Source organism: Pseudomonas chlororaphis subsp. chlororaphis (assembly GCF_003945765.1).
Classification (GTDB): domain Bacteria; phylum Pseudomonadota; class Gammaproteobacteria; order Pseudomonadales; family Pseudomonadaceae; genus Aquipseudomonas; species Aquipseudomonas chlororaphis.
On the sequence record NZ_CP027712.1, the window covers coordinates 4,905,024 to 4,962,304 of the forward strand.

The following is a 57,281-nucleotide window of genomic DNA, read 5'->3' on the forward strand; positions in this document are numbered from 1 at the left end:
AGGTGCTTGCCGCTACGAGCGAATACCTCGACCCCCAGCTCGTCCTCGAGCAGGCGGATCTGCTTACTGATACCCGGTTGCGAGGTATAAAGGCTTTGGGCTGTAGCAGAGACGTTGAGGTCGTGGTGCGCCACTTCCCAGATGTAGCGCAATTGTTGAAGCTTCATATGAATCCCTCAAAGCAGGTAGACGCCACGGGCATCAGCGACGGTATATAACTATATTAATGGTTCGAAGAATAAATCTAGAACTTTTCTTCAGAAAATTCCAACAAGCGCATCAGATATCTCCGAGCCGCCGACGCTGTACCAAAGGCACCAGGTAAACCGGAACCTTGGCCAGTTGCAGTACCCTGGCTGCCGTCCTGCCCAATGGAGTTTCACCACCCGCCCCATGGCTGTGACTTCCTACGATCAACAAATCCACAGAGAGTTTCGACGCCTGCTCGAGAATGACGTGCGAGGGGTCCCCCTGAAAGACCCTGACCGACTGAATCAGCGCGAGATCCTGCATGCCCTCCCCCAACTCTTCGCGAAAGCTGTCGAGCACCCGTTGCTCGATATTCGCCATCACCGTGCTCAGTCCCTGACTGTGAAACTCATTCAGGGCCTGTTCGTCGAGATAACTCTGCAACACCGACTCGGCAAACAGCCCCATGGGCTCCACCGCATGAACCACGTGCAATTCGGCATTGAATGTTCGAGCCAGCTCCAGGGCATGTTGCATCACGTAGGGCGCATACAGACCGAGGTCAGTGGCATACAGCATCGAACGAATCATATGACCTCCTCGACTGCCAATATGGCGGAGATTGATTCAGCTTAGCAGTGCCAAGGCGACTACGACGTCCCGCGCAAGCCCGTGAACATTGAGCTAAACCTTGGTTTCGTTGCTGATACCGTGGGGTACGTGACCGGTGGCGACCACTTCGCGAGCCAGTTCGCAATGACCCGCCTGATCGTCGAAGAACACATCGGCGGCGAAGGCTTCGAGAAAGGCGGCCTTCTCCAGGCCGCCCAGGAACAACGATTCGTCCAGACGGATATCCCATTCGCGCAGGGTGCGGATCACCCGTTCATGGGCCGGTGCCGAACGCGCCGTCACCAGGGCGGTGCGGATCGGACAACCATCGTCGGGGAATTCGCGCTGCAACAGATTGAGCGCAGCGAGGAAGCCTTTGAACGGCCCCCCACGCAACGGCTCGCGGGCGGACTCGCGCTCCTTGGCCTGAAAGGCTTCCAGGCCACCGAGCTGATAGACCCGTTCCGACTCATCGGAAAACAGCACGGCATCACCGTCGAAAGCGATCCGCAGTTCGGCGCTGGCGGCGCGTCGGGCGCCACCGGAAAGAATGGTCGCCGCAGCGAACCCGGCGTCCAGTGCGCTGCGCACATCTTCGGCGTGGGTGGAAAGAAACAGGTCGCAGCCAAAGGCTGCGAGGTAGGGATAAGGGCTGCGGCCACCAACAAACGCGGCCCGGGAAATATCCAGGCCGTAATGCTGAATCGAGTTGAAGACCCGCAGGCCCGTGTCGGCACTGTTACGCGACACTAGCACCACCTCGACCCGCGCCCGGCCGAGGCTGGCATTGAGGCTCAAGAGCTTTTTCACCAGGGGGAAAGCATCGCCCGGTTCGAGGGATTCCTCCTCGTGATCGATCTGATACTTGCGGTAGGCCTCGACCCCCTCGGCCAGATAGACCTTATGGCTCTCGCTGAGATCGAACAGGGCCCGCGATGAAATCGCCACCACCAGTTTACCGCCCAAGCCCTTTGCCATATCCCTTCCCCCCGATGCTGCGATCAACCGTTATGCCGGTCGATAAAACTCAACGCCTGATACAAGGCTTCCATTTTCGGCAGCTCGCATCCCGCCGCCTTGGCCGCGGCCAATGGCGCGACATAGATGGCCGACAACTCCAACGCACGTTTGTGCTGGTAGTCGTGGTACATGCTCGGCCAATAGTCCGGCATGCCTTCGGTCACCTTGAACAAGTGCTCAGCATAGCCGTCCGGCATGCTGTGACCACAGGCCAGGGCGCCTTGCACCACTTCACGCATCAAGGCCTGAATCAGCTCGCGGCTGTCGGCATCGGCCATCAGCGCCGTGGTGCTGGCGTTGAGCAACACTGACAAACCGTTATAGGGCACGTTCCACACCAGTTTCTGCCAGCGCGCCTGCTGCAGGTTGGCCATGGCCTGGGAGCCGATACCGGCCTTGCGGAATAGCGCGGCGCCCTCTTCCACTATTGCCTGGCGCTGCGACTCGTCCTGCGCTGCCGGGCCACTGTGATACCCCAGGTTCACCGCGCCCAGCGCCTGATGCTCGATCACCCCTGGTCCGGCACGGTGCACGCAGATAAAACACAGGCCGCCCAACAGATGCAGCGAGTCGGGAAGCAGGTCGCGCAGGCCATCTTCCACATCCAGGCCATTCTGCAACAACAGCACCTTGGCGCCGGGAGCCGCCGCGCAAAGAATCGCTGGAGCCAGCTCGGCGTTGCTGGTGGTCTTGGCCCCCACCAGCAGCCAATCGCAGGGCGGCATGTCTTCGGCACTGGCATAGGCCTGGACCGGGTTCAGGGTCAGCTCACCATGCACCGCGCTATGCAGTTGCAACCCCCGCTCGGTGACCGCGGCGAATTCGCTGCGCAGCAGGAAATGCACATCCAGGCCGGCTCGCGCCAGCAACATCCCGTAGAAACCACCGATCGCTCCGGTACCGATAATGCCGATTCGCGGCGTGTGGACTGCTTCCATCAAGGCAACTCCTCTGGAATTCGGTTCAGCGCCTGCACCAGGTGCTCGCTGAGCTCGCCGGGTGTCAGACGCGACTGCAAGGCCCCATAAAACTCACCGTCGCGCACCACGAACAGTGCCGGCAAGTGAAACACCTGATAGCGCTCGACCGCGCCGCCATTGTTCCCTGCATCGATCCAGCACAACCGCTCGATCGGCAGATCGAAGCCGGGCAACTGCTGCCTGGCCCAGCGACAGCTGGCGCAGCCGACGCTGGTGAATATCACCATTGAAACACCGCTCATCGCCAACAGCCGCTGATCGATATCGAAATCAGTCAGCTCCAATTCGACCACTATACTGGGGGAAACAATGTCACATAGCCGACACTCGGAGTCTGCGTTCATGGGACGTTTCATTCCTCATCCTGACGATGTTCCGGTTGAGATGACCTTACGCGAGCACGCATGCATTTCGCGTCAACGGTTGCACACTATCAGCCTCGGCGGCATGGCTTGCAATTATCACCGCGCCTGGCGCCGCGGCACCGCACTGGAAATCTGCATCCCCACTCTGGGTGAAAACGCCCGCTACAATGGCTATGTGGCCTGGTGCCTGCGACGCAAGCATGGCTATCTGGTGGGGATCGCCTTCATCGACGAACAGACCCTGTTCCATGCCCGAATGAGTGAGCAGGTGTGCCAGATCGCCCACTACTGCCACCTGCATGAGCCCCAGGCTGAGCAGCGACAGATCGAAACCCTGGCCCAGCAATGGGTCGAACAGCACGCCGCCGAATTCTCCCATGACCGGGTTCACCAGGCTTTTATGCAGCCAGCGCTGGATTAAACCCGCCTCTGCCCATTGTCGAGCCCCGGTGTAACGCGCTAAGGTTCGGCTCCCCGACGCGCTTAAATCCGCTGTGCACCGCCGCGCGGGGATCGCTGGCGGCCGGCACCCGTGACCTGACGAGTAACACGATGGCTGATTTACCGATCAACGACCTTAACGTCGCCTCCAACGAAACCCTGATCACTCCCGACCAGCTCAAGCGTGACATCCCGCTGAGCGACGCCGCCCTGCGCACCGTGACCAAGGGTCGCGAAGTGATCCGCAATATTCTCGACGGCACCGACCACCGCCTATTCGTCGTCATCGGCCCGTGCTCGATCCACGACATCAAGGCGGCTCACGAGTATGCCGAGCGCCTGAAAGTTCTGGCCGCCGAAGTCTCCGACACCCTTTATCTGGTGATGCGCGTGTACTTCGAGAAACCGCGGACTACCGTCGGCTGGAAAGGCTTGATCAACGACCCGTACCTGGACGACTCGTTCAAGATCCAGGACGGCCTGCACATCGGACGCCAGTTGCTGCTGGACCTGGCCGAGATGGGCTTGCCGACCGCCACCGAAGCGCTGGACCCGATCTCCCCGCAATACCTGCAGGACCTGATCAGTTGGTCGGCGATCGGTGCACGTACCACCGAATCCCAGACCCACCGCGAGATGGCTTCCGGCCTGTCCTCGGCGGTAGGTTTCAAGAACGGCACCGACGGTGGCCTGACCGTTGCCATCAACGCCCTGCAATCGGTTTCCAGCCCTCACCGCTTCCTCGGCATCAACCAGGAAGGCGGCGTCTCCATCGTCACCACCAAGGGCAATGCCTACGGTCACGTGGTTCTGCGCGGCGGCAATGGCAAGCCGAACTATGATTCGGTCAGCGTGGCCCTCTGCGAGCAGGCGCTGAACAAGGCGAAGATCAAGCCGAACATCATGGTCGACTGCAGTCATGCCAACTCCAACAAGGACCCGGCCTTGCAGCCGCTGGTGATGGAGAACGTGGCCAACCAGATTCTCGAAGGCAACCAGTCGATCATCGGCCTGATGGTCGAAAGCCACCTGAACTGGGGCTGCCAGGCAATTCCCAAGGACCTGGCCGAACTGCAATACGGCGTGTCGATCACCGATGCCTGCATCGATTGGGAAAGCACCGAGAAAACCTTGCGCGGCATGCACGCCAAGCTCAAGGATGTCCTGCCAAAACGGGTTCGTACCTGACCCCGTATCGCAGACACAAAAACGCCGGGCCAAGCCCGGCGTTTTTTTTTGGCGTCCCCGCTCAGAGTTTCGCGGCGTGGCGCTGATGGCGCTCCATATAGCGCTCCACATATGAGCACGACGGAATTACCGTGTAACCCATGCGGTCAGCATATTCCAACGCCTGCTCGGTCAGTGCCGCGGCAATACCACGACCACGCAGCGCGTTAGGCACGAACGTCCGATAAATATCCAGGGTCTGCTTACCCAGGTCCATATAGGTCAGGTAGGCACGATGACCGTCCACATTGGTCTCGAATTGATGACCAGCCTGGTCATGGTGGATGGACAACGCCTCGCTCATCACTACTCCTCGCGGGTCTTGGATTCTGACCCCTACCTTACCGATGTTTTTCCGGCGAAGGAACAACTACGCCACCCCGTGCCTGTCTGGACACCGAGGAGAGCTTGCCGCTCTCGCATGACCGAGCACGTTTCAAATAGTAGGCACCATTGGCACCAATGCTCAAGGGACGCTTGCGTTCAAGCTACTGGCATCAGGCCAGTTTGCTGTCGATGCGTCCTCAGACCTGTTCCCAGCTACATGCAAAACGCTCGATCAAACCGCCTGAGGATCAACAACCTGAACATCGCCGGATGTTGAGATTTAAGACGAGCCCACCCATTTAAAGTCACCTCAACATGGACAAAGATGCGTGAGACACCCCACAGATTCTGAACAAAAGTGTAGACGAGTCGATATAGATAGACTTTAGCCTACACTCCGCAAGCGCCGTGCAAAGGGGCTCTACGGCAGATACGGTTAACAAGCGCAACCTCCCAACAGGGTGACAAGGTTGCGTATTTTTTATACAGATCGATAAAAAGTTGCTCGAAAAAGATTCAACGCCTAGAATTTTTTTTGCTTCTTGCGCTACGTCAGTTTACTTACTACAAGTAATGGGTAGTATGTACGCCGGCCATTTCATCACTCGGATGAGATAGCTACTTAATAGAAAGTCCTTGAAGGGGAACACGATGAACAACGTTCTGAAATTCTCTGCTCTGGCTCTGGCCGCAGTTCTGGCTACCGGTTGCAGCAGCGTATCCAAAGAAACCGAAGCTCGTCTGACTGCAACTGAAGACGCAGCAGCTCGTGCCCAGGCTCGTGCAGACGAAGCCTACCGTAAAGCTGATGAAGCTCTGGCTGCTGCTCAAAAAGCACAACAGACTGCTGACGAAGCTAACGAGCGCGCTCTGCGTATGCTGGAAAAAGCTAGCCGCAAGTAATAATCCCTCGGGATTGTTATCGAGCCGACCCATTTATTGGGTCGGCTTTTTTATTGCCCGGGTTTTCTTGCGGCAATAAAAAACCCGGCGATGCCCGAAAGCATCGACGGGTTGCTGTTCCAGCCGTTACTGCTGCATATCGATAGGCAGCGCCGATACTACGGGCGCAGTGGTCGGTACGGCGATCTCTACCGGTAAACCATCTTCGGCCGCCACCACATCACGCACCACATCCCAGTTCATCCGCAAGTTATTGGCCAGGTCTTCACGCTTGAGCAAGGCGTTGATCACCGCAGTGTGCTTGTCCACGACCGACGGATTGCCCTTGTCATCCAGAGGCGTGTGAGCTTCCAGATAGACTTTGCCAGCGCTGATACCAAACTTGTACGGATCGTTGAGAATGCGCACCGATGTCCCCACTGGCACCATGCTCGCCATTTCCAGGACGTTGTTGTTGAACATCCGGAAGCAGCCGTGGCTGGTGCGCATGCCGATCCCGAACTTCTTGTTCGAACCGTGGATCAGGTAGCCCGGTGTGCCCAGGGTGAACTTGAATGGCCCCAACGGATTGTCCGGACCCGCCGGCACCACGTTTGGCAGCGGGTCACCGTCGGCGGCGTGCTCGGCCTTGATCGAGGCTGGCGGAGTCCAGGTCGGATTCGGCGTCTTCGCGACAATGCTGGTATGGGCGATCGGCGACCCCCAACCTTCCCGGCCGATACCCAGAGGGAAGGTGTACACCACATTCCGCCCTTTCGGGTAGTAGTACAGGCGATACTCAGCCAGGTTGATCACGATGCCTTCACGAGGTCCCGGCGGCAGGATGAAACGCGTCGGCAACACCACTTCGGTGCCCGCGCCCGGCAACCAGGGATCCACTCCCGGGTTGGCCGCGACCATCTCGTAATAGCCCAGGTCGTAGGTCGTGCCCAGGTCGGCAAAGGTGTCTTCGTACTTGGCCTTGATCACCTGTACCTGACCGACGATATCTTCGCCCGGTGGAGGTAGAGGCAGTTCCAATGCGGCAACGGGGCCGGCCACACAGAAGGCGGCAAGCGTCAGGCAACGGGTGACGACAGGAAAGCGCGGCAACATCCGGAAAATCCTTCGCATGATCAACGAGTAAAAAAAGTGATTGTACACCCGCCCCCGTGGCTGCGGGAGCGACAGCTGCATCAGCAAGGAGGGAGCCGGGCGAGAACTTGCTGCCTTACAGTTCGAAACGCAACTCTGGCCAGATCGGTGGCGTGCCGCGCTTTTGCGATTCGAGGATCGCCCGGCACAACGGACACAGGCGCTGGTCCTGGAAAATGGTCCGATCGACACTCGACCAGCGCGGTTGCGCGGGCAGCAAGGTGCCGCACAACGTGCGATCGGCAGAGCCGCCCAGCTCCAGCTGACGCGTCACCAGGTGCACCCGGACTTCCTGGCAGGCGAACAGGTCGAGCTGTTCGTCAGGCTCGATCAGTTGGTAGGCAAACAGGGACCAGGCGGGACGCGGCATCGGGGGCTCCAAATCGGGGGCGCCACATTAGCCGAAACACTGCCGGTAGAAAAGCGTCAAAGCAGCGGTTTTAGCGTCGGCCAGACATTTTCCAGCAACTTGCCCTGAGCGGTGACCGCAGGGTGGATGCCATCGGCCTGCATCAGCTCGGGATTGCCGCCGACCCCTTCCAGAAAAAATGGCACCAGCGCTACGTTTTTTTCATTCGCGAGCTTGCTGTACACCTCGGCAAACGCCTGGGTATAACGCACGCCGTAATTGGGTGGCAACTGCATGCCAAGCAACAGCACCTTGGCACCACTGGCCTTGGAGCTGTCGATCATCGAAGCAAGATTTTGTTGCAATTGCGTGGGCTGTTGCCCACGCAGTCCATCGTTGCCGCCCAACTCGAGAATCACCAGCTCCGGCTTGTGCTCTGCAAGCAGCGCCGGCAGCCGCGCCTGGCCACCAGCGCTGGTGTCTCCACTGATGGAAGCATTGACCACCTTATCGTTGAAACCTTCGCTCTTGAGCCGTTGCTCGAGCAGTGCCACCCACCCCTGCCGGGTATCCAGGCCGAAAGCCGCGCTGATACTATCGCCAACGATCAGGACTGTACCCGCCGCTGCGTTCTGGGCCATGCACATCAAGGCCAGGCCAGCACTCAAAAACCATACACGCATCGGATTCTCCATGGGCGCAAGCATTCTCACTGCGCGGAACCTTAGCAAAGTGGTTCCCAGCGCGGAAGGTGAACTGACCATCCTGCACGAACTCAGCCTGGAACTGAACAAAGGCGACAGCCTGGCCATCGTCGGCAGTTCCGGCTCCGGAAAATCCACCCTGCTCGGCCTGCTGGCCGGGCTCGACCTGCCCAGCAGCGGCGAGGTCACCCTAGCCGGTCGCAACCTGAGCACATTGGACGAAGACCAGCGCGCCCGAATCCGCGCCGAGCATGTGGGCTTCGTCTTCCAGTCGTTCCAACTGCTCGACAGCCTCAATGCCCTGGAGAACGTCATGTTGCCCATGGAGTTGGACGGCCGCCGAGATGCCCGCGAGCGTGCGACCGAACTGCTCCAGCGCGTCGGGCTCGGGCAACGCCTGAGTCACTCGCCTCGCCAGCTCTCCGGCGGCGAACAACAGCGTGTGGCCATCGCCCGCGCCTTCGCCGCCGAACCTGACGTGCTGTTCGCCGACGAGCCGACCGGCAACCTCGACAGCCACACCGGCGAGCGCATCAGCGACCTGCTGTTCGACCTGAACAAGGAAAGCGGCACGACGCTGGTCCTGGTCACTCACGATGAACGCCTGGCCCATCGTTGCCGGCGCCTGATCCGCCTTGAAGCCGGCCTGCTGGTCGCCCCCCTGGAGCCTTGATGGCACGCCTGCCGCTGTTGCGCCTGTTCAGCCTTGCCGTTCGCCAACTTCTGCGCGACGCCCGCGCCGGAGAACTGCGGGTATTGTTCTTCGCCCTGGTGGTGGCCGTAGCCGCCAGCACCGCCATCGGCTATTTCGGTGCGCGCCTCAACAGCGCGATGCTGTTGCGCGCCACGGAGTTTCTCGGCGCGGACCTACTGCTTGAAAGCAGCTCTCCAGCACGGCCCGAACAGATACAGAGCGGTCGGGAACTGGGCCTGCAACATGCACAGGTGGTGGAGTTCTCCAGTGTGATCGCCACCGACAATGGCATCCAGCTTTCCAGTATCAAGGCCGCGGACAACGCCTACCCGCTGCGCGGCGAACTGAAAAGCGCCCCGGCCCCTTACGCGACGGAAGAAACCGGCGGTGGTCCGCAACCGGGTGAAGCCTGGGTCGAAGCCCGACTATTGACCGCGCTGGACCTGAAAATCGGCGACAGCATCGACGTCGGGATGAAAACCCTGCGCCTGAGCCGGGTACTGACTTACGAACCGGATCGCGCCGGCAACTTCTATAGCCTGACCCCCAGGGTCCTGATCAACCTGAGCGACCTGAACGCCACCGGCGTGGTGCAACCGGGCAGCCGGGTCAGTTACAAGGAGCTCTGGCGCGGTCCGGGAAGCGCCCTGGAAACCTATCGCCAATTAATCAAGCCAGGCCTGGCGGCCAATCAGCGCCTGCAGGATGCCCGAGATGGCAACCGCCAGATCGGCGGAGCCCTGGGCAAGGCCGAACGCTACTTGAACATGGCCAGCCTGGTGGCGGTGCTGCTGGCAGGCGTGGCGGTTGCCCTGTCCGCTGCGCGCTTCGCTTCCCGCCGTTTCGACGCCAGCGCGCTGCTGCGCTGCCTGGGCCTGTCCCGCCGGGAAACCATGCTGCTGTTCACCCTGCAACTGGCCCTGCTCGGCATCCTGGCCAGCATCGTCGGCGCACTGCTTGGCTGGCTCGCCCAGCTTGGGCTGTTTTACCTGCTGCATGACCTGCTACCCACCGATGTACCTCCTGGCGGGCTGCTTCCCGCTGTCGCCGGTATCGGCACCGGCCTGGTGGCACTTGGCGGTTTCGCCTTGCCGCCACTGGCGGCGCTGGGGCGTGTCCCACCCTTGCGGGTGTTGCGCCGTGACCTGCTGCCGATCCCCCCAAGCACCTGGATCGTGTATGGCGCCGCCTTGCTGGCCCTGGGCTTGATCATGTGGCGCCTGAGCCTAGATCTGCTGCTGACCTTTGCCTTGCTCGGCGGCGGCGTCATTGCTGCCCTGGTTCTGGGCGGATTACTGCTGCTGGCCCTGCAGAGTCTGCGTCGCTTGCTGGCCAAGGCGTCGCTGCCATGGCGCCTGGGGCTGGGCCAGCTGCTGCGGCATCCTTTGGCCGCTGCCGGGCAATCCCTGGCCTTCGGCTTGATTCTGCTGTCGATGGCCTTGATTGCGCTGTTGCGTGGAGAATTGCTCGACACCTGGCAAAACCAGTTGCCCAAGAACGCACCGAACTATTTTGCGCTGAATATCCTGCCCGCGGACAAGCAGGCCTTCACCGACAAGCTGGTGGCGCTTTCCGCCCCTTCCGCGCCGCTGTATCCGGTAGTGCCAGGGCGGCTGATCAGCATCAACGGCGAACCGGTCCGGGAAATCGTCAGCAAGGACTCCAGTGGCGATCGCGCCGTGCAGCGCGATTTGAGCCTGACCTGGGCCGCGGATCTGCCAGCGGGCAACAAGATCATCAGCGGCTTGTGGTGGGCACAACAGCCCGAAGGGGATTTGCCTGGCGTCTCGGTCGAGGCCCAGGTGGCCGAAAGCCTGAAACTCAAACTCGGCGACCAGATGACATTTAGCGTCGGCGGAGTCAACCGCGAGGCCAGGGTGACCAGCCTGCGAGAAATCAACTGGGACAACTTCCAGCCCAACTTCTTCATGATCTTTCAGCCGGGCACGCTGCAGGATCTGCCCGCCACTTACCTGACCAGCTTCTATCTGGCTGCGGGTCATGACCAGCAGGTGGTCGAGTTGTCCAGGGCGTTTCCGGCAGTGACCATCCTGCAAGTGGAGGCTCTGCTCGAACAACTGCGCAGCATCCTGGCCCAGGTCACCCTGGCCGTGGAATACGTGCTGCTGTTTGTGCTCGCCGCCGGCATGGCCGTGCTGTTTTCCGGACTGCAGGCCACCCTGGACGAGCGTATTCGTCAGGGCGCCCTGCTACGGGCGCTGGGTGCGGAACGACAATTACTGGTCAAGGCCCGGCGTATCGAGTTCGGGCTGCTGGGAGTCGTCAGCGGGCTACTGGCGGCATTGGGATCGGAACTGGTGAGCCTGGTGCTGTATCGGTTTGCCTTCGACCTGCCCTGGCATCCACATCCTTGGCTGTTGCTCCTGCCTGTTATCGGTGCCCTGCTGATCGGCGGTGCCGGTGTCTACGGGACACGCCGGGCATTGAATGCCAGCCCACTGACAGTACTGCGCGAGGGGTAAGCCCCTCGCAGGCAGTTCATTTCACGTATTCGATCTGATTGATCCACCAGCACATTTCTCCACCGGGCGTCTGCACTATCGCCTCGTCGCCGACTTCTTTCTTCAAGAGCGCCCGGGCCATGGGCGAATCGATAGAGATGTAATCCTTCTGCCCGTATATCTCGTCATAACCGACGATACGGAAACGCTTGGTTTCACCCTCTTCATTCTCGATATCGACCCAGGCGCCGAAGAAAACCCGACCCTCCTGTTCCGGCGAATAAGACACGACCTTCATGTCTTCGAGTCGCTTGCGCAAGTAGCGAACCCGGCGATCAATTTCCCTCAGGAGTTTCTTGTTGTATTGATAATCGGCGTTTTCACTTCTGTCCCCCAGGGAGGCCGCCCAAGTGACTTTCTGCGTCACATCCGGACGCTTCTCCCGCCACAGGTAATCCAGCTCGTTTTTCAGAGCCTCGAAACCTTCCTGCGTAATGAGCTTGGTACTCAATTGGTTAAATTCCCCATGCAGAGCCTTATGAACCATTCAGCATTATGATTCAATCGGAGCACTGAGAACCAATATTGAGCAAAATAAACCTTCCAATAAGACGCATACCATCGGAACATCCACCATCTAGAATGAATCGATCTCTAGGCTCTGTATGAAAAGCGACTGCCTTAGTCATGCGAGGTAAAAACAAGCTCATGCGCAAGTCCGATCAGAACGCTCATCAAAGAACACGCATGCACCCCATTTCTCCCGTCTCCTGCCCAACCATTACTAGCCGACTATTTCATACAGATCACATATTGCCTTACATGAAAAAACACCCAGGGACTAAAATAGACACTTGCAATTTCAACTGAGGCGCCTTATTCGTCGTCGTTGAATAAGGTACTAGATATGCTATGCAGACTATTATTGAAGGTCACTGTCTCATTGAAGCCTTTTACAATATTGCTCAGTTTTTTACGGGTACTGGATAGCTGCGCTAATCTTTCCACAAGCTCGGCATTTTTTTGCTGGATCCCGATGTCCCGTTTTTCGAGCTCGGATGCACGAACACTTTGTTTTACAGAAATCTCTTCAAGACGTTGCTGCTCCAACTGCAATAGCTCAGAGCGCCGTGCAACACTTCGCTCTCGGGACTCCACACTTTCAGCCAACTGCTGTAGCGCAACGCTGCGTTCGGCAATCACCTTGGAGTTGTGCTCTGCGGATTTATCGATAGCGATCCTCTCTTGTTGAAGCTGGCTTTGTAACTGGCGCAAGTATTCATCCTTTTCCTGAAGCTTGCGTTCTCGCTCCTGCAATTGCTCCTTTAAAAGCTCCAAGGCTTCCTGCTGCTTCACTGCAATCAATTTTTGTTGTGCCAATTCCTGCGCCATATGTGCAAGATTCGACAACGTGTTCTCTACATCAAAAAGCAGATGATCGGTATCCGCCCCCTGAGATACAACTTCGGTATCGGGAGCCGTATCCATCAGAAACTGATCCTTATCCAGCGAATGCTCTAGTGAGGCTTCACAACCGTCCGACTCATCCGGCATTGCATCCACAGCATTTTCACCGGACTGATCGATATCAGGGATGGTTTGAAGCTGCCTGTCTACCAAAGTCGGAACTCTGTCAGACATCGACAGGTCGTACTCATTTCCCTGGGTTAATTCCACATCATCCTCCGAAGTCAAATCGCGAACCACCTCCGCCAAGTCAGCCAGTGTGTTCTGTATACCTTGATGCAGACGTACAGCATCGACCTCCGGGTCAGCAGACGGGTCAGCATCTACTCTATGTGTTGTAACACCTGACAGGAGAGCATCATTCCTGGATGAGTCGACATGGCTTTCGACATTGGTGATAGCTAAGCCAGCAATACCCTGTTGAAGATCCTCGGCCAATAACGAGGCCTCAGTAGAGCCCTCCCTTACATAAGCCTCGGTTTCAGCGTCCTTTTGGCATAATTCATATGGCTCTCCAATCGGCTCAGATCTAGACGGGGCATCATCAGGCAGGCCCCCTTCAAGGCCCTCAACAGTTTCTGGCGAACCATACTCGTTCGAGTCAGGAACCTCGTCCACACACTCTGTGGAATCTTTTACAGCAGGGGTATTTTGAGAGGTCATCTCAATAGAAACATCAAGGGCTGGAACGCTGAGTTCGGTGTCATCAATTGCAGGCAGACAAACTGTCGAAGCTTCTGATGATATGAGTTTCACCACCAAATTTTTCTTGATGGTGAGTGAGCGATGCTCGGAAAGGTTCCCCGTCGGTATCACACAGCCTTTAAGGTCAATCAGATGGTAGGGAGTGCCAACACTGCCAGCAGCACCTTGTTGTCGAATCTCAAGCCGCGTTGCATGAGTAACTATCTCTTTGAAGACCTGAATAACCAGACGCCAATCGCGTTCGCTTTCAATCGAACTCAGCGCATACTCTTCCCCCTTTTTATGCAACATCGCAATATAAACTCGCGACTCTCCGACTTCAGCGCCCTCATTTAAGCTATAGGCAAGAAAATTACGCCTCAGCATAGGAATTGCAAAACTGCAGAGCACCGCACCATTCAGCACTTCTTGCTCTGCGTTTTCGATGGAAATAGTTCGTAGCAGCATCGCTGACTTAGGCTCCGTCATATATCTAAAAACATATCACACGGAGTAAAAAATACCTCCTAACAACACATGCCAGCAACCGGACATTTCCCATTCTTCAGGTAGAACTATCCGACAACTCACAACCAGAAAAGTCAACGCTTTCGATTTACCATGTTATGGCTTACAGCCTTGACAACTCCGATCTCATTTAAGAGGAATATTCAAGCCCTTCTGCGGACTGAGCTTGAACAGCCACCAATCATAATTCGACCATAGCATGACTAACCCTCCCGCCAGCAGTAGCAGTACTAGCCCGGCCCCTCCTGTCAATATCAGTCGTTGCTGCCAGCTAAAAAAACACAGCGCGACACCAGCCACCCCATCAACATCGCTAGAGAAGGAGCAAACCAGTAGATAAAACGATCAAGACGTAAAAGAGTGTTGAATAACCAAGAGCCTTTCAGATGAGAGGTCGGTCTAAAGATAATAATATGCATAGCGAACGTGGCTTGGCCAGATAAAAACGGAGCTCAACCATAACTTAGCCACACAATGACAACTATCAGATTCGTCTGATTTAGTTTTCAGAGTGCTCGGATAACATACGCAGGGCACCCTCCCCCTAAATATCGAGATGCCTTGCATGGGAAGTATCATCATCGTCGACGACCATCCGTTGATTCGACTCGCCATAAGAACCGTTCTGGAACCTCACGAACACAACATCGTCGCGGAGGCGGACAACGGGGCCGACGCCGTCCAGCTGGTACGCAAGCATCTTCCAGACCTGCTCATCCTGGACTTGAACATACCCAACCTCGACGGTTTTTCCGTTATCTCCCATATAAAATCCGCTGGACTGCCAATAAAGACACTGGTGCTGACTTCCAGCAACTCCAAGAACTTCGCCTTGCGCTGTTTGCAGGCCGGAGCGGCTGGTTTTCTGTGCAAGAACGATAATCTGAACGAACTGGCTAATGCGGTAAAAGCCATATTGTCGGGGTATAGCTATTTCCCCGAGGATACAATCAGCACCTTGCAACAGAATACAAACGCCGCCTGCCAAGAGAGTGTCTTGATTGCCCAACTGACCGACCGGGAAATCACCGTCCTGAAACTGCTGGCAAGCGGTCTGAATAATCAGAAAATCGCGGATGCGTTGCTGATCAGCCACAAGACGGTGAGCACCTATAAGGTCAGGCTGCTAAAACGGTTCAATGTTTCCAATCTGGTAGCGCTGGCGGAGCTGGCCAAACGCAACTCCGTAGTTTGAACCCCTGATATCGATGCAGCCTTTAGCTGGGATTCAGAAACATCGCCCCAACTCGACAGCCAGGTTGATCACCTACGGTACTTACCTACGGGTGATCAACCCCTGTCGAGCCACACGGGTCAGATGCCGGATGACTTCCGCAGCATTTTCCGAGCTGGGCGCCTGTATCACCGCAAGGTCAAAACTGTCGTTGGCAAAACGTGCCAAGGACTCGCCGTCTTCGATGAACTGGATCAGAAAGGCCGAAGGGCCTGTGCTGCGACGTGGCCAGCCATCGAGATAACGCAGCAATGTCGGCTGGTGTGTGCCGCCAAGAAGAATTTTTGGATTGCGCTGAACAAGATTCGCCGTGATTGGCGCAAGACGTACAGGAGGGTGGAGTGCATTCATCGTGTCGTGTCTCTGCCTCAATTTTCTGCCGGGCAGGTGAGAGGCAACACCGAACCAGCGCTTTAGCGGTATTTCGAAGCCGGTAGAGCTTCTGTCGGTGATATTCCGAATCACCTGGCGCCCCGCAAGTAGCTGTTTAAATCGGCGCATGGGCAACAATCCTAGAGAAGCCGACGGGGTAGTGTCAAGAATCCCCAATAACGAAATCAGCAACGAAAAAGGCCCGCTACAAGCGGGCCTTGGGTGTTTTCCGGAAGTTACTTGGCAATCGCCGCATCGAGTGACAATTTGCCCGCGCCTTCGATCAGAACCGCAATGGTACCGCCGAGCAGAGCCAGGGCGAACTCATAACCATTGTTCGCCATGAACAGGCCATTGCTGATGTGCACGGAGAAAATCGCCACCAGCAAGGTGAAGCTCAACCCCAATGCGGCAGGACGTGCCAACAGACCGATAATCAGCGCCAGACCGCCGAAGAACTCGGTACCGCCCGCCAACAGCGCCATCAAGTGTCCTGGTGCCAGGCCGATGCTCTCCATCCACTGTGCCGTACCTGCCAATCCGTAACCGCCAAACAGGCCGAAAAGCTTTTGCGCGCCGTGAGCGGCGAAAATGATGCCGACAAAAACTCGCAGGACAGTCAGGCCGTAGCCTGCACGGGTGTTCAGTACGGTTTTGATCAGTGTGCTCATGCTGTGTAGTCCTTTGTAGTGTTGGGTAATGGGTCGCTATATTAATCACAAAATCTCATGTTAAAAGTGCAAAAATAGCAATATAACAATCAACTTTATCGATTATTTCCTTGAGACGACCTTACGCGCCTGCGGCTCCAACGATTCGCGTTCCCGGTCAAAGGCCAAATAGTATTTGTTGACGCTATTAACATAGCTGACGGCGCCCATTCCGACCTGTTCCATGGCAATGCGCTCGACCTGGAAAAACCACTGATTGGGGTTCAACCCGCGTCGCCGGGCTTCGGTCCGCATACCCTGCACTCGCTCCGGCCCCATGTTGTAGGCCGCCAGGACAAATGCCATACGCTCGCGCTCGTTGAGCTTGGGACTGGAAAAGAACTTGCGCCGGATCAACGCCAGGTACTTGGCTCCGGCCAGCACATTGCTATCGAGGGTCTGGATGTTATTGACCCCAACCCGCTGGGCGGCTGACGGGGTGATCTGCATCAGGCCGGTCGGGCCGCTGCCGCTTCTGGCAGAGGGCTGCAACGACGACTCCTTGAAGGCCAGCGCCGCCAGGTTCAACCAGTCCATGTTCTGGGCATCGGCATGCTTCTGTAATACCGGGCGCAATTTTTCCAGGCGCTGGCGATCGGCCCGGGTCAAAGGGTTATGCACCTGATACAGGCGTCGATAGATGCGCAAGAACGCAACATCCTGATCCGCCGGAGCCTTATAGACCTTCAGGAAACGATCGATGCTCGCCCGCAGCATCGAGGCATCCCGCCGTACGAACCAGTGCTCCTCGCCAGGCTCGCTGATGACCAGTTGCCGATCAAAACGTAGCTTCGGCAGGACTTTGCCCCAGCGCTCGGCAATGGGCTTCTCGACGATGGTCAGGTGAAAGATCCCGCCCTGGACCATTTCCAGGACATCTTCGACTGCCAGGCTCGGATCGACCCACTCGACCTTGACCGGCGCCAGCTTATGCAGCGCCAGCTTCTGATTGATCTGGCTCACCGCATCCCCGGCAGCGCTGCCTGTGGTCAGCGCCAGGGTCTTGCCGGAGAGCTGTTCAGGCCGGGTGTAGCGCCGCTCGCCCTTGATTCCCACCAGCAGCAACGGCACGTTGCTGGCGACCGGTTCACTGGGGCTTACCGCTTGCCCCGGTAGCGCCTCCAACAACTCTCCCGGAGCGACCAGATCCCCCTCGCCACGCTGCAGCGCACCGAGCAATTGATCCTTGGCTTTGGGAATGATCTTGAGACTGATTTCCTGACCGTCGCGAGCGTGACCATTGAGGTACTGCTCAAAGGCGCGCAGACGGTGGTATTCGACACCGATGGCCTGGCCCTGGACTTCACCGGAGCTATTGCGACTCTGGTTGACCAGCACGCGCAAGACCCGGCTGCTGCGAATGTCCGCCAGGTCGCGGACCTTGCCCGCTACGGCCGCTTCCGGAGGGCCAGCCAAGCGTGCTACCGCCGGCAGGGGCAGCAGCAACGACAAGCACAACGCTAGCAAAACCGAGGGTCGCGTCATCCGCTCTCCGGGAAGAATACTGTCCGGGTTTTCGAGCAATGGCGAAAACGCGGGCGACAGAAACAGAGCGCCTAGAGCGCTGACAAGATGCGAAAGACTGGCACAACCACGGCTGGCAAACCAACCGCAGCCTTTCTTCCGGCATCAAGAGACAGCTTCAACTCGTTGTAGTTCTTGGCTTTTCTTATAAATCTACAGCTCTGATATGCTTTCCGGCCGCAGGCGGAGATAGCACCATGCAACTCATCGATATCGGCGTCAACCTGACCAATCCAAGTTTCGCCGAAAAACATCGCGCAGTACTGGACCGTGCCTATGCCGCCGGCGTCTGCCAACTGGTGCTCACTGGCACCAGTGTCGAGGGCAGCGAACAGGCACTCGAGCTGTCGCGGCAACTGGATGAAAGTGGCCACCAACTGTTCTCTACCGCCGGGATTCATCCGCATTGCGCCAGCGACTGGAATGCCGACAGCGCACAGCGCTTGCGCAGCCTGCTCAAGGAAAGCAGCGTCAAGGCCGTGGGCGAATGCGGCCTGGACTTCAATCGGGACTTCTCCCCCCGAGGGCAACAGGAAAAAGTGCTGGAGGAACACCTGGCCCTGGCCGTTGAACTGCAACTACCGGTCTTCCTCCACGAACGCGACGCCAGCCAGCGCCTGCTGGAAATAGTCCGCGACTTTCGTGACCGCTTGCCGGCCGCGGTGGTGCATTGCTTCACTGGCGAACAGCGCGCGCTGTTCAACTATCTGGACCTTGACCTGCACATTGGCATCACTGGGTGGATCTGCGACGAGCGCCGCGGCACTCACTTGCACCCGCTGGTACGAGAGATTCCCCGCGGTCGCCTGATGCTCGAAAGCGACGCCCCCTATCTGCTACCCCGCAGCCTGCGCCCCAAGCCGAAGAACGGTCGCAACGAACCGGCCTACCTGACCGAAGTGTTGCGCGAGGTGGCCTTGCATCGCGGCGAGAGCCAGGAAGAGCTGGCGGCCCACAGTACCGCCAGCGCCCGTGCCTTCTTCGCCTTGCCCGAGATTGCTTGACGCATATCAAGATTTGACTCTCTGCATAGCGGCACAATAATGGCACCTTGCCAATACTGTTCCGCTTAATCAGAGAAGACCTTCCATGGGTGCCTGGCTCAGCAATATCTCATTGAAATACAAGTTCTGGGCGGTCAATGCGGTCGCCTTCGTGACCACCCTGCTACTGGTCCTGTACGCCGTCCAGCTGGAGCAGCAAGCGCGTAGCCAGGCCTCACAAAACAACGCCAGGGCCCAGGCGAGCCTGCTCGGCGCATGGCCCTCCGGGCAAGCGCTGCCCCATGCCGAGAATCTGCTGAGCTTCGCGGCCGGCCAGATCCCCAGCCTCGACCAGCGCTCCTTGCCGCAGTTGAGCAATGCCAATGGATGGGTGGCCTTCGATGAAATGCCGCTGTTCGGCGAAAACCCTCTGATCGGCGCGCAGGTGCTGCCCCGGGCCGATGGCCAACGGATTGCGGTGCTTGCCCATGGGCCAAGCCTGCATCAGGTGTTCAGCGAACGCTTCAGCCAGTACGCGGTGGCCGTGTTCATTCTGATGCTGGCGATGCTCGGTGCTTCGCAACTGTTGATCCGTTTCCTGCTCAGCCAACTGAACACCCTCAAGGATGTGATGCTGCATGTGGAGAAGACCGGCGACCTGTCGGCCCGCGTGCCCCTGTCGTGCACGGACGAGGTCGGCCAGATGGCCAGCGCCTTCAATGCGATGCAGGCGGGTTACCAGCGGGTGGTCAACACCGTCGCCAATACCGCCCGGCAACTGGATATCGGCGCCGCACGCCTGGCATCGAGCATGAACGACGTGCGTCACGGCATGCTGGGCCAGCAAAGCGAAACCGATCAGGCCGCGACAGCGATCAACGAAATGTCCGCCACCGTCTATCACATCGCCCAGCACGCCGGCGCCACCCGGGATCGCTCCCAGGCCGCCGATGTCCTCGCCGGCAGCGGCCAGGAAGTGGTCAGCCGCGTGCAGAAGTCCATTTCCGGGCTCTCCAGCGGCGTGCAACAGACCGCCGAGATGATCCAGCGCCTGGCCGAGGACAGTCAGAAGATCAATGGCGTGGTCAACGTGATCCACAGCATTGCCGAGCAAACCAACCTGCTGGCGCTCAATGCCGCGATCGAAGCGGCGCGCGCCGGTGAAATGGGCCGCGGGTTCGCGGTGGTCGCCGATGAAGTACGCAACCTCGCCAAACGGGTGCAGACCTCCACCGACGAAATCACCCGGATGGTCTCCGCCCTGCAGGCAGGTACCCGCGACGCGGTGGACTTCATGCAGGAAAGCTCGTTCAAGGCAGACGATTGCGTGCAGCAGGCACAGGAAGCCGGCGCAGCGCTGGCGGAAATAACCACGGCCGTGGCGCAGATGCGTGAGAGCAATACCCAGATTGCGGTGGCGGCCGAGCAGCAAAGCCAGGTGGCGGAAGAAATGAATCGCGCCGTGGTGAGTATTCGCGACGTCACCGAAAACACGGTGCAACAGACCGTCGACTCGGCGACCACCAGCAACGAACTGGCGACCCTGGCTGGGGAACTGAGCAAGGCCATCGGTCAATTGAAGCTGTAAACCGCGACTTTTCGCTCCTGCAGGAATCGGCCTGCCTGCCGGAGCGAAACCTGCCAGCCTATCGCCCTCATAGTCAGCCTTGATTCGCCGCCCCCTCGCGTGGGGCCTATCCTTTGATACATAGGCTTCTACGAATCAAGGATCACTGTCATGGGTAAACGTCACCCCAACCTCCCCGCCTGGCAATGGCGCTCCTACCCGCATAACCACCGCAACCCGACCAACCTGGTGTTGCACCTGATTGCAGTGCCGCTGTTCATCGTCGGCTTTCTGTTGCTGGTTTCAGGAGTATTCGGCTTGAGCTTCACCAACGTCGCCATCGGCGTGGTCGGCCTGATCGCCGCTTTGGGCCTGCAGCGTCACGGCCATAGCCTGGAGGCCCAAGCCGCCGAGCCGTTCAGTGACCGTAAAGATGCAGTCCAGCGCCTGCTGGTAGAACAATTCGTGACCTTTCCACGCTTCGTCCTCAGCGGCGCCTGGTGGCGTGCATGGCGCAAGCGCCACCGGCATTGAGAGGGGGTCAACCGAAGATGGTGACCGTCTGCCGGCTGAGCGCAATCAACCGGCCTTCGGCACTCCAGAGTGCCGCGGCCGCATGCCCGTAACCGTCACGGGCATGTTCGATATTCACCCGGTACTTGCACCAGTCCAGGGTGCTCAGCGCCAGCAGCGGCTGCACGAATTCAATGGTCCAGGTCAGGGTACTGCCGGGTGCCGGGCTGGTCAGGTGTGGTAACAAGGCCGGCGGCCAGGCGTCCACCAGTGCGAGGATATGCGCCTCGGTCATGGGTTCTTCCTTGACGTCGCCCCGCAGGCGCACCCAACCGCCCATGTCCCGCGACTTGTTGCCGGTGAACGGCATGCCACCGATGCTCCAGCGCATTGCCAGATGGCGCATGAACTCCGGCGTCATGCCCTTGACGTAAGGCAGTTCCGGGCACTCGTCCCAATGTTTCATGCTGGGCGCTTCCTCGGCGACAACCGTCACCTCGGACGGCCGAGAGGCACCAAAACTGCCCTGTACCAGGGTCACTACCTGACCGTTCTGCACCGCACGCCCCAGCACCTGGCTGACGGCCTTGCCCTCGCGCAGTACCTCGACTTCAAAGCTGACCGGCACATCGGGGGTGACCGGCCCGACAAAGGTGATCGCCAGTGAACGCACCGGACGTTCGGCGGGGACTTTTGCGCGCATGGCTTCATACTGCAAAGCCGCCACCAATCCGCCGAAACTGGCCCGCCCCTGCGCCCACTCGCTTGGAATCGACAGTTCCAACGGTTGGTGGCGGACGGCATCGAGCAAATCGCAAAAGCGCATGAGCACCTCTGATCAAGAAAAGGGTTCGAGGATCTTAACCAGCAGCGCACACGCGTAAAGCACTTGTTCCCGCCAAAAAGACTGACAGATAAGCCGCCAGCCGGGAGTCAGCTACGGAAACAGGCCGCGCTCAGCTTGTCGAGCACCCGATCGGCACGACCCTCGGCCTTGTGCATGGTGGCGTGCCAGACCGGAACACAAGGCAACAGGTCCGCCTGCCGTTCGGCCTGGGCCAGCCATTGCCAGCAATCATGCCAGTCGCCCAGTGCGCCCTGAGCGGCCTTCAAGCGAGAGACCGCCTTGGGCGACAGTTCGGCAAGTTCGGGATAAGCCTCGGCGGCGTAGCGCACACGCTTGATCAGCAGGCGCAAACGATGCCGATCATGAGCCGGATCGTGCAGGGCCTCGTCCAGTGCCTTCCATTGCTTGGACAGGCGCTTTTCGATGCGCTTGCGCAAGCCGCGCAACAGTTCCTGCCGTTGCGCCGCCCGCAGGAAACGCGGGAAGGCATCCAGCACCAGCAGCAGTTGCTGGAGTTCGGAGCCCGTCGCCACTGTCCGGTATTCATCCGCCAGCCCAGCGGTACGGCGTTCCGCAGCCTGATGGTAGTCATGCTGATGCAGGTACGCAGCCAGGACCTCACGGTCGCGTAACGGCGTCGTCAGTTGCCCGACCGCCGAAGCGGCCGCTTCCAGTTGCTCGACACCAGGCAAGCCGCGCAGCGCTCGCAACAGGCTGCGCAAGCGGCGCACCGTGGTACGCAGATCGTGCAGCGCCTCGGGGTCGGTCACCGCCTGCAAACGCGCCTGGCACGCCAGCAAGCGCACCTCCAGCCCCAACACCTGTGCCACCAACCGATCAACCAAGGCAGACATCATTGACTCCCGAAACGAATGACCCGGCTCGCAGCACAAAGACTGCGGCCGGGCCCTGGCATGACTGGCAGGCGCGCTCACGACGCCTGCGAGACGGAAACTGAAGAGCGCTCTTCAGTCTAGCGGCAAACGGCAGCCTTGCGATCAGCGGCCGGCGCGCGACTCACGAATATAGAAACGGGCTTTCTCGGCTTTTTTGGTGCAGCCCTCGAAGGCTTCGAATTGCTGCTGGGTCTTGGCCCCGGTCAGCAGCGACAGGGCCTTGGAATAGCTGACTGTGCCAGCGAAACCTTCGGCCTTGGCCAGGTCCAGTTCATGCCAGGCCGCATCCAGTTGCGTACCGCAGCTGTCGCGATAGGCGGTCTTGCCAGCACAACCACCGAGTACCAATGCAATCAACGGTAGACAGATCCAGGCTTTCATCAATGACACCTCAAAGTAGGGGGGAAACAGTCGTGAACGATAAGAAGCAATTGCGAACAATAAAAACAATCGTGAACGTAAGACGATCGCCGCCACTAAAAGTGCCTTGGCTCGTCAGGGAAAATATAGCCGCGCGAGCATAACCCCATGCGGCAAGACACTGGAAAAAATCCCTTTGCCCAAGGCCCGCAGAGGCAGTCAGTGATTGAACCAAAACCCTCGATGGGTGCATTGTGGGAACCTGTCTGGCGAAGGATCGAGTCATGAAAAAGCGTGTCGCACTGGTCCTGGGCTCTGGTGGTGCCCGGGGTTACGCCCACATCGGGGTGATTGAGGAAATCGAAAGACGTGGTTACGACATTGCCTGTGTCGCGGGCTGTTCCATGGGCGCGGTAGTCGGTGGTATCTACGCCGCCGGCAAACTGGACGACTACCGCAGCTGGATCGAAAGCCTGGACTATCTGGATGTGCTGCGGCTGGTGGATGTCAGCTTTCGCCTGGGGGCGATACGCGGGGAGAAAGTATTCGGCCAGATCCGCAAGATCGTCGGCGAAATCAACATCGAAGACCTGCGCATCCCTTACACCGCCGTGGCCACCGACCTGACCAACCAGCAGGAAATCTGGTTCCAGGAAGGCTGCCTGCACCAAGCCATGCGGGCTTCGGCGGCGATCCCCAGCCTCTTCACCCCGGTCATGCAAGGCAATCGCATGCTGGTAGACGGCGGCTTGCTCAACCCGCTGCCCATCGTGCCGGTGGTCTCCAGCCACTGCGACCTGATCATCGCCGTCAACCTCAACTCGACCAACCAGCGTCGTTACCAGTTGCCGGTGATCCAGCGCCCCGCCGCCTTCAAGAGCCGCTTCGACAGCCTGATCAACTCCCTGGGCTCGCACCTGCCCTTTCGCCGCAAGCAAGCCGAACAACTGCTGCTGCTCGAACAGGAAGCGCTGCGCAGCGAAGCAGCCGACATCGGCAACCCCTGGATCGAATCCGCCGAGCCCGAGGCCCAGCAACCGGCCGCGGCTCCGGAAACCGATGGCGCCCCGAAATCGGCCACCGGCTCGTTCATTATCGACAACGTCGGCCCCGCTTCCCTGCTGGACCTGATCAACCAGAGCTTCGAGGTCATGCAGACCTCGCTGGCCCAGTACAAGATCGCCGGCTACCCGCCGGACATCCTGATCAACGTGCCCAAGCGGGTGTGCCGTTTCTTCGAGTTCTACAAGGCTCCGGAGCTGATCGCACTGGGGCGGGAAATTGCCAGCGACACCCTGGACCGCTACGAGAACGAACTGAACTGAAAGAGGGCCGCGAGCCCGCTCACTCCTGCGCCCCCAGCAAGCGGTACCCCACCCCGGCCTCGGTCACGATAAAGCGTGGCCGGGTCGGATCGTCCGCCAGCTTCTGCCGCAGATGCCCGACCACGATACGCAGGTAGTGACTGTCCTCGGTGTGCGTCGGCCCCCAGATATCCTTGAGCAGTTGCTGCTGGGTGATCACCCGTCCCGGGTGCCGCGCCAGTTGCGCCAGCACGGCGTATTCCTTGCGCGTCAGCGCCACTTCGGCACCGTCGAGCAGTACCCGGCGATACGCCAGGTCCACGGTCAGCGGGCCGAAATCCAGGGCTGCTTCCTGCGCTTCGCCGACGGGTGCCTGGCGCAACAGCGCACGAATACGCGCCAGGAACTCCTGGATGCCAAAGGGCTTGGTCACGTAGTCGTTGGCGCCACCGTCCAGCGCTTCGACCTTCTGCCCTTCGCTGGCCCGCACCGACAACACCAGCACCGGTACGCCCGACCACTCGCGAAACTCACGCAGCACCTGCTGGCCGTCCATATCCGGCAGGCCGAGGTCGAGCACCAGCAAGTCCGGCTTGTTCAGCGCCGCCTGGGCCAGGCCTTCGTTGCCGGTGCCGGCTTCAAGCACTTTGTAGCCCTGGGACACCAGGCTGATGCGCAGGAATTTACGGATCTGCGGCTCGTCATCGATGACCAGGATGGTCGCGGTCTGGCTCATGGTTTCGCTTCAAGACAAATAAGTGGCGCAAGAGTAGCGCAGGCGTGGCTCTGGATCGTAAAGAACATGTGCGGCCCTCCTGGCCTCGTTGGATTGACGCTTTTTTACCGGCACTCAGGCCTCTCCTTCAAGCTCGGGTTGCGCCTGCAGCGGCAGGCACAAGGTGATGCAGGTACCACGCCCGTCGATCCCTTCGCCCACCGTGATGCGCCCGCCGTGGGCACCGACCATGCCCTGACAGATCGCCAGCCCCAGGCCGGTGCCCTGCCCACCGCGATCGCCCCGTGCCGCGGTGTAGAACATGTCGAAAATCCGCGGCCGATCTTCCACCGGAATTCCCGGCCCCTCGTCGCTCACGGCAAACAGCAGCTCGGTATCGCGGGTCCCGACACTCAGTTGCAAACGGCCGTTGGACGGTGAAAAGCGCGCGGCGTTTTCCAGGACATTGATCAGCGCCTGTTCGATCAACGCCGCATGCACGAACAGCAACGGCAGTTCGGCCGGCAATTCGGTGCTGACCCGCAGCGGCGCCAGCACCACTCGCAGGCGACTCAGCGCGCTGCCAACGATATCGGCCGGCGCCACCCAGTCTCGCGCCAGCTTCAACGAGCCATGGCCGAGACGGGTCATGTCCAGCAGATTCTGAATGTAGCGATCCAGGCGCTCGGCCTCATCCCGCGTGCCTTCGAGCAGTTCGCGGCGGTCTTCCAGGGGGATTGCCTCCCCCAGCGCCAGCAGGCTGTCGATGCTGCCGCGCATCGAGGTCAAGGGGGTACGCAGGTCATGGGACACCGAGGCCAGCAGCGCACTGCGCAATTGCTCGGTTTCACCATGCAGGCGCGCCGCTTCCAGATCCTCGGCCAACTGTGCCCGGGCCAAAGCCTGGGCCAGGGGCTGGCTCAAGGCACTCAACAGGCGCCGACGCTGAGCGTTGAGCTCCTCGCCTTCTTTCGGACAGACTCCAAGCAAGCCCAGCGGGCCCTCGTCGACGGATAACGGCCACCACCACCAGCGCCCGAAAGGCAGGGTTCCGGTGCCCATCCCGGCCGGTTGATCGTGTTGCCAGGCCCAGTCGGCGGCGGCCCGTTCGGACTCGGAAAACTGCAAGGGCCCACCCGTCTCGACCTTCCAGCCACCCTGCCCGTCGCGATTGAGCAGGCACAGTTGCAGTTCCTTCCAGCCATTGAGGTGCTGCGCCGCGGCACTGATCACCGCCTGCCGGTCGGTGGCGGCGGTGAGCTTGCGCGACAGGTCCAGCAGCTCGCTGGTTTCTTCCTGGGTGTCGCGCAATGCCTGCAACTGCCGACGCTGACGCGCCGCCAGGTTGCCGGTCAGGGCCGCCATCAACAGGAAGAACAGCAGCGTCAGCACGTCTTCCTCGCGCTGGATGGCGAAGGAGAACGTCGGCGGAATGAACAGGAAATCGTAGGTCAGGAACGACAACGCCGCGCACACCAGTGCCGGCCCGAGACTGCTGCGCACCGCCACCAGCAGCACCGCGGCGAGGAACACCAGGGAGATGTTCGGCAACGCCAGCACGCTCGCCACCGCCCACGACAGCCCCGAAGCCAGGACCGTCGCCAGGACCGCCAGGGCGTAGTCGAACCAGACCAGCGAACGCTCCACCCGCAGGCGCGGCTGGCCGGGTTCGTCCTCGCTGTCGAGCACGTTGATTTCCAGGCCCTGGGCGTTGCGCAGCAGGCGCGCCGCCAGGCCGCCGCCGAACAAACGGCGGCGCAGGCGTTTGCGTGACTGCCCCACCAGCACCAGGCTGGCGCGCCGCTCCGCGGCATGCTGGATCAGGGTCTTGGCCACCTCGCCGGCCCGCAGCAGGACCACCTCGCCGCCCAGGCGCTCGGCCAGTTGTTGGGCACTTTGCAGGCGCTGGCGAGCTTGCTCGTCAGGCACCCGGCCGTCATCCACATGCACCAGGCTCCAGGGCAGATGCCGCCGCCGGGCGACATGGCTGGCATGACGCACCAGGCGCTCGGCCTGGGCGTCGCCGTCGACCCCTACCAGCAAGCGTCCGCGCACCGCCGGCGCGGCCTGCCCGAGCTTGCGATACCCCTGGGCCAGATCGTCGTCGACCTGCGCCGCCGCGGCCTGCATCGCCAGCTCGCGCAGCGCGGTGAGGTTGGTCTGGGTGAAGAACGCATCGATCGCCGCCCGGGCCTGCTCCGGCACATACACCTTGCCTTCGCGCAGACGCTCCAGCAGTTCTCGCGGCGGCAGGTCCACCAGCAGCAATTCGTAGGCTTCCTGCAGCACCCAGTCGGGCAGGGTCTCGCGGACCTGCACCCCGGTAATGCCGCGGACCTGATCGTTGAGGCTTTCCAGATGCTGCACGTTGACCGTAGTGAAGACGTCGATACCGGCCGCCAGCAGTTCCTGAACATCTTGCCAGCGCTTGGCGTGCCGGCTGCCGGGGGCGTTGGTATGGGCCAGTTCATCCACCAATACCAGCTTGGGCTTGGCCTTGAGCAGGCCGTCGAGGTCCATCTCTTCGAGCATGACCCCGCGGTATTCGGAACGCACTAGCGGCTGTTGCGGCAAACCGCCGAGCAAGGCTTCGGTTTCCGCCCGGCCATGGGTTTCCACCACCCCGGCCAGGACCGTCACCCCCTGACGCAATTGCGTGTGCGCCGCCTGCAACATGGCGTAGGTCTTGCCGACGCCCGGGGCGGCGCCAAGGAAGACCTTGAGGCGGCCGCGGCCGTCATGGGACAGATCGGCTAACAGGGCGTCGGCGCGGCCGGAATCACTCATGCATTGTTCTCTCTGGACTCAAATCATCGACATACAAACTTGTAGCAGCTGGCTACAGGGCGAGCTTTTCCAACGCCCTGTTCAAGGCCAGCACATTCACCACCGGCGGGCCGATCAGAGGCTGCTCGACATAGGCATCCACCAGTTGCTGTAATGTGGCGACCGGCAGGTTGCGCGCCGCCGCGACCCGCGCCAGTTGATAGTTAATCGCTGCCGGTGGCAAGTGCGGATCCAGGCCGCTGCCCGAAGTCGTCAGCAGCGCCAGCGGTACCGGCCCCTGCCCTGGCACCGCCAGCTTGTTGGCGTCGTCGATCACACGGCTGGCCAGGGCCGGGTTGCTCGGCGCCAGGTTGCTCGCGCTGCTGGATACCGTGGCAAAGCCCCCCGCCGATGGACGCGGGTGGAACCAGCTGTCGCCGCTGAAATCCTGGGCGATCAGGGCCGAACCACGGACCTGGCCCACGCCATCGAGCACCAGGCTGCCATTGGCCTGTTTCGGGAACGCCACCTGGGCTACACCGGTGACCACCAGCGGATAGGCCACGCCAGTGATCAGGGTCATCAACACAATCAGGCTCAAGGCCGGACGCAATACAGTGGACATCATCAAATCCTCGATTCGGTTAACGGGTTTACCCGGACTCCGTAGGAACCCACTTGCTAGCGATGCGGTGCGTCTGGCGCACTGGGTTGACGCTATCGCCAACAAGCTGGCTCCTACAGGGTCGCGGGGTTACACCAGATGCAAAGCCGTCAGCAGCATGTCGATCAGCTTGATGCCCAGGAACGGCACCAGGATCCCGCCCAGGCCATAGATCAGCAGGTTGCGGCGCAGTAGATGGGCCGCGCTGGCCGCCTGCACCCGTACCCCGCGCAGGGCCAGCGGAATCAGCACGACGATGATCAGGGCGTTGAACACGATCGCCGAAAGGATCGCGCTCTGCGGGCTGCTCAGTTGCATGACATTGAGCACGCCGAGCTGTGGATAAATCGCCGCGAACAGCGCCGGCAGGATCGCGAAGTACTTGGCGATGTCGTTGGCAATGGAAAAGGTGGTCAGGGCGCCGCGGGTCACCAGCAGCTCCTTGCCGATCTGCACCACGTCCAGCAGCTTGGTCGGATCGCTGTCGAGGTCGACCATGTTCGCCGCTTCGCGCGCCGCCTGGGTGCCATCGTTCATTGCCATGCCGACGTCGGCCTGGGCCAGTGCCGGGGCGTCGTTGGCGCCGTCGCCGCACATGGCGACCAGGCGACCGTCGTTCTGCTCGTGGCGAATGCGCGCCAGCTTTTTCTCCGGCGTGGCTTCGGCCAGCACGTCATCCACCCCGGCCTCCGCGGCAATGGCGGCGGCGGTCAGCGGGTTGTCGCCGGTCACCATCACGGTGCGGATCCCCAGCTTGCGCAACTCGGCGAAACGCTCGCGGATACCGGGCTTGACCACGTCCTTGAGGTGAATGGCGCCGAGCAGCTTGCCCTCGGCGCACACCAGCAGCGGGGTGCCGCCACTCTGGGCAATCTTGTCGATTTCCCGGGACAGCGCCGGGGCCAGTTCGCCACGTTGCAGACCAACGAAGGCCAGCACCGAATCCACCGCGCCCTTGCGATAGACCCGCCCCTGATAGTCGACCCCGGACAGCCGGGTCTCGGCACTGAACGGCACGGCGGTCAGCATTTCGGCGCCCGGCTCGGACTGTGGATAAAGCCCGCGCAGGTATTCGACGATGGATTTGCCTTCCGCCGTGTCGTCCGCCAGCGAGGCCAGCAAGGTGGCCTCGGCCATTTCCTGGTGATTGACCCCAGGCGCCGCGTGGATGGCCGCGCAACGACGGTTACCGAAGGTGATGGTGCCGGTCTTGTCCAGCAGCAGGACATGCACATCACCCGCCGCTTCCACGGCGCGACCGGATTTGGCGATCACGTTCAGCCGCACCAGGCGGTCCATCCCGGCGATCCCGATGGCCGACAGCAGGCCACCGATGGTGGTCGGAATCAGGGTCACCAGCAACGCCACCAGGAACACCAGCGGCAGGCTGCCATTGGCAAAGTGGGCGAACGGCTGCAGGGTCACGACCACGATCAGGAAGATCAGGGTCAGGCCGATCAGCAGGATATCCAGGGCCACTTCGTTCGGGGTCTTCTGGCGCTTGGCGCCTTCCACCAGGGCGATCATGCGATCGAGGGTCGATTCGCCCGGATTGCTGGTAATACGCACCAGCAACCAGTCGGACACCAGCCGGGTATTGCCGGTCACCGCCGAGCGATCGCCGCCAGACTCGCGGATGACCGGTGCCGACTCGCCAGTGATCGCCGCTTCGTTGACCGCGGCAATACCTTCGATGACTTCACCGTCACCGGGGATCATTTCCCCTGCCTCAACCCGCACCACATCGCCTTTGCGCAGATTGGCGGCAGGGATCACCTGGAAGCTGCCATTGGCCTTTTTCAGGCGCGCACTCAGGCCTTCGCTGCCAGCCTTGAGACTGTCGGCGCGGGCCTTGCCACGGCCTTCGGCCAGGGCCTCGGCGAAGTTGGCGAACAGCACGGTGAACCACAGCCAGAGGGCGATCTGCGCGGCGACGAAGGTCGGCACCGCGGTATCCGGCACAAGGCACAGTACCGTGGTCAGGATCGCAGTCAGCTCGACCACCAGCATCACCGGCGAACGTTGCAACTGGCGTGGGTCGAGCTTGACGAAGGCCTGTACCAGCGCCGGACGCCACAGGGCTGCGATCGAGGTTTTCTGTTGTTCGGCAGCAGTGTGTTTCGAGGCCGCGGTTTTAGCGCCGGGCATTTCGGTTACAGCCTTCTTGGAGGCAGGAACATGCATATTCATCATTAAGTCCTCAGCCCTTCATTCCAAAGGCAGCCAAGCTCAAGTGGTCGGCAATCGGGCCCAGCGCCAGGGTCGGCAAAAAGGTCAGCCCGCCCACCAGCAAAATGGTCATGGTCAGCAGCGTGACGAACAGCGGACCATGGGTCGGGAAGCTGTTCTGGCCGACCGGCGCGGTCTTTTTCAGCGCCAGGCTGCCAGCCAGGGCCAGCACCGGCAGGATGTAGCCGAAGCGGCCGATCAACATGCCCAGGCCCAGCATCAGGTTGTGGAACGGGGTGTTGGCGCCCAGGCCGGCGAAGGCCGAACCGTTGTTGGCGCTGGCCGAGGTGTAGGCGTACAGCAACTGGCTGAAACCGTGGGCGCCAGGGTTGCTCACCGCCGCCACCGGCCCCGGCAGGCTCGCGGCGATGGCGCTTAGTACCAGCACGCCGACCGGCATCACCATCAGCGTCACCACCAGCAACTGCACTTCCTTGGCCTGCAGCTTCTTGCCCAGGTATTCCGGGGTGCGCCCGATCATCAGACCGGCGAGGAAGACCGCGATCAGCACGTTCAGCAGCATGCCGTAGAGGCCCGCGCCGACGCCGCCGAAGATCACCTCGCCGACCATCATGTTGATCAGCGCGACCATGCCGCTCAGCGGACTGAGGCTGTCATGCATGCCGTTGACCGAACCGTTGGAGGCCGCGGTGGTGGTCACCGACCAGAGCACGGTGGCGGTGGTCCCGAAGCGCACTTCCTTGCCCTCGAGCGGTGCGGTCTGCTCGACCGCGACGTTGTTCAGGGTCGGGTTGGGCTGGTACTCGGCCCACAGCGAGGTCGCGCCACCGATCAGGAACAGCGCCAGCATGCAGGTGATGATCGCTCGGCTCTGGCGCAGGTCCTTGACGTAGTGGCCGAAAGTGAACACCAGGGCCACCGGGATCAGGATGATCGAGGCCACCTCGAACAGGTTGCTCCAGGCCGTCGGGTTCTCGAACGGATGCGCCGAGTTGACGCCAAAGAAGCCCCCGCCGTTGGTGCCCAGTTGCTTGATGGCGATCTGGCTGGCGGCCGGGCCCAGTGGAATCACCTGATCGACGCCTTGCAGGGTCACGGCGTGGACATACTGGGCGAAGGTTTGCGGGACGCCCTGCCACACCAGGAACAGTGCCAGCAGCAGGCACAGCGGCAGCAGGCCGTAGAGGGTGGCACGGGTCATGTCGACCCAGAAGTTGCCCAGGGTCTTGGTCGACTTGCGGCCGATGCCACGACACAGTGCAACCAGCACCGCCAAACCGGTGGCGGCGCTGACGAAGTTCTGCACAGTCAGGCCGATCATCTGACTCAGGTAGCTCAGGGAGGCTTCACCGCTGTAGGACTGCCAGTTAGTGTTGGTCATGAAACTGACCGCGGTGTTGAATGCCAGCGTCCACTCCTGCCCCGGCAGGTTCTGCGGGTTGAGCGGCAGATGGTCCTGGAACAACAGAATCGTGAACAGCAACAGGAAGCCGGCCAGGTTGAACGCAAGCAGGGCCAGGGTGTATTTCTGCCAGCTCTGTTCGCTTTGCGCATCGACGCCCGAAAGCCGGTAACAAGCGCGTTCGACCGGCCCCAACAGCGGCGTCAGCCAGGTGCGCTGGCCCTCCATTACCTTGTAGTAGAACCGCCCCAGGAAAGGCGCGGGCAGCAGCACCAAGGCAAAGAAGCCGAGGATCAGCCAATAGTCATAACTGTGCATAGCCGCTCCTAGTTCCGATCCGCGCGCAACAGCGCAACCAGTAGATAGATGAACAGCCCCACTGCCAGCAGCAGGGACACCCCGTCCAGAACGCTCATGGAATCTCTCCGTCGTACGGCAATCGCCGCGTGTGGGGCATTGTCCGCAGGGAGGCTGTAAAGGAACGAGATCGAGGGCGTGGGCGACGCATAAAGAAAGCGTAAAGAAAGGCTTTACGCGGGATTTACACCGGCCATCGGCGTGGCCAGGGGGAGGGATCGCCAACCGGTTTGCTGCTGCACCGGAAAAGCACGATGCACGTAGAAACGAGCCTGCTCGCGATCGCGCGCCTCCAGGCTCCGCCGCCCTCCTCTGTTGCACGGCTGTGCACCAACCCAGGCGCCTTCAGCCCCGAAATAACTGGAAACATCCTCGATACGACAGCTTTTTGCGCTTTACGACGGCCGTTTTCGCTCTGGCATGAGCGGTGCAATGAGCAGCCCCGAGCATTTCATTCCGTTTCGGGAGCCACGCATGAACACACAACTCAAACCAACGCTGGGCACGCTGCATTTATGGGGGATCGCGGTCGGGCTGGTGATCTCCGGGGAATACTTCGGCTGGAGTTATGGCTGGGGCGTCGCCGGCACCCTGGGCTTTCTGCTGACCTCGCTGATGGTCGCGGCCATGTACACCTGCTTCATCTTCAGCTTCACCGAACTGACCACCGCCATTCCCCATGCAGGCGGCCCTTTTGCCTACAGCCGCCGGGCCTTCGGTGAAAAAGGCGGGCTGATCGCCGGGCTGGCGACCCTGATCGAATTCGTCTTCGCGCCACCGGCCATCGCCCTGGCGATCGGTGCCTACCTGAATGTGCAGTTCCCGGCCCTGGACCCGAAGCATGCGGCGGTCGGCGCCTATATCGTGTTCATGGGGCTGAACATCCTCGGGGTCAAACTCGCCGCCACCTTCGAGTTGGTGGTCTGCGTACTGGCGGTGGCGGAACTGCTGGTGTTCATGGGCGTGGTCGCGCCGGCCTTCAGCTTCAGCAACTTCGCCCTCAACGGCTGGGCGGGCTCGGACACCTTCGGTGCGCCGGCGATTGCCGGGATGTTCGCGGCGATTCCGTTCGCCATCTGGTTCTTCCTCGCCATCGAAGGCGCGGCCATGGCCGCCGAAGAAGCCAAGGACCCGAAACGCACCATCCCCAAGGCCTACATCAGCGGCATTCTGACCCTGATGCTGCTGGCCATGGGCGTGATGTTCTTCGCCGGCGGCGTGGGCGACTGGCGCACCCTGTCGAACATCAACGACCCGCTGCCCCAGGCGATGAAAGCCGTGGTCGGGGACAACTCCGGCTGGCTGCACATGCTGGTGTGGATCGGCCTGTTCGGCCTGGTCGCAAGCTTCCACGGCATCATTCTCGGCTACTCGCGGCAGTTCTTCGCCCTCGCCCGCGCCGGCTATCTGCCGGCGTCGCTGGCCAAGCTGTCACGCTTCCAGACGCCGCACCGCGCCATCATCGCCGGCGGCCTGATCGGCATCGCCGCCATCTACAGCGATGGCCTGATCAACCTGGGAGGCATGACCCTGACCGCGGCGATGATCACCATGGCCGTATTCGGCGCCATCGTGATGTACATCATGAGCATGCTCAGCCTGTTCAAGTTGCGTAAGGCCGAGCCGCACCTGGAACGCACCTTCCGCGCACCGGGCTACCCGCTGGTCCCGGCCATAGCCCTGGCACTGGCCGTGGTCTGCCTGGTAGCGATGGCCTGGTTCAACAGCCTGATCGGCCTGATCTTCCTCGGTTTCATGGTGGCCGGTTTCATCTATTTCCAACTGACCGCGCAACTGCGCGCCGATGCGCCGGCGGATGCAATGCTGACCGGGCTCCGAGGGGATGGCATCTCTCTGTAGTTGGCTTGCAAGGCCGAATGCAACCTTCGAGAAGATTGATGCAAGAGAGGTTGCCGGGGCAGATCAGGCCTACAATGGAACCACTGCGAAACGCTGTAACTCGAAGTGGTATGGCAACTTGACGGGCGAAACTCCTCGCCCGCCGGTATGCCCTCAAGGAGAGCCCTATGCCCTGGTATGCCTGGTTGATTCTGGTCGTTGCAATCGGCTCGATCGTTGGCGGTCTGATGATGTTGCGCGACACCGCCAACAAGGTGGAACTGACCGATGAGCAACGCAAGCGCGTTGCTGAACGCAACGCGGAAGCGGACGCCAAGGACGCGCAGGACCGCTGACTGGATAACCCGATCGAACAGCCCCGCCCTTCTCGAAATGGCGGGGCTTTTTTATCCCTGCGGCCGGCAGCGCTATTTCTCCCAGGCAGCCTTGGCGATGTGCAGGCCATGCAAACCTTTGTAGGCCGCCCGCTCAGGCTGGCTCCAGCCTTCGAGCAATGCCTCGTCGAGCCGATAGATCTCCACACCCAACGGCCGACAGACGCTGAGTGGGTCCTGAGCCTCCGGGCCCCACATGGGCAATGACAGATCGCCACCCGGGCAGGTCGACAGCGCGCACAACAGATCGATTTCGGCAAAGAACTCCAGGTAATCGCCCTTCTGCGCGGGGCAGGCCTTCATGAAGTACATGTCGTCATGATTGAGCCCGGTGCACTGGAAGATGTTCAGCACGTCATGCACATCGAACTCGGTCAGGCCGTGAGGCAGGACCGCGCGCGTCAGGTTGGAATGGCAATGGTGATGGAAGTCCTCCCCGGTGAGCATGCGGTTCACGTAAGGATCGCAGCGCGTGCCGAGCAGGTCGTGCAAGCGCCCGCCATGCTCGTCGATCCCGTAACCGGCGAGACTGTCATCGGTGATGGTCACCAATGGCCGCAAAAACGGCAGGTTCGACCACAACCGGTCATGGGTACTGACATGCGCGCCCTGCAACTGCCGGGTACGCGCCGCCCACAGACGTTCCCGCGGATCGCTGGCATTCCAGACGTTGAAGTCTCCGACCTGCGGGCCGGCCGGCGTGGTCACCCGGAACACGTGCCCAGCCGGCACATGCCAGGCACGCCCGGTGCGGATCGGCACTTCGAATTGTTCGATCAAGGTGCGCTGGTCCTTGCTGTCACGGAGCCGCTCATAAAAGACCGTGTCCACCTGCAGTGCCGAACCTTTGCTGACCTGATAAGCCGCGGGATAGTCTTTGTACATGGTTGAAACCCTCGTTCAGTGACGGGAAGAGTGGCGAAGAATGTCGAGCAGCAGCCGTTCGGAATCATCCAGGTAAACCGCCAGGGTTTCGCTGGCGGCCTGCTTGTCGCCAGCGGCGAGCAAGTCATGGATCTGCCGGTCCCGGGCCAGCCAGGGCGATTGAAAATGCTGCTCGTCAGGGGCGGCACAAAACACCAGGCGCATCTGCGCCACGACGTTGGTGAAGAACTCATCGAACAAGGGGCTGCGCATCAGTCCGACGATGTGTTGATGAAAGGCCAGGCTGTGAGTGCCCACCGAGCGCCAGTCCTCACGCTCGCGGGCGAGTTCGCTGGCCTCGATAGCCTCGAGCATCCGGTCGGACTGGTAGTCGCGCAGCGGTTTGCTGGAGGCAATGGCCTGCAACTCCAGGGTACGGCGCACCTGGAACAGATCACGCACTTCATCGATGCCCAGCCTGCGCACCGTGACACCTTTATTGCGTACGTAGCGGGTCAGGCCTTCCTGTCCCAGGCAATGCAAGGCCTCGCGAATGGTGTTGCGCGAGGCGTTGTAGGCGGACACCAGATCGCTTTCCACCAGGGCCATGCCCGGCAGCAAGCGACCGCCGATGATATCGGCACGTAATTCGAGGGTTATCTGATCGGCCAGGGACAGTACGTTGCTCATGAATATCGCCTTGCGATTGTTGAACAATCTATGGATATCCAATAATCACTATTCATGCCAACTGATACTTGGCTTACTGACGAACCATGCCTTTCTAGCCATTCAGTGGGAAAAAATGAGGTTTCCGGGATTAATAGTGCAATCCCCCTTCCATCAACCTTGGGTAAGATGACTCCCTAGCCGTGGAGACTTCCCCGATGCGTTACTCGCACGACCATAAAGCCCAAACCCATCAACGCATCATCAAGGAGGCCGCCGAGCGCTTTCGGCGCGACGGTATCGGGGCGACAGGCCTGCAACCACTGATGAAAGCCCTGGGCCTGACCCATGGCGGTTTTTACTCGCATTTCAAATCCAAGGACGAACTGGTCGAAAAAGCCCTGCAGGCCGCGGCGGAAGAACTCGATGCGCACTGCGCCACGCTATTTGCCCAGGAACAACCCCTGCCGGCCTTTATCGACAGCTACCTGTCTGAGTGGCACCAGACCTCCCCCGGTGAAGGCTGCCCGCTGCCCACCATGTCATCGGAGCTGGGCCTGCGCGGGCAAGCCAGCCCCACCACTGATGCGGTACTCAATGCACGACTTGCACAGGTAGAGGCCTGTCTCGAAGGAGAAAATACCGCCGACCAGAGCCTGGTGGTCATGTCGACCCTGGTCGGTGCCCTGGTGCTGTCGCGCAGTGTCGAGAACCCCGACCTGGCCAAACGGATACTGGAGGTAACACGCGAGCATCTGAAAAAACAGGATGGTCAGGCGGAGTGATCTCCACCAACCTCCAGCCTCGACACCGTTATTTGTAGCGAGCAGCTGCACTGCTTTTCGACAAGTTTGGCCCCAGGGCAAAACGCGCAGCTACGAAGGAGTCCCAATCTGCCGAGTCGGGTAGCGAGGGGATGGTGATCAACTCCCCCTGATCAAAACCGGCCAGAGCCGCATCCACCATCTCGGTGGCTTCCATGATCATCTCGACTGGAATCCCTTGGGCGTCGATGCCTGAACGGTCCCAGATCTCAGTGCGGGTCACCCCAGGCAATACCGCCTGGACCTGCACACCCTTACCGTCCAATTCCGCAGCAAGCGACTGAGTCAGGCTCAGGACATAGGCCTTGGTCGCGCTGTAGGTCGCATTAAAACGCTCGGGAATCAGCGCCACCACCGAAGCGATATTGATGATCGCTCCTCTTCCCGCCGCCGAAAAGCTGGCGGCGGCGGCAGCAGCCAGACGAGTGACCGCTACCACATTCAACTGGATCATTGCCTCCAACTGATCCGTGTCGGCAACGGCCAGGCTCCCGTCAGCAGCGATACCGGCATTGTTCAGCAACAGACTGATGCTCGAGTCGGAGCGCAAGCGCTGCTCGACCTTCAGCATATCGACCTGGAGCGTCAGATCGGCCTTCAACACTTCAACCTGCACCTTATGCTCAGCCCGTAACCGGGTCGCGGCGGCTTGCAGGCGCTGCTCATCGCGTGCAACCAGCAACAGGTCGTAACCACGCGCGGCCAGCCGCTCGGCATAAACCGCACCGATGCCAGATGAAGCACCGGTGACAAGTGCCAACCCCTTGGGGGAAATCGAATTCATGACGGCTCTCCAGAAAAGTGCTTGAGAAGGGAAAGACAAGGAATTGATACGCTGTTTGGGAAGCGATTTGATTATAGTCATAATTCAATAAAATATTACGATCATAATTCTATCGATACGATAGATAACATTGAATGGCACAACCTTGCTTATGGTCGGCCCGAAAAACGCAAGGCCGATCAGTGATCGGCCTTGCGTATGAATTGAAGCGTCAGTTGACCTTCAATTTTTCCCGGTTGCTTTCCAGAATCGCCTTGCCGATTCCCTTGACCTCGAGCAGTTCGTCCACCGAGGCGAAAGGTCCGTTGCTTTCACGATATTTAACGATCGCCTGCGCCTTGACCGCACCAACGCCGGACAGCTCGCGCTGCAAGGCCGCCGCATCGGCAGTGTTCAGATCGATCTTGCCTGCCTGCTCCGAAGAGACCACCTGCGCCACTGCCGAAGTCTTGGTCTCGGCATTGACCGCAGGTGCTGCGTAGGTAATGGAGGAAAGGCTGGCCATCAGAGCGAAGACCAGAGAGGGGAAATAAGCGATACGCATAAGTGACACTCCATGACATCGATTAGGGAGAGCAACTTTTCCAAAGCTGCTCTCCAAACCTAGGCGGTGCCACGGGCAAGTCAAAAGTGACTGGGTTACAACGTATGTAAGCTCAGGGTTCGAGGCGACGCTGCTGGTAAATCCAGTCGACAATATCGCCGTCCGGGGTGTAACCGCTGACAGTTTCACGCAGCAGTTGCCGAACCCTGGAATAGTCATCCTGCTCAACGGCTGCGAGCAATTCCGCCAGCTTGGCTTTCAGCAAGTCCCAAGACAGATGATCCTCATTGGCACTCATGATCATCGGGTGCTGAGTGGCAGAAACGTTGTCACCAATCAGCAACTCTTCGTAAAGCTTTTCACCCGGGCGCAAGCCAGTGAACTCGATAGCGATATCGCCTTGGGGATTCTTCTCCGAACGAATACTCAACCCAGACAGATGAATCATCTTCTCGGCCAGTTCGACAATCCTCACCGGCTCGCCCATGTCCAGCACGAATACATCACCGCCCTGCCCCATGGAGCCGGCCTGAATCACCAATTGCGCTGCCTCGGGAATGGTCATGAAGTAACGGGTGATCTTTGGATGGGTAACGGTCAGAGGACCACCCGACTTGATCTGGCTGTGGAACAACGGAATTACCGAGCCAGAGGACCCCAACACATTGCCAAAACGCACCATGGTGAAACGGGTTTTGTTGACGCGAGATACGTTGGCCTTGTCGCCGAACAGAACCGGTGCGATTTCACGACTCAGAGCCTGCAGGGTCAATTCAGCGAGACGTTTGGTGCTCCCCATCACATTGGTTGGGCGTACCGCCTTGTCAGTGGAAATCAGCACAAAGTTGGCTACTCCAGCCTGTAATGCGGCCTGAGCAGTGTTGAGCGTACCCATCACGTTGTTCAGGACACCTTCGGAAATATTGTGCTCGACCATCGGTACATGCTTATAAGCCGCCGCGTGATAGACCGTATCGACATTCCAGGTCTTCATCACATCCAACAGCTTATGCGGATTGCGGATCGAGCCAAGAATGGGCAGCAACCGAACAGGTGATGACTCACGGGAGAGACGCTGCTCGAGCTCCGACAGGATGTTGTAGAGATTGAACTCACTGTGATCGAACAACAGGAGCGTGGTCGGTCCCAACGAAAAGATCTGACGGCAGAGCTCGGCCCCTATCGAGCCGCCTGCGCCAGTCACCAGGACCGTCTTGCCCTTGATACAACGAGCCAGCAGGTCGGGCTGAGCAGGTACAGCGTCGCGCCCCAGCAAGTCTGCGATATCGACTTCCTGAATATCGTCGACCTTCACACGTCCGCTGGCCAGGTCGGTGAAGTTCGGAACACTGCGCACATGGAGAGGAAAGCCCTCAAGCAGATTGAGGATTTCACGACGCCGTGCACGAGTCGACGACGGCAATGCCAAAAGAACCTCCTGAGCGCCGGTTACCTCAATCATCTGTTGGATGTGTTTGGGCTTGTAAACCTGCAGACCGGAAATAGAGCGGTCCGCAATGCTCGGATCATCATCGACAAAAGCCACGGGACGCATAACTCGCCCCATTCGCAGCGCCGCCACCAACTGGTTACCCGCAACGCCAGCACCATAAATGGCGACCTTGGTCAGACCGTCATCGCGATTGGTGAACGGCACATGCTGAGCAGCGGTGAACCAGTCCCCCATGAAATACTGGCGCATACATAAGCGAAGGCCGCCAATGATCACGAGGCTTAGCCACCAGTAATTGAAAATTATGGAGCGAGGAACAACGACCTCGTGATTGCTGTACCAGTAGACAACGAGTGCCAGGATCAGCGATGAGAGGCTAACCGCTTTTATAATGACAATAAGTGCATCGTTACCAAAGTAACGCATGACGGCTCGGTACATACCAAAGCGGATGAAGAGCGGGATTGCAACGAGCGGAGCGCAGACGAATAACCAGAGATGCATTTTTAAAGGGTTGATCATCTCATCAATGCCGAGCCTTACTATAAATGCCAACCAGAGCGCAACCCATACCAGAACGATGTCTGCAAAGACCTGAATCAGCCTTTTTTGTCTGCGAGGTAGGCACAGCAAAAAAACACGTGTTTTATCCATATACCTCAACCGGGTTGGTTTGATCCCTCTCGAATCCACTGCCATTGTACTGTAAGGCCAAATCGAACCTAGCCCTTTGATGCCGATTGCTTACCTTCCGTCCTGGAGACTCGAATCAACATCATAATGCCACCACCCGCAACGAGATACAGGCAATCCTCTCTGTAATGACGGCAATATCAAAATGAGTCATGCCGCAACCGTAGGAGCTGAGGAGCTCCGTGGTGCCCATGGCTTGAAAATACCGAGCACAACCAATGGGTAGCAATTCTCAGCACACAAACAGTCTCGATTGAGTGACACCATTATAGGACATTAAATATCACCAAGTGTTAGGGAGCAGTACCTCTATTTGCACTCAATTTAATCGTCGCAGCCGGGCGCCTCTGCCAAGCATACACATTCAGGGAACAGATTCCCTCCCCCCAGAAATCATTGACAGCTGTACCATCATGGTCAATGCCCCCATTTTAATCACTGACGGCACCATCTTCGTTGGTTCCAACCTAGCCGAAACTCTGCTTGTCATAGGGTACGCAGCCTAAATTTTAAGCGACTTGCCATAAGAAAACTCGCAACTCGAGTTTTTCGAGGGTGTCGTAGCCAATTTCTTCGCTAGCAACTCAAGTCGTGACTGGCAGTCAAGTTGTCGTTCATTCAACTGCCGTAGCTTCGGTTCAGATCCCGTACGTACACATCAAAGCAATTTGGTCAGCACCTTGAATGCCTACAAAGCGATACGTCAGACTAAAGTCAAACGTGTTGTATTTACCTCAAGTACGGCCGTGCATGATAACAATGGTGAAGGACAAGCATCGACAAACAAACACCTGAATGCCTGATAGCATCCTATGCATTAAATAAACTAGCAAGCGATCTACAACTGCTAGCATGCTTTCGAACCTGCCATGCTTAGCTTTTCAATGTCGCCTTCTCTTCATCACCGTGCTCAGGAATAATTAGCATATTCAGTGAACGAGCAGAGAAAGGCTTCCCCGTCATCGTCCTCGACGACGAATAAACTCGAGTTTTGTTAACATCGCTGACATCAACTTACCGAACTCACCATCATCAATGCTCGAAAGTATCATGACATGCCAAAACATTTTGCAAGATAAATGCTTAATACATTCGAGAGGGCGATAAATATCGAGCAACTAACGAAAATCTCGCCACCGCATACCTGAATGAAGAAGCGGAAGATACGATACCAGCCTACCGGTTGCGAGAAACTGTGAAGCTGCCCAAGGCAAGTCATATCGGCGATGGAACTGTTGAAGATGCTCAGTCAGCATCGAGGCCTGATAGCCCCCAGAATGCGAATAATTCAAAATCTCACTTGAGAGCAAGCATGCTGCGCCTGAGGCAAGAGCTTTTTTGGCAGAGAGGTAAGCCTCGGCCATCAAGCCAAGTGATGCGCATTGGCCATCACGCGCTGTGAGCGTGAGAAAAATGGTCGCATACACATCTGAGTGAAATTACCATAGCCCATCACCATGGGGCCATGAAACAACCACACTGTTCTTGTTCGGCCGAGGGATCAAACGTGCATTTGGCTATGCGGAGCTTCAAGGTGGGGAAGCCGATTGATGGTTACATAAGGCTATTGGACGGTGGTAGACTAATCATCGTATTTTTGGACGCATACGCACCAAGCATACCTGCCACAGCCTCTGAGCCGATACGTTGTTAGCAGATCGCATAAGGGAGATTCTTGAATTTCGGAGTAGATTGGTGATTCCAACCAATAGAGTAAAAACCAAGACAGATACTGCTCACTTTCTGAGCAGGGCTCTCTGCATCATGGATGCTCCTTATCAAATCATATCGGCCTCATCGCAATTTCCCATGTTATTGAGCTTTAAAATGATAGCAAGACATTTCCTCTCTCGCCCCTCAAGCGATCGCTTCTCGGCGGACGGCTCTCTATCAACCTTTACTCAAATGTCTCCAGTCGTGATTTTTTTGACTTCTCATGGAGTAGAAAACAAAATATCTGGCTACTCGTTGCTGTGTGATATGCGCTAGCACACACTAGCTTAGGAATGTCGACAATCAGCTGTAACTTTATGAGAAAAACCTCTAAACCCATACAATTTCCCACGCAAAGGTATGGTTTAGGAGAGGCTATCGGCCAAACAGTGGTTTCCGGGAAGAAAGCGCGGATACACACGCAGAATAAGGCGCTGAAATCAAGGGTTTGAATTCGGCGCGGGCAAGACAATAAATTGAAGGTACACGTATGAATCCACACGCGAAACCACCCATATCATTTGTTTTTCTCATACGCAGCCTATGGAGCAACCGATCACTCGTTGCTCAGATGATCCGACGCGAGGTGGCTGGACGCTATAAAGGTTCAACGATGGGATTAGCTTGGTCCTTCTTGAACCCCGTTCTAATGTTAGCGGTCTATACTTTCGTGTTCAGCGTAGTGTTTAAAGCTCGCTGGGCAGGAGGTTCCGAGTCAAAAACTGAATTTGCCTTGGTATTATTTTCAGGATTAATACTATTTAACCTTTTTTCCGAGTGCGTAAACAAGGCTCCCACACTAATACTAAACAACGTAAACTATGTTAAAAAAGTAATCTTCCCACTCGAAATCCTCCCCATAATAAATTTAGGAGCAGCCCTATTCCACTGGATCATTAGCCTTGTTGTGTGGCTAATATTTTATGGAGTATTCTACGGCCTCCCACATACAACTATTCTATTGTTACCGCTAGTCATGTTGCCACTTATGCTTCTATCTCTCGGAATGAGCTGGCTACTTGCTTCGTTAGGCGTGTATTTGCGAGATGTCGCCCAAATCGTTGGCGTACTTATGTCGGTGCTGATGTTTTTATCACCGATATTTTACCCCATTAGCTCTCTCCCAGAAGATTATCAGGTAATCATGCTGATCAATCCACTCACATTGGCAATTGAACAAACCCGTGACGTAATGATGTGGGGCAAAGCTCCGGACTGGCTCATCTGGGGTAAGTATCTATTGTGCTCTGGTTTCTTTTTTTGGATTTGTTTTGCTTGGTTCCAAAAGACACGCAAGGGGTTTGCAGATGTCCTCTGATTTTGCCATCAAGGCTACTAACCTTAGTAAGTGTTATGAAATTTACGAAAATCCACGAGATCGGTTGAAGCAATTTGTAATACCCCGAATTCCCGGCAATACGGATCGCAAATTCTATAAGGAGTTTTGGGCTCTACGCGATCTATCTTTTGAAGTAAAGAGAGGTGAAAGTGTCGGAATTCTTGGACGTAACGGCTCGGGTAAATCCACGTTATTGCAAATGATTACAGGCACATTGAGTCCATCATCGGGAACCGTAGAAACCCACGGGCGAATTGCCGCATTGCTCGAGCTAGGCTCTGGATTCAACCCGGAATTTTCCGGACGCGATAACGTTTATATGAACGGAGCGTTATTAGGACTTACTCGAGACCAAATTAATGATCGATTCGACTCTATTGCAGCTTTCGCAGATATTGGCGACTTTATCGACCATCCGGTAAAAACATACTCCAGCGGTATGCTTGTTCGCCTGGCGTTTGCTGTTCAAGTACAGGTAGAACCTGACATCCTTATTGTCGACGAGGCTCTGGCAGTTGGCGATGCTCTCTTCCAAAAACGTTGTTTTCAACGTATAGAGAAGCTTCTCAATGATGGTGTGACATTACTGTTTGTTTCTCACGACATTGAAAGCGTAAGAACACTTACACAGAACGCAATTTTTTTAAAAAATGGCGTCGTGGTCACGCAGGGATCGAGCCCAGAAGTTATTCGAGAGTACCGACGTCACCTGCATGAAGAGGAGATGGATTACTTTTCATCTATTATCCAGAAGGTCTCAGAAAGCGCAGCACAGCCATCGATCTTGGAGTTGGACACTCCTGAAGTTATTCATAATGATCTTACCGAGCAGTGCTCTGAGCGATCTAGCGCCCTTTCATTTGGAGAGGGTGAAGTAAAGGTAATAACAGTCAAGCTTTTTGACTCGGAAGGAAATCCAAGATCCATATTTTCCCCTGGAGAACCCATCCGGGTCAGGGTTAGTTGCGAAAGCCAAATCGAGATTAGTAATCTGAATGTCGCGGTAAGAATTCGTAACAAGGAAGGTGTAAAAATTTATTCATGGGGCACTCTGAATCAGGACATGCGCAAGATTGCAACAGAGAACAAGACAAAGCTTTTCTGGGACAGAGAGTTTTCAGTGGGCGAAGAATTCTCTGTTGATTTCGATTTTGATTGCGCTCTCGGAACCAACCTATATGAAGTCCAAGCGGCAGTTTCCTATGAGGAAACTCCAGACTATCACGGCCAACGAATCCTTCACTGGGTTGACGAAGCAGCTTTCTTTCAGTGTGTTGTAAACAGAGAACAAAATTTCTTTGGCGGAGTTGTTAATCTAGACATGAGGGCAAAATGGTGACTAAGAATATTGGATCCGGATACAACTATGCCGATCAATACAACGATTTTTGGTCCCGTTCCGACCGCATGGGAACAGATTCCTATTTAGATCGAAATGAACTAGTTGATAGTATCATTGAGAGTGTTGGTTACGGAAAGGTATTGGATCTAGGCTGTGGTGAGGGTCGCCTTGTAAGAGCTCTTGCAGAGAAAGGCTTGGATGCTTTTGGTCTCGACATTTCACAAATAGCCATTGATCGCGCAAACGCCTTTATGCCTGGAAGATTCTTCTGTGGCTCTGCACTTGAATTGCCATTTGCGGATCAAGAGTTTGACACAGTTATTTCTACCGACTGTCTTGAACATATCCATCCAGATGATGTGCCACATGCGATTGCAGAAATCAGACGTGTTTGCAAAAAGCACGCATACCTCCAAATTGCAACTACTCAGGATCGAGATGGGCACTGGCACTTAACCGTTGAAGGGCGGGACTGGTGGGAATCCAGCTTTTTTAAGAAAGGTTTTGTCAGAAATCCTGCTTACTATAAAATCAATAGCCTGGATGATCTTTCCACTTCACATTGGCAAATCACAATTCTGATGGATATTAATCCATCGTGGCCGAATGGTAATATTGCATCTGGTGCCCTATCGTCGGTTACTCCTGAAAGTCATGCATACTTATCACTGTATAAGGAGTTGTCCAGCTACATCCGGCCCGGTGATGTCGTTTTCAACTGGTCAGAACAGTACGGCGAAGGAGCGTCTGTTATCAGAGCTCTTTCAGATGCTGCTTCAGTATCGGCATTTCTAGCAGAGGATTGCGAAGAGCAAGTATGGGAAAAGACCTCCAGTCTTAAGCGATTTAACCATGCTGACTTCGAGATTGAATGTGCGCGCGAAAAAGGACAGGTAAATTCAGCAATCATTGAAGGTTATAATGCTTCTATTCTTCAGGACAAGGCACTTTATGATGCCCTTGTACCTGGGGGACGATTGATCGTACTTGAAACTCAGGTAGCGCAACCCTCTCTCTCTGGAGCACAACAGCTGCCGTTGAGCTTTATTTTTGAAAGCGAGGGTGAACTTTCACTCCTAGGAGTCAGCTACAAGTATTCGACCTATTTAACCTCTATTGATCAACCCGAAAAAGCTTTTGTTACCAGTATTCATGGTTATAGCTCTCCACCAAACAATCTGATCAACTTTGAACGGGATTATATCAACCCATGGCTTCCGCAAAACGCGGTAGTCAATGGTATACGCACTACTAACGTTGAGCTCATAACCGATATGTGCAACAACGTTTTGACTGATGCTTCGAAAGCATATACTGCGGACTTTGGAGCATCACTATGCATCATCGGATATCGTCTACTTGAAGACCAAGAAGTCTCTCATGACAAGCTTATCAACTACATTGCGAAAATTGATGATTTTAGCATTCATCAAACTAACGTACAGAACTCGCATATATTCCGATGGCTCATATCTTTGAGTTACCTGAAGTCAAAATTGCTTTTGAAGTCCGGTGACATTAACGGCGCGGAGGCGGAGTTTAAAAACCTAGTCAAGTATGACGCTCTTCAATTCAGCCCAACATTAGGCACCAAGATTGTCTCTGCATATATTGAGCTGGGCAATATCCACTGCGCCAAGCATGATTATGAGGCTGCAGAAGTTGCTTGGACCAAAGGTATGCATGAGGGGGCTAGATTCCTCCAAGCAGACGAGTCGGAATGGATCGGCAATCCTGAGCTCCCCATAAAAGGCGCGCTCTACGAAGCAACCCAGATTGCTGACCTCCTCAACATCTGTACGATGTCGTTGCGTGCGCTGAAACTCTATCTTTCTGGACACTTGCCATTCAATCGAATTTGGGAAGATGCTTCAGACTCCGTGTTCAAGATCAATAAGAAACGCTTTAGCCTTTTGGAAAAGCAGAACACTCGCCTGATTGCAATTGAAAGTGCTTATTTTGCACAAGCTAATTTGCTCGAAGAGCGATGGGACGTAATGCAGTCCATGGAGAACATGATTCAGCAGCGCGACGAAACCACTTCCCACCAAGGCAAAATGCTGGAAGAGCGCTGGGCGACAATTCAGTCAATGGAGAATATGATTGAACAACGCGACGAAGCCATCGCCCACCAAGGTAAAATGCTGGAAGAACGCTGGGCGATCATGCAGTCTATGGAGAACATGATTGAACAACGAGATCAAGTTATTCTGGAGCAAACGCTTAGCTGTGAGGCCGTGCCAACATACGCAGATGGAAATTCGTTACTGTCACAGGAAAATACCACTCTCAAAAGCCTAATATCGCAGTTGGTACCCGGAGTTGAGCATGATCGGCTATTTAGCGATATATTCATGACTCATAGTGAGCCTGTACCTTTCTGTGATCTGGCGTTAACGCATTATTTGTTCACCGTAAAACTGTATGAGGCAGCACGAGAGTCAGGCACCCGCGATCTTTTTTTCTTTGCACGTGAAGGGCAACCTCTCAAGCAGATGTTTGATATTTATCAAGCGACTAAGAATACAGATGAGGTAATACGCACGCATTACCTTCAAGTTTCCCGCAGGTCTACTCTTTTACTGTCGCTGGGAGATATACACGAAGAAACATTCGAGACCCTTTTCCGGCAGTACCGCCGACTTTCAATTTCAGACTTCTTGAAAAGCCTTGTTCTCGAGGAGCATGGCCCGCGCTTAGCCCAAGCATTAGGTCTGGCTTCAAACGAGTTTGATGCCGTCGCTGAAGACCTTCCGACAAGTCCAGTTTTCAAAAAGCTGCTTCAGCTGAAAGATTTTAAAGATCTTTATGAGCAAGAGCGGAACGCCCGTAGCAACGCGTTTATAGATTACATAAAAACCCTGCTGGGAGGGGACTTCCAGGAGGAAATCCATGTCGTCGATGTTGGATGGAAAGGATCTATTCAAGACAATTTATTCAACTGGTTCAAGCGTGTACGTGGTGATGCTGCAAAAGTTCAAGGCTACTACCTTGGCCTAGTAGCACCTGGAAACTTAAACGCACAAAATAAGAAGACGGGGCTAGTTTTTTCAAACATCGATCATCTTACTGCTGGCTATTACGTCTTCAATGAAAATCGATCATTGTTCGAAATCATTCTCCATGCAGATCATGGCTCAGCACAGAAATATATAAGGGATTCTGAGCAGAATGTTATTGTTGTTCAAGATCCATTCCACGAGCAACAGATGATTGAGAACAAGATACTGCCGGTTTCTAAAAAAATCATGCAGGCTTTCGAAAAAATCGTTGCCATTCTGGTTGTAGCCCCTATCACCAATGAGCAACTTATGAAGTTGGCCATCAAGAGGCACTCCCGAATGGTATTCGAACCAACCGAATCAGAAATTGACTGGTTGCTGAGTTTGACCCACCGAGAAAATTTTGGTGTTTTCGAGGAGTCTCAATTTGTAGTTTCCACAAAAAAATCGACACTCAAAGAGCGGCTTGAATTTACACAGAATTTGTTGCAACGACGCCGACCATCAGAACTTGGTTTCTGGCCTTGGTTAACAATCAGAACCAAGGCTGTAAGTGGACTGAGCACTGTCTACAAACTATTTCGCCTTTGGAAAAGTCGTTAAATATTTGATAGCAAAGTAGTTAAGAATGAGGCGAAATAAGATGGAGTTATGCTTTGTTGTCGGCTCGATGGCCATTAGCGGTGGCACATATGTCATTATTCAGCACGCCAGTTATTTGCGTGCTCGCGGACATAATGTAACACTAGCTGTTCAAGAGCCTTTTACGACAGAAACACTTGCTTGGCATGACGAGGCGCCAAAGTTGCGCTGCCTTCCAATTGATGAGGCTAAGAAACAACCTTTCGACCTTGTCATTGCCACTTGGTGGAAAACAGTTTTTGAGCTCGGAAACTTTGACTCTCGCCGCTATGGTTATTTTGTTCAGTCTATAGAGTCTCGCTTCTATCCGATATCTGAACGCCCATTACGAGCACTGGTCGATGCAACCTATAACTTTCCTATCGAATATGTTACCGAGGCAACTTGGATTCAACAACATTTGAAGGACAGCTTCGGTCAGCATGCCGATCTTGTACGAAATGGTATTCGCAAAGATGTTTACTCTATCAATGGTCCGACAATAGAAGCGCGGCCTGCCGGGAAGCAGCCAAGGGTATTGGTCGAGGGGCATTTTGGTGTCTCATTCAAGAACACAGCTCTGGGTGTCCGACTGGCGCGAGAAGCGGGAGCGAAAGATATCTGGCTGTTAACGGGCTCCCCTATCAGCTGGATTCCCGGCATTTCGCGTGTGTTTTCTCGTGTACCAATGGTCAAAACCGCAGAGATCTATCGCTCTTGCGATATTTTGATCAAGCTAAGTACAGTCGAGGGGATGTTTGGTCCTCCTCTCGAATTGTTCCATTGCGGCGGTACCGCGATTGTCTTTGATGTCTCGGGACATGATGAATACATTCTAGATGGCAGCAACGCCATCGTGGTGAAAACCGGTAATGTCGACGGAGTTGTCAAAGCCCTCAAACAGCTATTGACTAATAGTGAAGAGCTCTTGCGTCTTCAGGATGAAGCGCTTAAAACTGCAGAAAAATGGCCGTCTTGGCCTGAGGCCTCAGTGCTTTTCGAGAACTGGGTAGAAAAGTGCATGTCTGCGCCTCCCGTTAATAAAGCAAAACTGATTGATCTGACAACTAATGCCTTTTCCGAATACTCGACCGCTGAAAAGGATCGCCTGAGCAACAATCCTGGGATTGTTCGGCGACATAAATTAAGCGCGTTAGCTGCAAAGCTTCCCTCATCCTTCAAACTAAGAATCAAGCAGCTCGAAGCTGTTGGTGAGGTTATTTTTGGCGGGCGAGTAGTCAGATGATGTACAAATTAAAAACCGTTGACGTTTGGGACACATTACTCAGACGAGACTGTCACCCTGAATGCATAAAGCTTGCGACTGCGGCACACGTTCACTTCGCGTTGCAGGGTTGCTTCAAACCCAATTACCAATCGCTTTGGGCAATCTATCAAGCCCGGGTTGATACGGAAATGCAGCTTGCGCATGCTGCACGCGATCTTGGAAAAGACGAAGAGTATGAGATCGTCAACGTGCTCGGCCACTGGCTATCGACTATTCTCACCGAAGAATACGATACTGCGCTGCCGGCGCGCTTTGCGGAGTTTGAACTCGCCGTGGAAGTCGCCAGAACCTCTCCTGACCCGGATATCGAAGCTTTTCTCGCCCGCTATCCTGCTGAACGGACGATGTTCCTTTCTGACTTCTACATGTCAGCATCCATGCTTCAACGGTTACTTGAAAGTAATGGCCTCGGTCATTTGATCAAAGAAGGTATAAGTTCCTGCGACGTTGGTTTGAATAAAAGATCCGGGGCATTATTCAAGTATGTGCATGAAACAATGGGCATTACGCCAGATGAACAAGTGCACATTGGAGATAACGCTTGGTCCGATGTCGAGTCTCCCGCACAGATTGGCGTGCTAGGTGTTTCTTTCGTTCCAGAGCACTCTCATAACGCGCGACTTCATCGTGAGAGCCTGTTTTCATCCCGCTCAGACTTATTCCAGCATCTAAGAACACTTCAAAACCAGGTAATAGACTCTCATTTAGGCACTCTTGGGGACAAAGAGGCTGCAGCATTTCGTCTAGGCGTCGAAGCCGCTCCTTTGTTCATTGGCCAAGGGTTGTGGATCGCCGAGCAAGCGATCACTCAGCGCTTGGACAAAATATTCTTTCTAACGCGTGAAGGTGAGTTTTTCCGGCGAGTTTATGAAGAGCTATTTCCAAGACTGGAAATATACGGTCACCCGCTACCTCCACATGACGACTTGGAAGTGAGTAGGCTATCTACTTTTGTAGCATCCATGGAGCATGTCACACCGCAAGAGTTTGAACGTATCTGGAGTTTGAACCGCTCACAGAAAGTAGCCGGATTGTTCTCCACACTTGGACTCCAAAGCTCTGAGTATTCAACACTTCTATCAGAGCTAGGGTTACAGCTTAACGACGTTATCGAAAACCCTGAAGCGAACGAAAAGCTTGCCAAATTGATTGCAGCCCCAACCTTCAATGACGCCATTAAGAAAAAAATCCAGCAGCAGCGTGAATTACTGAGCGAGTACTTGGTAAACAAGGGTGTTGTCGGCAGTGATAAGATTGGCGTTATTGACATTGGCTGGCGAGGTACGATTCAAGATAATCTGGCTCGAACTCTACCGACATCTCATATTCACGGGATGTATCTTGGCCTCCGTAAAGTTATCAACCCTCAATCAGCTAACGTTACAAAAAGTGCATACGGTGCTAACGAGTTAACGGATTCCGACACAGGACATTTGTTCGAAGCCTTTTCAGTACTGGAAATGCTATGCACTTCAGATCAAGGCAGTGTAGAGCAGTATATCAGGCCAGAAGACCACGTTATTGCTCAGCGTAATGTGTCACTTGAGGAAAATAGTTCTTATGACCAGTTTTCCCGTCACTTTCAAGATGGTGTTGTTCTCTCCGCCAAAATCTGGGGCCCCTATCTTGAGCGTTATGTTGTGTTCGCTGAAGAACTGCGAGAGTCGGCGCTGAGCGTATGGAAAAAGCTGAGCATCAGTCCTAACGCTGATTTGGCTAAACTATTCATTGAAACGCCACAGCATGATGTTTTTGGATTTGGTGAGATTTTTCAGAAAAACCGCGCGCCCTCGCTATCGACAATTCTCTTGTCGCCGTTCGCGAAAAACTCACGTCGAGAGGTGATAGATTATATTCGCAGAGTCCAGTGGACTTCGGCGGTCAAGCAGCTTCAGGACATCGGCCCTATTCACCGGTCAGTGCTCGTTGGGCTTTTCATGACAGCCAATGCCATTAAACGGTATAGAATGAAGTCACGCAGGCGATAATAAGAATGGCAGTACCTGCCACCCCTTGAAGCCCGTATGTCTAGGAGTTACCATATGTAACTCCTACCTCAGGCTTTACCTCGGAGTGAGTTATAAGACGCATATCAGCTCGCGCCAGGTAGAGAATGAACAAGCTGGCTAACTTGTGTCTACGCTTCGCTTGTATCTCCTTTAGCACTGCGCGTGCTGACGATAACGCACACTACCACAAAAACACTTTATTATTGAGATATAAAAAACTGTAACAACTCCATCTTCGAAATTTGATACCGAATGATATGCTCCCGAGATCTTTCTAAAGCATCCGCTCATTATGGAAGTCTGCGCACAACACCCAGCCTCAACTAGTAAAACTGGATATGCGGGCTCATGCTTCATCTTGATTCACGATGAAACATATTTATCAAGCCTGCTGATTTCCCTCCAGCGCTCCAGCATTAAATATATAGCAAAGAATAAATAATGGAAGGTATGCTAACAGCATACCCTCTACTCCTTGCAGACCTCCCTTAGCTACAATAACTGCCAACGGAGTCAGCCACGCAACGTTTATAGCTGAAACGCCGTATGTAACGACTTTATGGCTAGAGAAACGGCGCGATGCATATTGATAAGCATGACTTCGATGAGCTTGAAATACTTTATCCCCACGAGCAAATCGCCTGATCAATGTCCAAGTGGCATCGACGATAAATACCCCTAGCAAAATCATCCAGCTCCAGAATAATTCAGGAACTATCCAAGCCGCCTGAAGCGCCAATCCAGCTAGAAGAAAACCAAGGAAGCCACTTCCTGCATCTCCCATGAAAATCCGAGCAGGAGGGATGTTCCAGCAAAGAAAGCCTGCTACTGAGGCTGCCAGAATCAGTGGCACCCAGATTAGCTCAGCCACCCCGCTAAGCCAATAAACCAGGCAGATTCCCAGGCAAGCGCTGATCGCTTCGGCACTGGCCAAGCCATCAATGCCATCCATGAAGTTATAAAGGTTAAGCATCCAAACCAGATAGACCAGGGCCAAAACATTACCAAACCACCCCAGATCAAGTATGACCCCAAAGATCGACATTGGTGGGAGGCCGTTTAGCCAGAACAACACCCACGCCGCCGCAATGAAGTGCCCCAGCAGTCGCCATTTGGCAACGATATGCCCATGGTCGTCGGCGAAACCAATAACCGCGACAAGCAGGCCGGAGCCCAGAAGGCCATACAATGCAGTAAAGCTCAGCAGATTGAGGCTAGTAAGAATGGGAAGTGCCAGCACAAAGGCGACAACGATGGCCACGCCTCCACCACGAGGTGTAGGGATTGAGTGAGAACTGCGCTCGTTGGGGATATCCATCAAGCTCTTAGCTAGAGCATAACGTCGCAGGACAAGTGTCAGCACACAAGAAATTGCAAATACCGCAAGTAGCAGCCACCAAAAAATCATTTCACTTGTTTATCCAGATAATAGCTAGCAGTCTGCCGCATAGCTTTGTCCATATTGATGGGAGGAGTCCACCCCAACAACTCGCAGTTCTTGCTGATATCGACCTGCAACGATCCACATATTCGCTGGGCAATGGCCTGCTTTCCCAGTATTGAAGCTGCCAGTTTCAATAAAGATTCAGGCAGCCACAGCAATCGGGATTTTTTGTCCAACGCCTTGGCCAGACGTCGCATTAATTGGGTTGTAGATAAGCATTCACCGTCGCAAACCAAGAAAGTGTGATTCGCAGCAGCAGGATGATCGATGCAAGTAACAACTAAGTCTACCAAGTTTCCGATTGCCACCAGACTCCGCTGGTTACGAATCGCGCCCAATGGCAACGGTATACCTCTATTGACCCAACTTAGCATACTCAGGAAGTTAGCTTTGACTCCCGGTCCATAGACCAATGGCGGGCGGATGATCACCACCTCCATACCAGTCTCTTGAGCAAGCTTTCTCAAGGCTTCCTCCGCTTCGTACTTGGACACACTATAAGGATCAACTGGAGCCGGAGAATCATCGGCTTTAAACGATCTGCCCGAGATAGTGCTTTCACCGTTGACCTTGATAGAACTAATGAAGATGAAGCGCTTTACTCCTGATGCAGCAGCACGCTGTGCCAGCCTGAGGGTCCCTTCCACGTTGACCTTGCGAAATTCGGCCAAAGCGTCCACAGCCATTTCATTCATCACATGAACGCGAGCAGCAGCATGAATGATCGCATGTATATTATTTAACAAGGGCAAAGCCTTGGGACCGGTCAGATCGAAGGAGGCTACAGGGCATAAGCCACATAATCGCGTTACCCCTCGAGCCGCCGCGATTGGGGTAAACTTCTTGTCCAGTAATAGACGAAAGACTACCGCTTCACCGACAAACCCATTTGCCCCTGTCACCAATACCTTTAGGGCCGTCATTACGTTTTATTCCCTATCAACGCAGTAGCCCAGCAGATAAAAAAGAAAAATACCTTGTCGCGGACTCGGCGCCGGCATTTCCAAGCACTGAAGGATAGCTTGATCAGTTGCCGGCGTCGCAACTGCAACCAAGTTTTCACGAACGGATCGGCGCCTTGTTCCACCAAACGAGCTATCAGTTGAACTTGATTGAACCACCAACCGTCATGAATGGTTTTATAACGGGCTATCAATGGGCTCAACCCAGTATTGGCACCAACCTGATTACGCTCGTGCTGGCGATAGTCCATTGATGGTACGAGATCGATGAACCAGCGATAACCATGGCTACGAGCAAAGGCATAGCAGTACCAGTCATGTAAACCGACATCTTGCAGCGGTTGCCAGTTCGCGAGCATCGAAGCCTTCAACGGCCCCACAAGGCTTTGACTCAGTACGTAAGTGCAGCCAGGACCGGCCGCTTCAAACAGAAAGTCCCAGGTAACCTGAGGCTGCGCTTTGTCCAGCAGAAGAGTTCTTCCGTCTGGCCAAAAGGCAGTGACGTTACTGGAGTAGGCATCCACGTGACGGGTTTGAAGCACCTGGGTTGCACGCTGCAGTTTGTCCGAATGCCAAACGTCATCCTGATCGGCAAAGGCGATGAAATCGTACCCGCCAAAATCGACATCGCGGATCAGCCTGAAGAAATTACGCGAGGCGCCACCAAATCTGCCGGCGCCCGGCAGCACGACAACGCTAGGGTGCTCCGCGGCGTAGAGCGCGCACCATGCTTCTGTTCCGTCAGTAGAAGGGTCAATACTTATGTAGATGGTTACGTCGACTGCTGATTGACCAAGGATCGAAACCAACTGCTCTTCGATCCACTGCATACCATTATAGGCAGCCAGCAAAACCGCGATCTTAGGATATTTTACTGGCATATCATTCCTGCTTGTACCAACTGAACGATACTATTCGAAAAGATGAAACACTCAATTCAACGCAAGTTACGAATGACTACAGAGCCGATAAGCTCAGCTGTACTGGTCACTAGAGTTTTCACGCGACACCATACCCTTGAGTTGCCGAAAGAACCATCTTAATGGCACCGTCTAATCCATGAATACAGGACATGCCGCCGAAGTAATCGTCTATGAAATAGTCCATCTGGATAGGTATTGTAATCACTCACTATCTGTGTAACCGCTACATTTTACATTTAGAGAAAATAAAGGATATGGTTAATCCCACGCAATAAAAGGAGCGTGCCGTGCCGCCAATCCAGCTAGACCAAACGCCTGCGTCGCCCTCTAATTGTAAAGCCAACTAGCCAACCCGACAGTGGGCCGATTAGCATACCAAACAATAAGGCAGTAATTGTGATCAATGACGCTGGAAGCTGCGGCCCAGCCCAGCCCAAGAATAACAAAGAAATGGGTTGCTGGTTCTCAAGGACAAAAGCAAGGATCGCCAGAACAAGCAAAAGAATAAGCACAACGAAAAGCACGCGCTTGAAATTACGCATAACCCGCCCCTTGAACTGACATAATCAAAGCCCCTCCTCTTCATCCTCATTCACCCGATCCCGAAGCTCTTTACCCGGCTTGAAATGAGGAACGAATTTCCCGTCCAGACTGACGGACTGCCCGGTCTTAGGGTTGCGACCTACCCGCGGTGCACGATAGTGCAGTGAAAAGCTACCAAAGCCCCGAATCTCAATACGATCTCCGGTTGCCAGGCACTGGGACATTTGCTCAAGCATAGTCTTGATGGCCAGCTCCACATCCTTAGATGAGAGTAGCCCTTGATGGGTGACAATTCGTTCGATCAACTCCGACTTCGTCATATTTTTCCCTTCTTTTTCAAGCAGCTAGATAAGCGCTTCAAAGGTTTTAGCACGACCGGGGGATTTTGAACAGCCCAAGCATTGACTTATCTCCCCCCTTGCTAAAACGCCACAAACGAGGGCATTCAACAGCGCCTAAAACGAAAATTCCGCAGCAATTTGACCTCCCACCATGCCATCCTACTAGCGGCATATGACAAGCATGGTCCGAGTGAGGTAACCCGCAGGATTCCAGCCAAAGGGATAGTCACCCTCCTCGTCCTTGGCATCACTGGACCTGGTAATGACCTTATAGCCATCCCCCTTGCATTCACGCTCAGCGCGTTTGTGGCACTTGTCCCATCCAGCCCCAAGACCGGAGCAATCGATCTCGATACCGCTGACACCACGGACTGCATGGACCTTGGTATTGGTCGTACAGCCCACCAAGACTAGAAGAACTGCGAAAACCACAATGAGACTCTTCATCTACTTCCTTATACCAGGCAATCGCCCCACCATCATTCAGCTCAAGTAAGCCTAGCCCTAAATAGGTTATTGATCCGCTTAAGAAAATAGACACCCGAATGACTCTATTGGTTTCCCCCCTCGACAGATGCAAGCCAGAACCCAAATCGCAGGCACAAAAAAGGGCGACCGAAGTCGCCCTTTTCTATGGTCTGACAGAACTTAGTTCTGCTTTTCCATCTGTGCACGCAACAGGTCGCCCAGAGTGGTAGGACCAGCAGCGATATCCGAAGCAGCTGGCTTGTCGCGCAGGCTCTGGATAGCTTCTTTCTCGTCTTCAACGTCTTTCGACTTGATCGAGAGCTGGATTACGCGGCTCTTACGGTCAACGCTGATGATCTTGGCTTCAACTTCTTCGCCTTCTTTCAGGACGTTACGAGCATCTTCGATGCGATCACGGCTGATTTCGGAGGCTTTCAGAGTCGCTTCGATATCGTTGGCCAGGGTGATGATGGCGCCTTTGGCGTCAACTTCTTTTACAACACCCTTAACGATTGCACCCTTGTCGTTCTCTTGAACGTACTCGGAGAACGGATCGCTTTCCAGTTGCTTGATACCCAGGGAGATGCGCTCACGCTCTGGGTCAACCGACAGGATAACGGTGTCCAGCTCGTCGCCCTTCTTGAAGCGGCGTACGGCTTCTTCGCCCACTTCGTTCCAGGAGATGTCGGACAGGTGAACCAGACCGTCGATGCCACCGTCCAGACCAATGA

General features: G+C 56.2%; 53 protein-coding genes and 1 pseudogene (2 of these 54 cut by a window edge). 19 read left to right on the plus strand and 35 right to left on the minus strand.

The features are described from left to right. The 5 genes from cysB to C4K27_RS21985 form a co-directional block, all read right to left on the minus strand. Positions 1-167, minus strand: partial view of an HTH-type transcriptional regulator CysB gene (gene cysB, locus C4K27_RS21965; protein ID WP_007931387.1) — the start only. The gene continues 808 nt to the left of window position 1, outside the view; only the first 167 of its 975 coding nucleotides appear in the window; its start codon is at positions 165-167; its stop codon lies beyond the left edge, outside the window. A gap of 112 nt (positions 168-279) precedes the next feature. After that, entirely contained in the window at positions 280-780 is a 501-nt protein-coding gene (locus C4K27_RS21970; RefSeq protein WP_007931386.1) for a universal stress protein, read from the minus strand. A gap of 93 nt (positions 781-873) precedes the next feature. Further along, positions 874-1,779, minus strand: a complete 906-nt coding sequence (locus C4K27_RS21975; protein ID WP_007931385.1) for a 5'-nucleotidase — start codon at positions 1,777-1,779, stop codon at positions 874-876. A gap of 23 nt (positions 1,780-1,802) precedes the next feature. Then, entirely contained in the window at positions 1,803-2,759 is a 957-nt protein-coding gene (locus C4K27_RS21980) for a putative 2-dehydropantoate 2-reductase (RefSeq protein WP_053262166.1), read from the minus strand. Then, positions 2,759-3,145 carry a YbbN family protein gene (locus tag C4K27_RS21985; RefSeq protein WP_053262167.1) on the minus strand — a complete coding sequence of 129 codons (387 nt, stop codon included), beginning with the start codon at positions 3,143-3,145 and terminating at the stop codon, positions 2,759-2,761. Before C4K27_RS21985 ends, C4K27_RS21980 begins: the two co-directional genes overlap by 1 nt. On the opposite strand from C4K27_RS21985, the gene C4K27_RS21990 reads away from it, so the two are divergent. After that, the gene (locus tag C4K27_RS21990) at positions 3,144-3,587 is read left to right on the plus strand and encodes a PilZ domain-containing protein (RefSeq protein WP_053262168.1); all 444 of its coding nucleotides are present in this window, start codon (positions 3,144-3,146) and stop codon (positions 3,585-3,587) included. The genes C4K27_RS21985 and C4K27_RS21990 overlap by 2 nt on opposite strands. Before the next feature lie 131 nt (positions 3,588-3,718). After that, positions 3,719-4,795 (plus strand): 3-deoxy-7-phosphoheptulonate synthase, encoded by a 1,077-nt coding sequence (locus C4K27_RS21995; protein WP_053262169.1) that lies wholly within the window; start codon positions 3,719-3,721, stop codon positions 4,793-4,795. A 61-nt stretch (positions 4,796-4,856) separates the two neighbouring features. Here C4K27_RS21995 and C4K27_RS22000 read toward each other — a convergent pair whose 3' ends face one another. After that, positions 4,857-5,138: a GNAT family N-acetyltransferase gene (locus C4K27_RS22000; RefSeq protein ID WP_007931380.1), complete on the minus strand. Its 282-nt coding sequence runs from the start codon at positions 5,136-5,138 to the stop codon at positions 4,857-4,859. A gap of 674 nt (positions 5,139-5,812) precedes the next feature. On the opposite strand from C4K27_RS22000, the gene oprI reads away from it, so the two are divergent. Continuing rightward, positions 5,813-6,064 carry an outer membrane lipoprotei OprI gene (oprI, locus tag C4K27_RS22005; protein ID WP_003448337.1) on the plus strand — a complete coding sequence of 84 codons (252 nt, stop codon included), beginning with the start codon at positions 5,813-5,815 and terminating at the stop codon, positions 6,062-6,064. A 126-nt stretch (positions 6,065-6,190) separates the two neighbouring features. Here oprI and C4K27_RS22010 read toward each other — a convergent pair whose 3' ends face one another. From C4K27_RS22010 to C4K27_RS22020, 3 genes are all read right to left on the minus strand, one after another. Continuing rightward, the gene (locus C4K27_RS22010; RefSeq protein ID WP_007931379.1) at positions 6,191-7,159 is read right to left on the minus strand and encodes a L,D-transpeptidase family protein; all 969 of its coding nucleotides are present in this window, start codon (positions 7,157-7,159) and stop codon (positions 6,191-6,193) included. A 115-nt stretch (positions 7,160-7,274) separates the two neighbouring features. After that, on the minus strand, positions 7,275-7,568 hold the full coding sequence (locus C4K27_RS22015) for a hypothetical protein (RefSeq protein WP_007931378.1): 294 nt from the start codon (positions 7,566-7,568) through the stop codon (positions 7,275-7,277). A gap of 56 nt (positions 7,569-7,624) precedes the next feature. Then, a complete protein-coding gene (locus C4K27_RS22020) occupies positions 7,625-8,230 on the minus strand; it encodes an arylesterase (RefSeq protein ID WP_009044965.1) in 606 nt (201 codons plus the stop codon). A gap of 10 nt (positions 8,231-8,240) precedes the next feature. On the opposite strand from C4K27_RS22020, the gene C4K27_RS22025 reads away from it, so the two are divergent. Together C4K27_RS22025 and C4K27_RS22030 are read left to right on the plus strand one after the other, a co-directional pair. Further along, the gene (locus C4K27_RS22025; protein WP_053262170.1) at positions 8,241-8,924 is read left to right on the plus strand and encodes an ABC transporter ATP-binding protein; all 684 of its coding nucleotides are present in this window, start codon (positions 8,241-8,243) and stop codon (positions 8,922-8,924) included. Beyond that, entirely contained in the window at positions 8,924-11,428 is a 2,505-nt protein-coding gene (locus tag C4K27_RS22030; protein ID WP_053262171.1) for an ABC transporter permease, read from the plus strand. Before C4K27_RS22025 ends, C4K27_RS22030 begins: the two co-directional genes overlap by 1 nt. A 16-nt stretch (positions 11,429-11,444) precedes the next feature. Here C4K27_RS22030 and greB read toward each other — a convergent pair whose 3' ends face one another. Beyond that, positions 11,445-11,918 carry a transcription elongation factor GreB gene (gene greB / locus C4K27_RS22035; RefSeq protein ID WP_009044968.1) on the minus strand — a complete coding sequence of 158 codons (474 nt, stop codon included), beginning with the start codon at positions 11,916-11,918 and terminating at the stop codon, positions 11,445-11,447. 365 nt (positions 11,919-12,283) lie between these two features. After that, on the minus strand, positions 12,284-14,026 hold the full coding sequence (locus C4K27_RS22040; RefSeq protein WP_053262172.1) for a hypothetical protein: 1,743 nt from the start codon (positions 14,024-14,026) through the stop codon (positions 12,284-12,286). A gap of 625 nt (positions 14,027-14,651) precedes the next feature. Here C4K27_RS22040 and C4K27_RS22045 point away from each other — a divergent pair. Then, positions 14,652-15,281: a response regulator transcription factor gene (locus tag C4K27_RS22045; RefSeq protein ID WP_007931372.1), complete on the plus strand. Its 630-nt coding sequence runs from the start codon at positions 14,652-14,654 to the stop codon at positions 15,279-15,281. Positions 15,282-15,362: 81 nt separating this feature from the next. On the opposite strand, the gene C4K27_RS22050 is transcribed toward C4K27_RS22045, so the two are convergent. The 3 genes from C4K27_RS22050 to C4K27_RS22060 form a co-directional block, all read right to left on the minus strand. Next, complete coding sequence (locus C4K27_RS22050) at positions 15,363-15,671, minus strand: hypothetical protein (protein WP_037035956.1); 309 nt, start codon at positions 15,669-15,671, stop codon at positions 15,363-15,365. Positions 15,672-15,928: 257 nt separating this feature from the next. After that, positions 15,929-16,363, minus strand: a complete 435-nt coding sequence (locus tag C4K27_RS22055) for a DoxX family protein (protein ID WP_007931371.1) — start codon at positions 16,361-16,363, stop codon at positions 15,929-15,931. Between the two features lie 102 nt (positions 16,364-16,465). Next, positions 16,466-17,887 (minus strand): MltF family protein, encoded by a 1,422-nt coding sequence (locus C4K27_RS22060; protein ID WP_053262173.1) that lies wholly within the window; start codon positions 17,885-17,887, stop codon positions 16,466-16,468. Positions 17,888-18,123: 236 nt separating this feature from the next. Here C4K27_RS22060 and C4K27_RS22065 point away from each other — a divergent pair, with 236 nt between their 5' ends. From C4K27_RS22065 to C4K27_RS22075, 3 genes are all read left to right on the plus strand, one after another. After that, a complete protein-coding gene (locus tag C4K27_RS22065; protein ID WP_053262174.1) occupies positions 18,124-18,930 on the plus strand; it encodes a TatD family hydrolase in 807 nt (268 codons plus the stop codon). A gap of 85 nt (positions 18,931-19,015) precedes the next feature. Then, on the plus strand, positions 19,016-20,497 hold the full coding sequence (locus tag C4K27_RS22070) for a methyl-accepting chemotaxis protein (RefSeq protein WP_053262175.1): 1,482 nt from the start codon (positions 19,016-19,018) through the stop codon (positions 20,495-20,497). A 150-nt stretch (positions 20,498-20,647) separates the two neighbouring features. Next, positions 20,648-21,010: an Mpo1-like protein gene (locus C4K27_RS22075; RefSeq protein ID WP_053262176.1), complete on the plus strand. Its 363-nt coding sequence runs from the start codon at positions 20,648-20,650 to the stop codon at positions 21,008-21,010. A 7-nt stretch (positions 21,011-21,017) separates the two neighbouring features. Here C4K27_RS22075 and C4K27_RS22080 read toward each other — a convergent pair whose 3' ends face one another. The 3 genes from C4K27_RS22080 to C4K27_RS22090 form a co-directional block, all read right to left on the minus strand. Beyond that, positions 21,018-21,815, minus strand: a complete 798-nt coding sequence (locus tag C4K27_RS22080) for an acyl-CoA thioesterase (RefSeq protein WP_053262177.1) — start codon at positions 21,813-21,815, stop codon at positions 21,018-21,020. 107 nt (positions 21,816-21,922) lie between these two features. Next, a complete protein-coding gene (locus C4K27_RS22085) occupies positions 21,923-22,690 on the minus strand; it encodes a CHAD domain-containing protein (RefSeq protein WP_009044975.1) in 768 nt (255 codons plus the stop codon). Positions 22,691-22,834: 144 nt separating this feature from the next. After that, positions 22,835-23,113: a hypothetical protein gene (locus C4K27_RS22090; RefSeq protein ID WP_007931360.1), complete on the minus strand. Its 279-nt coding sequence runs from the start codon at positions 23,111-23,113 to the stop codon at positions 22,835-22,837. A 263-nt stretch (positions 23,114-23,376) separates the two neighbouring features. Here C4K27_RS22090 and C4K27_RS22095 point away from each other — a divergent pair, with 263 nt between their 5' ends. Further along, entirely contained in the window at positions 23,377-24,417 is a 1,041-nt protein-coding gene (locus C4K27_RS22095; protein WP_007931359.1) for a patatin-like phospholipase family protein, read from the plus strand. Positions 24,418-24,436: 19 nt separating this feature from the next. Here C4K27_RS22095 and C4K27_RS22100 read toward each other — a convergent pair whose 3' ends face one another. The 6 genes from C4K27_RS22100 to kdpF all read right to left on the minus strand — a co-directional run bounded on the left by C4K27_RS22100 (position 24,437) and on the right by kdpF (position 32,549). After that, on the minus strand, positions 24,437-25,132 hold the full coding sequence (locus tag C4K27_RS22100; protein ID WP_009044976.1) for a response regulator: 696 nt from the start codon (positions 25,130-25,132) through the stop codon (positions 24,437-24,439). 114 nt (positions 25,133-25,246) lie between these two features. Beyond that, on the minus strand, positions 25,247-27,898 hold the full coding sequence (locus C4K27_RS22105; protein WP_053262178.1) for a DUF4118 domain-containing protein: 2,652 nt from the start codon (positions 27,896-27,898) through the stop codon (positions 25,247-25,249). Between the two features lie 52 nt (positions 27,899-27,950). Beyond that, the gene (kdpC, locus tag C4K27_RS22110; RefSeq protein ID WP_053262661.1) at positions 27,951-28,502 is read right to left on the minus strand and encodes a potassium-transporting ATPase subunit KdpC; all 552 of its coding nucleotides are present in this window, start codon (positions 28,500-28,502) and stop codon (positions 27,951-27,953) included. A gap of 129 nt (positions 28,503-28,631) precedes the next feature. Next, a complete protein-coding gene (gene kdpB, locus C4K27_RS22115; RefSeq protein ID WP_053262662.1) occupies positions 28,632-30,731 on the minus strand; it encodes a potassium-transporting ATPase subunit KdpB in 2,100 nt (699 codons plus the stop codon). Positions 30,732-30,741: 10 nt separating this feature from the next. Next, the gene (gene kdpA, locus C4K27_RS22120) at positions 30,742-32,451 is read right to left on the minus strand and encodes a potassium-transporting ATPase subunit KdpA (RefSeq protein WP_053262179.1); all 1,710 of its coding nucleotides are present in this window, start codon (positions 32,449-32,451) and stop codon (positions 30,742-30,744) included. 8 nt (positions 32,452-32,459) lie between these two features. Next, on the minus strand, positions 32,460-32,549 hold the full coding sequence (kdpF, locus tag C4K27_RS22125; protein WP_007899818.1) for a K(+)-transporting ATPase subunit F: 90 nt from the start codon (positions 32,547-32,549) through the stop codon (positions 32,460-32,462). A gap of 415 nt (positions 32,550-32,964) precedes the next feature. Here kdpF and eat point away from each other — a divergent pair, with 415 nt between their 5' ends. Together eat and C4K27_RS22135 are read left to right on the plus strand one after the other, a co-directional pair. Further along, positions 32,965-34,350 carry an ethanolamine permease gene (gene eat, locus C4K27_RS22130; protein WP_053262663.1) on the plus strand — a complete coding sequence of 462 codons (1,386 nt, stop codon included), beginning with the start codon at positions 32,965-32,967 and terminating at the stop codon, positions 34,348-34,350. Between the two features lie 167 nt (positions 34,351-34,517). Beyond that, complete coding sequence (locus C4K27_RS22135; protein ID WP_007931351.1) at positions 34,518-34,685, plus strand: DUF2897 family protein; 168 nt, start codon at positions 34,518-34,520, stop codon at positions 34,683-34,685. Positions 34,686-34,757: 72 nt separating this feature from the next. On the opposite strand, the gene C4K27_RS22140 is transcribed toward C4K27_RS22135, so the two are convergent. Next, complete coding sequence (locus C4K27_RS22140; RefSeq protein WP_053262180.1) at positions 34,758-35,609, minus strand: urea carboxylase-associated family protein; 852 nt, start codon at positions 35,607-35,609, stop codon at positions 34,758-34,760. Positions 35,610-35,624: 15 nt separating this feature from the next. Beyond that, positions 35,625-36,278 carry a GntR family transcriptional regulator gene (locus C4K27_RS22145; RefSeq protein ID WP_053262664.1) on the minus strand — a complete coding sequence of 218 codons (654 nt, stop codon included), beginning with the start codon at positions 36,276-36,278 and terminating at the stop codon, positions 35,625-35,627. A gap of 197 nt (positions 36,279-36,475) precedes the next feature. Between C4K27_RS22145 and C4K27_RS22150 the strand changes: the two genes are divergently transcribed. Then, positions 36,476-37,042, plus strand: coding sequence for a TetR/AcrR family transcriptional regulator (locus C4K27_RS22150; protein ID WP_053262181.1), 567 nt, complete (start codon positions 36,476-36,478; stop codon positions 37,040-37,042). Positions 37,043-37,070: 28 nt separating this feature from the next. Here C4K27_RS22150 and C4K27_RS22155 read toward each other — a convergent pair whose 3' ends face one another. The 3 genes from C4K27_RS22155 to C4K27_RS22165 all read right to left on the minus strand — a co-directional run bounded on the left by C4K27_RS22155 (position 37,071) and on the right by C4K27_RS22165 (position 40,516). After that, positions 37,071-37,865 (minus strand): SDR family NAD(P)-dependent oxidoreductase, encoded by a 795-nt coding sequence (locus C4K27_RS22155; protein ID WP_053262182.1) that lies wholly within the window; start codon positions 37,863-37,865, stop codon positions 37,071-37,073. Positions 37,866-38,076: 211 nt separating this feature from the next. Continuing rightward, positions 38,077-38,409: a ComEA family DNA-binding protein gene (locus C4K27_RS22160; RefSeq protein WP_053262183.1), complete on the minus strand. Its 333-nt coding sequence runs from the start codon at positions 38,407-38,409 to the stop codon at positions 38,077-38,079. A 112-nt stretch (positions 38,410-38,521) separates the two neighbouring features. Further along, positions 38,522-40,516, minus strand: a complete 1,995-nt coding sequence (locus tag C4K27_RS22165) for a polysaccharide biosynthesis protein (protein ID WP_053262184.1) — start codon at positions 40,514-40,516, stop codon at positions 38,522-38,524. 689 nt (positions 40,517-41,205) lie between these two features. Here C4K27_RS22165 and C4K27_RS31785 point away from each other — a divergent pair. The 6 genes and pseudogenes from C4K27_RS31785 to C4K27_RS22195 form a co-directional block, all read left to right on the plus strand. Then, positions 41,206-41,358, plus strand: a pseudogene (locus C4K27_RS31785) (NAD-dependent epimerase/dehydratase family protein); the annotation flags it as partial. Positions 41,359-42,758: 1,400 nt separating this feature from the next. Next, positions 42,759-43,586 (plus strand): ABC transporter permease, encoded by an 828-nt coding sequence (locus C4K27_RS22175; protein WP_081002331.1) that lies wholly within the window; start codon positions 42,759-42,761, stop codon positions 43,584-43,586. Further along, positions 43,576-44,946: an ABC transporter ATP-binding protein gene (locus C4K27_RS22180; protein WP_081002332.1), complete on the plus strand. Its 1,371-nt coding sequence runs from the start codon at positions 43,576-43,578 to the stop codon at positions 44,944-44,946. The genes C4K27_RS22175 and C4K27_RS22180 overlap by 11 nt, the downstream gene beginning before the upstream one ends. Further along, entirely contained in the window at positions 44,940-48,554 is a 3,615-nt protein-coding gene (locus tag C4K27_RS22185; protein ID WP_081002333.1) for a class I SAM-dependent methyltransferase, read from the plus strand. Before C4K27_RS22180 ends, C4K27_RS22185 begins: the two co-directional genes overlap by 7 nt. 40 nt (positions 48,555-48,594) lie before the next feature. Next, positions 48,595-49,818: a glycosyltransferase gene (locus C4K27_RS22190; RefSeq protein WP_053262187.1), complete on the plus strand. Its 1,224-nt coding sequence runs from the start codon at positions 48,595-48,597 to the stop codon at positions 49,816-49,818. Beyond that, positions 49,815-51,848 carry an HAD family hydrolase gene (locus C4K27_RS22195; protein WP_081002334.1) on the plus strand — a complete coding sequence of 678 codons (2,034 nt, stop codon included), beginning with the start codon at positions 49,815-49,817 and terminating at the stop codon, positions 51,846-51,848. Before C4K27_RS22190 ends, C4K27_RS22195 begins: the two co-directional genes overlap by 4 nt. Before the next feature lie 403 nt (positions 51,849-52,251). Here C4K27_RS22195 and C4K27_RS22200 read toward each other — a convergent pair whose 3' ends face one another. From C4K27_RS22200 to rpsA, 7 genes are all read right to left on the minus strand, one after another. Next, entirely contained in the window at positions 52,252-53,277 is a 1,026-nt protein-coding gene (locus C4K27_RS22200; protein ID WP_053262188.1) for an MraY family glycosyltransferase, read from the minus strand. Beyond that, positions 53,274-54,236: a UDP-glucose 4-epimerase family protein gene (locus C4K27_RS22205; RefSeq protein WP_053262189.1), complete on the minus strand. Its 963-nt coding sequence runs from the start codon at positions 54,234-54,236 to the stop codon at positions 53,274-53,276. Before C4K27_RS22205 ends, C4K27_RS22200 begins: the two co-directional genes overlap by 4 nt. Further along, positions 54,236-55,156 carry a glycosyltransferase gene (locus C4K27_RS22210; protein WP_053262190.1) on the minus strand — a complete coding sequence of 307 codons (921 nt, stop codon included), beginning with the start codon at positions 55,154-55,156 and terminating at the stop codon, positions 54,236-54,238. The genes C4K27_RS22205 and C4K27_RS22210 overlap by 1 nt, the downstream gene beginning before the upstream one ends. 344 nt (positions 55,157-55,500) lie before the next feature. Next, the gene (locus C4K27_RS22215; RefSeq protein WP_081002335.1) at positions 55,501-55,740 is read right to left on the minus strand and encodes a LapA family protein; all 240 of its coding nucleotides are present in this window, start codon (positions 55,738-55,740) and stop codon (positions 55,501-55,503) included. Between the two features lie 24 nt (positions 55,741-55,764). Further along, positions 55,765-56,061, minus strand: a complete 297-nt coding sequence (ihfB, locus tag C4K27_RS22220; protein WP_003369729.1) for an integration host factor subunit beta — start codon at positions 56,059-56,061, stop codon at positions 55,765-55,767. A 183-nt stretch (positions 56,062-56,244) separates the two neighbouring features. Next, positions 56,245-56,529, minus strand: coding sequence for a hypothetical protein (locus C4K27_RS31530; RefSeq protein ID WP_053262191.1), 285 nt, complete (start codon positions 56,527-56,529; stop codon positions 56,245-56,247). 201 nt (positions 56,530-56,730) lie between these two features. Continuing rightward, positions 56,731-57,281 carry the end of a 30S ribosomal protein S1 gene (gene rpsA, locus C4K27_RS22230; RefSeq protein WP_007931318.1) on the minus strand. It continues 1,144 nt past the right edge of the window, so only the last 551 of its 1,695 coding nucleotides appear in the window; its start codon lies off the right edge, out of view; its stop codon occupies positions 56,731-56,733.

Excerpts from the sequence above, each read along its gene's own strand:
- C4K27_RS22210 (WP_053262190.1), bottom strand. The coding sequence starts at position 55,156 with ATGCCAGTAAAATATCCTAAGATCGCGGTTTTGCTGGCTGCCTATAAT.
- C4K27_RS22010 (WP_007931379.1), bottom strand. The coding sequence starts at position 7,159 with ATGTTGCCGCGCTTTCCTGTCGTCACCCGTTGCCTGACGCTTGCCGCC.
- C4K27_RS22050 (WP_037035956.1), bottom strand. The coding sequence starts at position 15,671 with ATGAATGCACTCCACCCTCCTGTACGTCTTGCGCCAATCACGGCGAAT.
- C4K27_RS21990 (WP_053262168.1), top strand. The coding sequence starts at position 3,144 with ATGGGACGTTTCATTCCTCATCCTGACGATGTTCCGGTTGAGATGACC.
- C4K27_RS21985 (WP_053262167.1), bottom strand. The coding sequence starts at position 3,145 with ATGAACGCAGACTCCGAGTGTCGGCTATGTGACATTGTTTCCCCCAGT.
- C4K27_RS31530 (WP_053262191.1), bottom strand. The coding sequence starts at position 56,529 with ATGAAGAGTCTCATTGTGGTTTTCGCAGTTCTTCTAGTCTTGGTGGGC.
- C4K27_RS22090 (WP_007931360.1), bottom strand. The coding sequence starts at position 23,113 with ATGAAAGCCTGGATCTGTCTACCGTTGATTGCATTGGTACTCGGTGGT.
- C4K27_RS22205 (WP_053262189.1), bottom strand. The coding sequence starts at position 54,236 with ATGACGGCCCTAAAGGTATTGGTGACAGGGGCAAATGGGTTTGTCGGT.
- C4K27_RS22160 (WP_053262183.1), bottom strand. The coding sequence starts at position 38,409 with ATGCGTATCGCTTATTTCCCCTCTCTGGTCTTCGCTCTGATGGCCAGC.
- kdpC (WP_053262661.1), bottom strand. The coding sequence starts at position 28,502 with ATGTCCACTGTATTGCGTCCGGCCTTGAGCCTGATTGTGTTGATGACC.
- oprI (WP_003448337.1), top strand. The coding sequence starts at position 5,813 with ATGAACAACGTTCTGAAATTCTCTGCTCTGGCTCTGGCCGCAGTTCTG.
- C4K27_RS22140 (WP_053262180.1), bottom strand. The coding sequence starts at position 35,609 with ATGTACAAAGACTATCCCGCGGCTTATCAGGTCAGCAAAGGTTCGGCA.
- C4K27_RS21975 (WP_007931385.1), bottom strand. The coding sequence starts at position 1,779 with ATGGCAAAGGGCTTGGGCGGTAAACTGGTGGTGGCGATTTCATCGCGG.
- kdpF (WP_007899818.1), bottom strand. The coding sequence starts at position 32,549 with ATGAGCGTTCTGGACGGGGTGTCCCTGCTGCTGGCAGTGGGGCTGTTC.
- C4K27_RS22085 (WP_009044975.1), bottom strand. The coding sequence starts at position 22,690 with ATGTCTGCCTTGGTTGATCGGTTGGTGGCACAGGTGTTGGGGCTGGAG.
- C4K27_RS22015 (WP_007931378.1), bottom strand. The coding sequence starts at position 7,568 with ATGCCGCGTCCCGCCTGGTCCCTGTTTGCCTACCAACTGATCGAGCCT.
- eat (WP_053262663.1), top strand. The coding sequence starts at position 32,965 with ATGAACACACAACTCAAACCAACGCTGGGCACGCTGCATTTATGGGGG.
- C4K27_RS22190 (WP_053262187.1), top strand. The coding sequence starts at position 48,595 with ATGGAGTTATGCTTTGTTGTCGGCTCGATGGCCATTAGCGGTGGCACA.
- C4K27_RS22150 (WP_053262181.1), top strand. The coding sequence starts at position 36,476 with ATGCGTTACTCGCACGACCATAAAGCCCAAACCCATCAACGCATCATC.
- ihfB (WP_003369729.1), bottom strand. The coding sequence starts at position 56,061 with ATGACGAAGTCGGAGTTGATCGAACGAATTGTCACCCATCAAGGGCTA.
- C4K27_RS22215 (WP_081002335.1), bottom strand. The coding sequence starts at position 55,740 with ATGCGTAATTTCAAGCGCGTGCTTTTCGTTGTGCTTATTCTTTTGCTT.
- C4K27_RS22200 (WP_053262188.1), bottom strand. The coding sequence starts at position 53,277 with ATGATTTTTTGGTGGCTGCTACTTGCGGTATTTGCAATTTCTTGTGTG.
- C4K27_RS22080 (WP_053262177.1), bottom strand. The coding sequence starts at position 21,815 with ATGCGCTTTTGCGATTTGCTCGATGCCGTCCGCCACCAACCGTTGGAA.
- kdpB (WP_053262662.1), bottom strand. The coding sequence starts at position 30,731 with ATGAATATGCATGTTCCTGCCTCCAAGAAGGCTGTAACCGAAATGCCC.
- C4K27_RS22045 (WP_007931372.1), top strand. The coding sequence starts at position 14,652 with ATGGGAAGTATCATCATCGTCGACGACCATCCGTTGATTCGACTCGCC.
- C4K27_RS22180 (WP_081002332.1), top strand. The coding sequence starts at position 43,576 with ATGTCCTCTGATTTTGCCATCAAGGCTACTAACCTTAGTAAGTGTTAT.
- C4K27_RS22195 (WP_081002334.1), top strand. The coding sequence starts at position 49,815 with ATGATGTACAAATTAAAAACCGTTGACGTTTGGGACACATTACTCAGA.
- C4K27_RS22000 (WP_007931380.1), bottom strand. The coding sequence starts at position 5,138 with ATGAGCGAGGCGTTGTCCATCCACCATGACCAGGCTGGTCATCAATTC.
- C4K27_RS21980 (WP_053262166.1), bottom strand. The coding sequence starts at position 2,759 with ATGGAAGCAGTCCACACGCCGCGAATCGGCATTATCGGTACCGGAGCG.
- C4K27_RS22055 (WP_007931371.1), bottom strand. The coding sequence starts at position 16,363 with ATGAGCACACTGATCAAAACCGTACTGAACACCCGTGCAGGCTACGGC.
- C4K27_RS22025 (WP_053262170.1), top strand. The coding sequence starts at position 8,241 with ATGGGCGCAAGCATTCTCACTGCGCGGAACCTTAGCAAAGTGGTTCCC.
- C4K27_RS21995 (WP_053262169.1), top strand. The coding sequence starts at position 3,719 with ATGGCTGATTTACCGATCAACGACCTTAACGTCGCCTCCAACGAAACC.
- C4K27_RS22070 (WP_053262175.1), top strand. The coding sequence starts at position 19,016 with ATGGGTGCCTGGCTCAGCAATATCTCATTGAAATACAAGTTCTGGGCG.
- C4K27_RS22030 (WP_053262171.1), top strand. The coding sequence starts at position 8,924 with ATGGCACGCCTGCCGCTGTTGCGCCTGTTCAGCCTTGCCGTTCGCCAA.
- C4K27_RS21970 (WP_007931386.1), bottom strand. The coding sequence starts at position 780 with ATGATTCGTTCGATGCTGTATGCCACTGACCTCGGTCTGTATGCGCCC.
- C4K27_RS22145 (WP_053262664.1), bottom strand. The coding sequence starts at position 36,278 with ATGAGCAACGTACTGTCCCTGGCCGATCAGATAACCCTCGAATTACGT.
- C4K27_RS22095 (WP_007931359.1), top strand. The coding sequence starts at position 23,377 with ATGAAAAAGCGTGTCGCACTGGTCCTGGGCTCTGGTGGTGCCCGGGGT.
- C4K27_RS22155 (WP_053262182.1), bottom strand. The coding sequence starts at position 37,865 with ATGAATTCGATTTCCCCCAAGGGGTTGGCACTTGTCACCGGTGCTTCA.
- C4K27_RS22065 (WP_053262174.1), top strand. The coding sequence starts at position 18,124 with ATGCAACTCATCGATATCGGCGTCAACCTGACCAATCCAAGTTTCGCC.
- C4K27_RS22075 (WP_053262176.1), top strand. The coding sequence starts at position 20,648 with ATGGGTAAACGTCACCCCAACCTCCCCGCCTGGCAATGGCGCTCCTAC.
- C4K27_RS22165 (WP_053262184.1), bottom strand. The coding sequence starts at position 40,516 with ATGGATAAAACACGTGTTTTTTTGCTGTGCCTACCTCGCAGACAAAAA.
- C4K27_RS22100 (WP_009044976.1), bottom strand. The coding sequence starts at position 25,132 with ATGAGCCAGACCGCGACCATCCTGGTCATCGATGACGAGCCGCAGATC.
- kdpA (WP_053262179.1), bottom strand. The coding sequence starts at position 32,451 with ATGCACAGTTATGACTATTGGCTGATCCTCGGCTTCTTTGCCTTGGTG.
- C4K27_RS22175 (WP_081002331.1), top strand. The coding sequence starts at position 42,759 with ATGAATCCACACGCGAAACCACCCATATCATTTGTTTTTCTCATACGC.
- C4K27_RS22105 (WP_053262178.1), bottom strand. The coding sequence starts at position 27,898 with ATGAGTGATTCCGGCCGCGCCGACGCCCTGTTAGCCGATCTGTCCCAT.
- C4K27_RS22135 (WP_007931351.1), top strand. The coding sequence starts at position 34,518 with ATGCCCTGGTATGCCTGGTTGATTCTGGTCGTTGCAATCGGCTCGATC.
- C4K27_RS22185 (WP_081002333.1), top strand. The coding sequence starts at position 44,940 with ATGGTGACTAAGAATATTGGATCCGGATACAACTATGCCGATCAATAC.
- C4K27_RS22060 (WP_053262173.1), bottom strand. The coding sequence starts at position 17,887 with ATGACGCGACCCTCGGTTTTGCTAGCGTTGTGCTTGTCGTTGCTGCTG.
- C4K27_RS22020 (WP_009044965.1), bottom strand. The coding sequence starts at position 8,230 with ATGCGTGTATGGTTTTTGAGTGCTGGCCTGGCCTTGATGTGCATGGCC.
- C4K27_RS22040 (WP_053262172.1), bottom strand. The coding sequence starts at position 14,026 with ATGCTGCTACGAACTATTTCCATCGAAAACGCAGAGCAAGAAGTGCTG.